This window comes from Aliidongia sp., from assembly GCF_035943795.1.
GTDB lineage: Bacteria > Pseudomonadota > Alphaproteobacteria > ATCC43930 > CGMCC-115725 > Aliidongia.
Genome location: NZ_DASZBY010000089.1, coordinates 55926 through 111532 on the forward strand (window position 1 = coordinate 55926; position 55607 = coordinate 111532).

The 55607-nt window shown below is 67.1% G+C and carries 56 protein-coding genes (2 of these 56 cut by a window edge); 27 read left to right on the plus strand and 29 right to left on the minus strand.

What is annotated here, in order from left to right:
* The 3 genes from VGV37_RS16470 to VGV37_RS16480 all read left to right on the plus strand — a co-directional run.
* Nucleotides 1–643: the 3' portion of an SDR family oxidoreductase gene (locus VGV37_RS16470; protein ID WP_326880792.1), read on the plus strand. 113 nt of this gene lie to the left of the window's left edge; 643 of the gene's 756 nt are visible here — the last part of the coding sequence; its start codon lies beyond the left edge, outside the window; the stop codon is at nt 641–643.
* 98 nt (nt 644–741) lie between these two features.
* Nucleotides 742–2022, plus strand: a complete 1281-nt coding sequence (locus tag VGV37_RS16475) for a DUF2325 domain-containing protein (protein WP_326880793.1) — start codon at nt 742–744, stop codon at nt 2020–2022.
* A gap of 102 nt (nt 2023–2124) precedes the next feature.
* Nucleotides 2125–3621 carry an aldehyde dehydrogenase family protein gene (locus VGV37_RS16480; RefSeq protein ID WP_326880794.1) on the plus strand — a complete coding sequence of 499 codons (1497 nt, stop codon included), beginning with the start codon at nt 2125–2127 and terminating at the stop codon, nt 3619–3621.
* Between the two features lie 22 nt (nt 3622–3643).
* Here the strand turns inward: VGV37_RS16480 and VGV37_RS16485 are convergent, their stop codons facing one another.
* From VGV37_RS16485 to VGV37_RS16495, 3 genes are all read right to left on the minus strand, one after another.
* Nucleotides 3644–4126 carry a group III truncated hemoglobin gene (locus VGV37_RS16485; RefSeq protein WP_326880795.1) on the minus strand — a complete coding sequence of 161 codons (483 nt, stop codon included), beginning with the start codon at nt 4124–4126 and terminating at the stop codon, nt 3644–3646.
* Between the two features lie 161 nt (nt 4127–4287).
* Nucleotides 4288–4659, minus strand: coding sequence for a response regulator (locus VGV37_RS16490; RefSeq protein ID WP_326880796.1), 372 nt, complete (start codon nt 4657–4659; stop codon nt 4288–4290).
* A 114-nt stretch (nt 4660–4773) separates the two neighbouring features.
* The gene (locus tag VGV37_RS16495; RefSeq protein ID WP_326880797.1) at nt 4774–6360 is read right to left on the minus strand and encodes a peptide ABC transporter substrate-binding protein; all 1587 of its coding nucleotides are present in this window, start codon (nt 6358–6360) and stop codon (nt 4774–4776) included.
* Nucleotides 6361–6497: 137 nt separating this feature from the next.
* Here VGV37_RS16495 and VGV37_RS16500 point away from each other — a divergent pair, with 137 nt between their 5' ends.
* Nucleotides 6498–7097 carry a hypothetical protein gene (locus VGV37_RS16500; protein WP_326880798.1) on the plus strand — a complete coding sequence of 200 codons (600 nt, stop codon included), beginning with the start codon at nt 6498–6500 and terminating at the stop codon, nt 7095–7097.
* A gap of 15 nt (nt 7098–7112) precedes the next feature.
* Here VGV37_RS16500 and copM read toward each other — a convergent pair whose 3' ends face one another.
* A complete protein-coding gene (gene copM, locus VGV37_RS16505; RefSeq protein ID WP_326880799.1) occupies nt 7113–7487 on the minus strand; it encodes a CopM family metallochaperone in 375 nt (124 codons plus the stop codon).
* Between the two features lie 165 nt (nt 7488–7652).
* Here copM and VGV37_RS16510 point away from each other — a divergent pair, with 165 nt between their 5' ends.
* The 7 genes from VGV37_RS16510 to VGV37_RS16540 all read left to right on the plus strand — a co-directional run bounded on the left by VGV37_RS16510 (nt 7653) and on the right by VGV37_RS16540 (nt 14797).
* On the plus strand, nt 7653–8657 hold the full coding sequence (locus VGV37_RS16510) for an ornithine cyclodeaminase family protein (RefSeq protein WP_326880800.1): 1005 nt from the start codon (nt 7653–7655) through the stop codon (nt 8655–8657).
* Nucleotides 8657–9472 carry a phosphate/phosphite/phosphonate ABC transporter substrate-binding protein gene (locus VGV37_RS16515; protein WP_326880801.1) on the plus strand — a complete coding sequence of 272 codons (816 nt, stop codon included), beginning with the start codon at nt 8657–8659 and terminating at the stop codon, nt 9470–9472. Before VGV37_RS16510 ends, VGV37_RS16515 begins: the two co-directional genes overlap by 1 nt.
* Nucleotides 9473–9542: 70 nt before the next feature.
* Nucleotides 9543–11105, plus strand: coding sequence for an ABC transporter substrate-binding protein (locus VGV37_RS16520; protein ID WP_326880802.1), 1563 nt, complete (start codon nt 9543–9545; stop codon nt 11103–11105).
* On the plus strand, nt 11105–12076 hold the full coding sequence (locus VGV37_RS16525; protein WP_326880803.1) for an ABC transporter permease: 972 nt from the start codon (nt 11105–11107) through the stop codon (nt 12074–12076). Before VGV37_RS16520 ends, VGV37_RS16525 begins: the two co-directional genes overlap by 1 nt.
* A complete protein-coding gene (locus VGV37_RS16530; RefSeq protein ID WP_326880804.1) occupies nt 12073–12909 on the plus strand; it encodes an ABC transporter permease in 837 nt (278 codons plus the stop codon). The genes VGV37_RS16525 and VGV37_RS16530 overlap by 4 nt, the downstream gene beginning before the upstream one ends.
* The gene (locus VGV37_RS16535) at nt 12906–13874 is read left to right on the plus strand and encodes an ABC transporter ATP-binding protein (RefSeq protein WP_326880805.1); all 969 of its coding nucleotides are present in this window, start codon (nt 12906–12908) and stop codon (nt 13872–13874) included. Before VGV37_RS16530 ends, VGV37_RS16535 begins: the two co-directional genes overlap by 4 nt.
* A complete protein-coding gene (locus VGV37_RS16540) occupies nt 13859–14797 on the plus strand; it encodes an ABC transporter ATP-binding protein (RefSeq protein ID WP_326880806.1) in 939 nt (312 codons plus the stop codon). Before VGV37_RS16535 ends, VGV37_RS16540 begins: the two co-directional genes overlap by 16 nt.
* Here VGV37_RS16540 and VGV37_RS16545 read toward each other — a convergent pair.
* On the minus strand, nt 14794–15672 hold the full coding sequence (locus tag VGV37_RS16545) for an NmrA/HSCARG family protein (RefSeq protein ID WP_326880807.1): 879 nt from the start codon (nt 15670–15672) through the stop codon (nt 14794–14796). The genes VGV37_RS16540 and VGV37_RS16545 overlap by 4 nt on opposite strands.
* Before the next feature lie 17 nt (nt 15673–15689).
* Nucleotides 15690–16622, minus strand: a complete 933-nt coding sequence (locus VGV37_RS16550; RefSeq protein ID WP_326880808.1) for an NADP-dependent oxidoreductase — start codon at nt 16620–16622, stop codon at nt 15690–15692.
* Nucleotides 16623–16712: 90 nt separating this feature from the next.
* Between VGV37_RS16550 and VGV37_RS16555 the strand changes: the two genes are divergently transcribed.
* Together VGV37_RS16555 and VGV37_RS16560 are read left to right on the plus strand one after the other, a co-directional pair.
* Nucleotides 16713–17591, plus strand: coding sequence for a LysR family transcriptional regulator (locus VGV37_RS16555; RefSeq protein WP_326880809.1), 879 nt, complete (start codon nt 16713–16715; stop codon nt 17589–17591).
* A 62-nt stretch (nt 17592–17653) separates the two neighbouring features.
* Nucleotides 17654–18403, plus strand: coding sequence for a DUF4440 domain-containing protein (locus tag VGV37_RS16560; RefSeq protein WP_326880810.1), 750 nt, complete (start codon nt 17654–17656; stop codon nt 18401–18403).
* Here VGV37_RS16560 and VGV37_RS16565 read toward each other — a convergent pair.
* A complete protein-coding gene (locus VGV37_RS16565; RefSeq protein ID WP_326880811.1) occupies nt 18400–19929 on the minus strand; it encodes an HAL/PAL/TAL family ammonia-lyase in 1530 nt (509 codons plus the stop codon). The genes VGV37_RS16560 and VGV37_RS16565 overlap by 4 nt on opposite strands.
* A gap of 58 nt (nt 19930–19987) precedes the next feature.
* Nucleotides 19988–20914, minus strand: a complete 927-nt coding sequence (gene panE, locus VGV37_RS16570; RefSeq protein WP_326880812.1) for a 2-dehydropantoate 2-reductase — start codon at nt 20912–20914, stop codon at nt 19988–19990.
* 231 nt (nt 20915–21145) lie between these two features.
* On the opposite strand from panE, the gene VGV37_RS16575 reads away from it, so the two are divergent.
* Nucleotides 21146–21640 carry a MarR family winged helix-turn-helix transcriptional regulator gene (locus tag VGV37_RS16575; RefSeq protein WP_326880813.1) on the plus strand — a complete coding sequence of 165 codons (495 nt, stop codon included), beginning with the start codon at nt 21146–21148 and terminating at the stop codon, nt 21638–21640.
* Nucleotides 21641–21643: 3 nt separating this feature from the next.
* On the opposite strand, the gene VGV37_RS16580 is transcribed toward VGV37_RS16575, so the two are convergent.
* Nucleotides 21644–22192 carry a type 1 glutamine amidotransferase domain-containing protein gene (locus tag VGV37_RS16580; protein WP_326880814.1) on the minus strand — a complete coding sequence of 183 codons (549 nt, stop codon included), beginning with the start codon at nt 22190–22192 and terminating at the stop codon, nt 21644–21646.
* 19 nt (nt 22193–22211) lie between these two features.
* Nucleotides 22212–22424 carry a hypothetical protein gene (locus VGV37_RS16585; RefSeq protein WP_326880815.1) on the minus strand — a complete coding sequence of 71 codons (213 nt, stop codon included), beginning with the start codon at nt 22422–22424 and terminating at the stop codon, nt 22212–22214.
* A 135-nt stretch (nt 22425–22559) separates the two neighbouring features.
* Between VGV37_RS16585 and VGV37_RS16590 the strand changes: the two genes are divergently transcribed.
* Nucleotides 22560–23642: an ABC transporter transmembrane domain-containing protein gene (locus tag VGV37_RS16590; protein ID WP_326880816.1), complete on the plus strand. Its 1083-nt coding sequence runs from the start codon at nt 22560–22562 to the stop codon at nt 23640–23642.
* The gene (locus VGV37_RS16595; protein ID WP_326880817.1) at nt 23639–24280 is read left to right on the plus strand and encodes a DUF4142 domain-containing protein; all 642 of its coding nucleotides are present in this window, start codon (nt 23639–23641) and stop codon (nt 24278–24280) included. Before VGV37_RS16590 ends, VGV37_RS16595 begins: the two co-directional genes overlap by 4 nt.
* A gap of 55 nt (nt 24281–24335) precedes the next feature.
* On the opposite strand, the gene VGV37_RS16600 is transcribed toward VGV37_RS16595, so the two are convergent.
* Nucleotides 24336–24656 (minus strand): DUF2934 domain-containing protein, encoded by a 321-nt coding sequence (locus VGV37_RS16600; RefSeq protein WP_326880818.1) that lies wholly within the window; start codon nt 24654–24656, stop codon nt 24336–24338.
* Between the two features lie 139 nt (nt 24657–24795).
* Here VGV37_RS16600 and VGV37_RS16605 point away from each other — a divergent pair, with 139 nt between their 5' ends.
* The 3 genes from VGV37_RS16605 to VGV37_RS16615 all read left to right on the plus strand — a co-directional run bounded on the left by VGV37_RS16605 (nt 24796) and on the right by VGV37_RS16615 (nt 27351).
* Nucleotides 24796–25212 carry a hypothetical protein gene (locus VGV37_RS16605; RefSeq protein ID WP_326880819.1) on the plus strand — a complete coding sequence of 139 codons (417 nt, stop codon included), beginning with the start codon at nt 24796–24798 and terminating at the stop codon, nt 25210–25212.
* A 10-nt stretch (nt 25213–25222) separates the two neighbouring features.
* Entirely contained in the window at nt 25223–26338 is a 1116-nt protein-coding gene (locus VGV37_RS16610; protein ID WP_326880820.1) for a DNA topoisomerase IB, read from the plus strand.
* Between the two features lie 89 nt (nt 26339–26427).
* Nucleotides 26428–27351, plus strand: coding sequence for a hypothetical protein (locus VGV37_RS16615; protein WP_326880821.1), 924 nt, complete (start codon nt 26428–26430; stop codon nt 27349–27351).
* Here VGV37_RS16615 and VGV37_RS16620 read toward each other — a convergent pair whose 3' ends face one another.
* The 11 genes from VGV37_RS16620 to VGV37_RS16670 all read right to left on the minus strand — a co-directional run bounded on the left by VGV37_RS16620 (nt 27352) and on the right by VGV37_RS16670 (nt 38859).
* Complete coding sequence (locus tag VGV37_RS16620) at nt 27352–28470, minus strand: lytic transglycosylase domain-containing protein (protein ID WP_326880822.1); 1119 nt, start codon at nt 28468–28470, stop codon at nt 27352–27354.
* A gap of 206 nt (nt 28471–28676) precedes the next feature.
* Entirely contained in the window at nt 28677–30110 is a 1434-nt protein-coding gene (locus VGV37_RS16625; protein ID WP_326880823.1) for a DEAD/DEAH box helicase, read from the minus strand.
* 33 nt (nt 30111–30143) lie between these two features.
* A complete protein-coding gene (locus VGV37_RS16630; RefSeq protein ID WP_326880824.1) occupies nt 30144–30905 on the minus strand; it encodes a hypothetical protein in 762 nt (253 codons plus the stop codon).
* Nucleotides 30906–31062: 157 nt separating this feature from the next.
* Entirely contained in the window at nt 31063–31344 is a 282-nt protein-coding gene (locus VGV37_RS16635; RefSeq protein ID WP_326880825.1) for a DUF427 domain-containing protein, read from the minus strand.
* A gap of 63 nt (nt 31345–31407) precedes the next feature.
* Entirely contained in the window at nt 31408–33258 is a 1851-nt protein-coding gene (gene cysN / locus VGV37_RS16640; RefSeq protein WP_326880826.1) for a sulfate adenylyltransferase subunit CysN, read from the minus strand.
* Nucleotides 33258–34178: a sulfate adenylyltransferase subunit CysD gene (cysD, locus tag VGV37_RS16645; RefSeq protein ID WP_326880827.1), complete on the minus strand. Its 921-nt coding sequence runs from the start codon at nt 34176–34178 to the stop codon at nt 33258–33260. Before cysD ends, cysN begins: the two co-directional genes overlap by 1 nt.
* A gap of 117 nt (nt 34179–34295) precedes the next feature.
* Nucleotides 34296–34736, minus strand: a complete 441-nt coding sequence (locus tag VGV37_RS16650; protein ID WP_326880828.1) for a CBS domain-containing protein — start codon at nt 34734–34736, stop codon at nt 34296–34298.
* A 116-nt stretch (nt 34737–34852) separates the two neighbouring features.
* A complete protein-coding gene (locus VGV37_RS16655) occupies nt 34853–36415 on the minus strand; it encodes a HAMP domain-containing sensor histidine kinase (protein WP_326880829.1) in 1563 nt (520 codons plus the stop codon).
* A complete protein-coding gene (locus VGV37_RS16660) occupies nt 36415–37116 on the minus strand; it encodes a response regulator transcription factor (RefSeq protein WP_326880830.1) in 702 nt (233 codons plus the stop codon). Before VGV37_RS16660 ends, VGV37_RS16655 begins: the two co-directional genes overlap by 1 nt.
* A 13-nt stretch (nt 37117–37129) precedes the next feature.
* The gene (locus VGV37_RS16665) at nt 37130–38668 is read right to left on the minus strand and encodes a DUF4173 domain-containing protein (protein ID WP_326880831.1); all 1539 of its coding nucleotides are present in this window, start codon (nt 38666–38668) and stop codon (nt 37130–37132) included.
* Nucleotides 38665–38859 carry a hypothetical protein gene (locus VGV37_RS16670; RefSeq protein ID WP_326880832.1) on the minus strand — a complete coding sequence of 65 codons (195 nt, stop codon included), beginning with the start codon at nt 38857–38859 and terminating at the stop codon, nt 38665–38667. The genes VGV37_RS16665 and VGV37_RS16670 overlap by 4 nt, the downstream gene beginning before the upstream one ends.
* 166 nt (nt 38860–39025) lie before the next feature.
* Between VGV37_RS16670 and VGV37_RS16675 the strand changes: the two genes are divergently transcribed.
* Nucleotides 39026–39526 (plus strand): glutathione peroxidase, encoded by a 501-nt coding sequence (locus tag VGV37_RS16675; protein WP_326880833.1) that lies wholly within the window; start codon nt 39026–39028, stop codon nt 39524–39526.
* A gap of 131 nt (nt 39527–39657) precedes the next feature.
* Here the strand turns inward: VGV37_RS16675 and VGV37_RS16680 are convergent, their stop codons facing one another.
* A complete protein-coding gene (locus VGV37_RS16680; protein WP_326880834.1) occupies nt 39658–40467 on the minus strand; it encodes an MBL fold metallo-hydrolase in 810 nt (269 codons plus the stop codon).
* 52 nt (nt 40468–40519) lie between these two features.
* Nucleotides 40520–40888 carry a nuclear transport factor 2 family protein gene (locus tag VGV37_RS16685; protein ID WP_326880835.1) on the minus strand — a complete coding sequence of 123 codons (369 nt, stop codon included), beginning with the start codon at nt 40886–40888 and terminating at the stop codon, nt 40520–40522.
* Nucleotides 40889–41072: 184 nt separating this feature from the next.
* On the opposite strand from VGV37_RS16685, the gene VGV37_RS16690 reads away from it, so the two are divergent.
* On the plus strand, nt 41073–41954 hold the full coding sequence (locus VGV37_RS16690) for a LysR substrate-binding domain-containing protein (RefSeq protein WP_326880836.1): 882 nt from the start codon (nt 41073–41075) through the stop codon (nt 41952–41954).
* Nucleotides 41955–42187: 233 nt separating this feature from the next.
* On the opposite strand, the gene VGV37_RS16695 is transcribed toward VGV37_RS16690, so the two are convergent.
* From VGV37_RS16695 to VGV37_RS16710, 4 genes are read right to left on the minus strand one after another with little or no spacing between them, the layout of a single operon-like run.
* Nucleotides 42188–43270, minus strand: a complete 1083-nt coding sequence (locus tag VGV37_RS16695; protein ID WP_326880837.1) for a BMP family ABC transporter substrate-binding protein — start codon at nt 43268–43270, stop codon at nt 42188–42190.
* Nucleotides 43271–43282: 12 nt separating this feature from the next.
* Nucleotides 43283–44209 (minus strand): ABC transporter permease, encoded by a 927-nt coding sequence (locus tag VGV37_RS16700; RefSeq protein ID WP_326880838.1) that lies wholly within the window; start codon nt 44207–44209, stop codon nt 43283–43285.
* Nucleotides 44206–45282, minus strand: coding sequence for an ABC transporter permease (locus tag VGV37_RS16705; RefSeq protein ID WP_326880839.1), 1077 nt, complete (start codon nt 45280–45282; stop codon nt 44206–44208). Before VGV37_RS16705 ends, VGV37_RS16700 begins: the two co-directional genes overlap by 4 nt.
* Nucleotides 45279–46814 carry an ABC transporter ATP-binding protein gene (locus tag VGV37_RS16710; RefSeq protein ID WP_326880840.1) on the minus strand — a complete coding sequence of 512 codons (1536 nt, stop codon included), beginning with the start codon at nt 46812–46814 and terminating at the stop codon, nt 45279–45281. Before VGV37_RS16710 ends, VGV37_RS16705 begins: the two co-directional genes overlap by 4 nt.
* A gap of 286 nt (nt 46815–47100) precedes the next feature.
* Between VGV37_RS16710 and VGV37_RS16715 the strand changes: the two genes are divergently transcribed.
* The 5 genes from VGV37_RS16715 (at nt 47101) to VGV37_RS16735 (ending at nt 53872) form a co-directional block, all read left to right on the plus strand.
* On the plus strand, nt 47101–48519 hold the full coding sequence (locus VGV37_RS16715) for an NAD(P)/FAD-dependent oxidoreductase (RefSeq protein WP_326880841.1): 1419 nt from the start codon (nt 47101–47103) through the stop codon (nt 48517–48519).
* Nucleotides 48516–49442, plus strand: a complete 927-nt coding sequence (locus tag VGV37_RS16720; protein WP_326880842.1) for a LysR family transcriptional regulator — start codon at nt 48516–48518, stop codon at nt 49440–49442. Before VGV37_RS16715 ends, VGV37_RS16720 begins: the two co-directional genes overlap by 4 nt.
* Before the next feature lie 48 nt (nt 49443–49490).
* A complete protein-coding gene (locus VGV37_RS16725; RefSeq protein ID WP_326880843.1) occupies nt 49491–50987 on the plus strand; it encodes an AMP nucleosidase in 1497 nt (498 codons plus the stop codon).
* Complete coding sequence (ade, locus tag VGV37_RS16730; RefSeq protein ID WP_326880844.1) at nt 50984–52702, plus strand: adenine deaminase; 1719 nt, start codon at nt 50984–50986, stop codon at nt 52700–52702. The genes VGV37_RS16725 and ade overlap by 4 nt, the downstream gene beginning before the upstream one ends.
* A 90-nt stretch (nt 52703–52792) precedes the next feature.
* A complete protein-coding gene (locus VGV37_RS16735; protein WP_326880845.1) occupies nt 52793–53872 on the plus strand; it encodes a hypothetical protein in 1080 nt (359 codons plus the stop codon).
* 1 nt (nt 53873) lies between these two features.
* Here VGV37_RS16735 and VGV37_RS16740 read toward each other — a convergent pair whose 3' ends face one another.
* Nucleotides 53874–54872 carry a LysR family transcriptional regulator gene (locus tag VGV37_RS16740; RefSeq protein WP_326880846.1) on the minus strand — a complete coding sequence of 333 codons (999 nt, stop codon included), beginning with the start codon at nt 54870–54872 and terminating at the stop codon, nt 53874–53876.
* A gap of 311 nt (nt 54873–55183) precedes the next feature.
* Here VGV37_RS16740 and puuE point away from each other — a divergent pair, with 311 nt between their 5' ends.
* Nucleotides 55184–55607 carry the 5' end (the start) of an allantoinase PuuE gene (puuE, locus tag VGV37_RS16745; protein WP_326880847.1) on the plus strand. 488 nt of this gene lie beyond the right edge of the window, so 424 of the gene's 912 nt are visible here — the first part of the coding sequence; the start codon lies at nt 55184–55186; the stop codon falls past the right edge of the window.

Sequence of the window (55607 nt, forward strand, 5' to 3'; positions counted from 1 at the left end):
CGCCGAGGGGGTCGCGAACACCGCCCGCGAACTGGGCTGCGCCGCCCGCCCGGCCGATGTGTCACAGAAGGCCGACATTGACCGGCTGGTGCAGGAGACCATCGCGGAATTCGGCCAGATCGACATCCTGGTCAACAACGCCGGCATCACCCATGCGGCGGACTTCCTCGACCTGACGGTGGAGGATTTCGACCGGGTCATCGGCATCAACCTGCGCGGCGCCTTCCTGGCGAGCCAGGCGGTCGCCCGGCACATGATCCCGCGCCGGTCGGGCACCATCGTGAACATGTCGTCGGTCAATGCGGTGTTCGCGATTCCGAACCAGATCCCCTATGCCGTGTCCAAGGGCGGCATGAACCAGCTGACCAAGGTCACGGCCATGGCGCTGGCGCCCCATGGCATCAGGGTCAACGCGATCGGACCGGGCACGATCATGACCGACATGGGCCGGTCGATCATGAACGACGAGGCGATGAGGCAGCGGGTCATGTCGCGCACCCCGCTCGGCCGCTGCGGCGAACCGTCGGAGGTCGCATCGGTCGCGGCCTTCCTGGCCAGCGACGATGCGTCCTACCTCTCCGGCCAGACGATTTATCCCGACGGCGGCCGGCTGGCGCTCAACTACACGGTCCCGGTCGCCTGACCCAGGATCCCGTCTCCCTGGCGGAAAACTAGCGCTGGCTCCATCGCTATATTCGTAGGAATATAGCGATGCTGGTGTCCGCTTCAGGGAGATGGGTTTTGGGCTCTTCGGGACCGTTGCTGCTCGACCGACCGCCATTCCCGGGCCGCCTGTCCGACCTGCCGTTCCGGCGGCCGATCAGCGACGCGGCCTTGACGGAAATGCTCGAGGCGCCGGCCCGCAAGCGCAGCCGGCTGTGGGAGCTGTCGGCGACCCTGCATTGCTCGATCATCGGCACCTGTCTCTCCACCGCCGAACTGCGCCAGATCCTGGCGAAGGTTCGGGGCTCCGACCTGCGCGAGCTGACCGAGCACGAGATCCATGGCGAGGGCGTGCGCCTGGCCGGTCGCCACGACGGCGCCGGCAAGCTGCTGCACAAGGCGCTCGACAAGCGGCACCAGGCGACGCTCAACCGCTTCGCCAAGGCGGAGACGTCGGCGGCGGTCGAGGCCTTATGGGACGAGGCGAAGCGGGCCGGCGAGATCCCCGGCGCCTATTGGGCCGCACTCAGCCATCCGGCCAGCACGGATGTGCTGGTCAAGGCGGTGTTCGCCGACGTGCACATGCTGTCGCATCTGGTGGGTGCGGCCAATCGCGCCGACATCCGCCGCCTGACCGCGCTCGAGGTGGAGAATGCCGCCCTTGCGCAGAAGCTGCAGAAAAGCCAGGCGCATCTCCAAACGGCCGACGCGACCATCCGCCAGCTGGACGCGGCGCTGGCCGCCGCCGTGGCGCGGGCCGGGGGCGTCGAGCCGGCAACGGACGATGCGGGCGATGCCGAACGCGTCGCCCTGCGGCGCCTGGTCGGCGAGTTGGAAGCCCGGTTGCAGACCGAGTCCGCCCGCCGGTTGCGCGCCGAGGATCGCGCCCAGCAGGCCCGCCGGGCGCAGGCCGAGGCCGAGGCCGCCGCCCAGGAGGCGCAAGCCGGCAGTGCCCATCTCGCAGCCGAGCTGGCGGTGTTCGAGCGGCAGGCGCCCGATGATCGCGGCGAGGAGACCGCGCCCGAGCTGCCGGCCGGCCTGTCGACCCTCCTCTACGTCGGCGGACGCCCGAACCAGGTCCATCGCCTGCGCGAATTCACCCAGCAAGCCGGCATCGAGCTGCTGCACCACGATGGGGGGATCGAGGACCGGACCGGCCTGCTCGCCGGGCTGGTCAGCCGGGCGGACGCGGCCTGCTTCCCGGTGGATTGCGTCAGCCACGACGCGGTCGCGACGGTGAAGCGCCTGTGCCGCCACGCCGGAAAATCCTACCTGCCGCTGCGCAGCAACGGTCTGGGCTCGCTCGTCGTCGGCCTGGCCAAGCTCGCGGCCTCGACCCAACCGGCCGGCGCCGACTGACGCGCCGGCCAACAAACCGGGCCGGACACGAGTCCGCAAACCCGATCGGAGGTGACGGACCCGCATCGGGGAACCGCACCCAGCGCCAAGGAGGAAGAAGGCATGGACACGATCGCACTCGATCCGCGACTGAGCGGAGCCACGAGGGAGTTCCTGGGCCGGGTCGGCAAGCTTCTGATCGACGGCAAGCTGGTCGCCGCCGCGTCCGGCAAGACGTTCCCGGTCTATAATCCCGCGACCGGCACGATCGTCTGCTCGGTGGCCGAGGCCGATCACGAGGATGTCGACCGCGCCGTCAAGGCCGCGCGCCGGGCGTTCGACGACGACGGCTGGGCCCGCACCAAGCCGAACGAGCGCAGCCGCCTGCTGTGGAAGCTGGCCGACCTGCTGGAACGGCATGCCGACGAATTCGCCGAGCTGGAATCGCTCGACAATGGCAAGCCGGTCGCCGTCGCCCGCGCCGCCGACGTGCCGCTGGCCGTCGACATGTTCCGCTACATGGCCGGCTGGGCGACCAAGCTCACCGGCTCGACCATCCCGCTCTCGATGCCGGGCGACTATCTGTCCTACACCCTGCGCGAGCCGGTGGGCGTCGTCGGCCAGATCATCCCGTGGAATTTCCCGCTGCTGATGGCGGCCTGGAAGCTGGCGCCCGCGCTGGCCGCCGGCTGCACTGTGGTGCTGAAGGCGGCCGAGCAGACGCCGCTGTCGGCCCTGCGCCTGGGCGAACTGGTGCTGGAAGCCGGGTTCCCGCCGGGCGTGGTCAATATCCTGGCCGGGTTCGGCGAGACGGCCGGCGCGGCGCTCGCGGCCCACGATCTGGTCGACAAGGTCGCCTTCACCGGGTCGACTGAGGTCGGCAAGCTGATCGTCCATGCGGCGACCGGCAACCTCAAGAAGGTGACCCTCGAACTCGGCGGCAAGTCGCCGGCGATCGTGTTCCCGGATGCGGACGTGTCCAAGGCGATCCCGGGTGTGGCCAGTGCCATCTTCTTCAACCACGGTCAGTGCTGCTGTGCCGGATCGCGCCTGTTCGTGCATCGCAAGATCTATGACGAAGTGGTCGACGGCGTCGCGGCGATCGCCAGCAAGATCAAGATGGGGCCGGGGCTCGACCCGACCACGGAGATGGGGCCGCTCGTCTCGGAAGAGCAGTTCGCCCGCGTGTCGCGCTACATCGGCGAGGGTGAGCGCGAAGGCGCCAAGGTCCTGGCCGGCGGCAAACACGAGGGCGACGGCTATTTCGTCAAGCCGACGGTGCTGGCCGCGACCACGCCGGAAATGAGCGTGGTCAAGGAAGAGATCTTCGGACCGGTGGTCTGCGCCCAGCCGTTCGACGATTCCGACATCGAGCGGATCGCCAAGCAGGCCAACGACACGATCTATGGTCTGGCGGCCAGCATCTGGACCCGGGACGGTGGTCTCGCCCACAAGCTCGCCGCCCGCATCCGGTCCGGCACCGTCTGGATCAATTGCCACAACGTGTTCGATGCGGCACTGCCGTTTGGCGGCTACAAGCAATCGGGCTGGGGCCGCGAGATGGGCGAGGCCGTGTTCCACAGCTACATGGAGACGAAGGCGGTCACGACCGCTCTCTGAATACGCAGGATCGGCCGGGGCGTTACCGCGCCCCGGCGGGTTGCGGCTCGTCGCCGCGCCGGTAGCGCTCGCCCTTGCCCAGCAGCGCACCGTTGCCGATGGCGATGCCGAGTTCCAGGCTCTCGGCGATCCGCCGCGCCCGTTCGAGAAAGTGTGCTGCGGCTTTCGGCGGGCAGATCTCGTGCGCCGTCGTCTCGAACAGGGCGAGCCAGCGGTCGAAATGCCGGGCGTCGATTGGCAGCGGCGCATGCAAGCGCATCGGCTGGCCGTGATAATTTCCGGTCATGAGGGCAACCGACGACCAGAAGGCGCGCATCTTTTCCAGGTGCGGCGTCCAGTCGGCGATGCGGGCGGCGAATATGGGGCCGATCACCGCATCTTCGCGGACCCGCGCGTAGAACCCGTCGACCAGGCGGGCGATCATCGCCTCGTCGATGCCGGTCTCGTCCTGGATCCGTCGGGTGATGTCCGCCCGTTGCGGCGCGACTGACGTCACGGGAATCATGGCATCGCCCTCAATAAGATCTATTGAATATATATCTTATTCCTGATCCCCTCCTTTGACAAATTGCGACATGGCATGCCTGCCCGGCCTGCGTCGCCGGCCAGGCAGGTAGAATGGGTGATCCGATGATCCACCGAAGCCGCTTCACGGGCCGTGTGCGGTTATGCGCCCAACAGCCGGTCGATCGCCTCGATCAGCGCTTCCGCGGTGAAGGGCTTCGAGAGCGTCGCGTTCGCGCCCACGATGGCTGCGGCGTCGAGATGGCCGCCATATCGTCCAACGGTGTTGCTGCCCGAAATGGCCAGGATGGGAACGGTGCGGTTCAGGCGCCGGATCGCGCCGATGGTCGAGATACCTTCCCGCTCCGGCATGACGATGTCGGTGACCACCAGGTCGATCTGACCCGCGTCGAACGCTGCGAGGCCGGTATGTCCATTCACCGCGACAACCACCGAATGACCCTGTGCTTCGAGAACGCCGGAGGCGAGCGCTCTGATCGTCGGATCGTCGTCGATTATCAACATGCGCGCCATCTGAACGGCCTCACTCCAGGACCCGGCGGCCCTCTTAGATAGTGTGATAACAATATTTCCATTCCAGGCTGAGCCATCGGGATTGCCCTGTCAATGGCACCGCCTCGTCCGCCGTCAGGGGGCGAGCGGTATCGCCAGATAGCGGCTCAGATGGATGCCGAGCTCGTTCGGTTGCCAGCCGGATATCCGGGGATCGACCAGGCTGTTCTCGCTTTCGAAGCCGTAGGGCAGGATGGCGTCGTCAGCCAACAGCACCTGCTCGGCCGCTGCCAGTCGCGCCATCCGGGCAGCAGGATCGAGCAGCAGGCTCGCTTCGTCGAGCAACCGATCGAAGGCAGGGTTGCTATACCCCACGACATTGGCCGTGCCGGCATCGCTGCGCCAGGGTGCCAGGAAATTCCAGGGATCCGGGAAGTCGGCGCTCCAGCTGGATAGCGCCAGGTCATACTCGTGCCGGACCAGCCGCCCGGTCACGACCTGGTACTCATTGACGTCGATCACCACCCGCAGACCGGGCAGCGCGGTCTGCCACAGCGCCGCGATCGCCTTCGCCTCCAGCGCGTAGCTGGCCACATCGTCGATCATCAGTTCCAGCTTCAGCGGCCGTTGCGTGCCATAGCCGGCCTCGGCCCAGAGTCTGCGCGCGGCCGCGAGGCGTTCGGCCATCGGCTGATCCGCGAACGCCTCGCGGGCGGGACGGTAGCGCGGGATGCCGTCGGGCACGATGCTGAAACCCCCGACGCCGCCGTCCTTCACCACTTTGGTTTCGATGGCGGTCTGGTCGAGGGCCAGGGCCAGAGCCCGGCGCAACCGTCCGTCCGCGGCCAGCGGCGCCCGCGTCATGTTGATATCGACGTAGTGGGCGGCGAGCACATGCTGCTCGTGCAGTGACGGCGCGAGGCCGCGCCGCGCCTCGGGCAGCAGGCGCGCCGGCAGCGCGGCCAGCTCGACTTCTCCGGTCCGGAACGCCTTGTACGAGGCCTCCTCGCCCATCACGATCCAGCGCACCCGATCGAGTGCGACCGCGTCAGGCTCGCGGAAATGCCGATTGCGCTCGAAGGTCAGCTGGGCCTGCGGCACGGCTTCGCGCACGACGAACGGGCCGTTGCCGACGAAATGCTCTGGCCGCGTCCAATCCGTGCCCCATCGTTCGATCGCGGCGCGCGGTACCGGGAACGCCATGGAATGGGCGAGGATCGCCGGCAGGAATGCCGCAGGACGCTCGAGCCGGATGCGGATGGTCGCGGGATCCGGCGCATCGACGCCCAGTGTCTGGGGATCCGGCGTCCTGCCAGTGGCGAACGCCTCGGCGCCCAGGATCGGATACAGGATCTCGTTGTAGGGCGCGCCGGTCTTGGGATCGAGCGCGCGGCGGAACGAATAGACGAAATCCATGGCGGAAAGGTCGCTGCCGTCCGACCAGGCAAGGCCGGGGCGCAGATGGAAGAGGTAGGTCATGCCATCGTCGGACACGTCCCAGCCCGCCGCCGCACCCGGCAGGATCGCGGCGTCGGGACCGTAGACCGTCAAGCCCTCGAACAAATCGGCCGCCACCACCGTCTCATATTCGTTGCCGATCAGATGCGGGTCGAGCGAGGTCACGTCCGCACTGATCGTCCGGCGCACGATGTTCTCGGCCTGGACCGGCGATGCCACGAGCAGGGAAGAGATCAGCAGGATCAAGCGGCGGGACAGAGGCATCGGGACCCTTTGCATGAAGCGACGGTGCCGCGAAACCGAAATTCGCGTTCTCCGAGTGCTTTCGCCAATCCAGCGGTTGGCAATCGGCTGAAATTCCTGTAGCACCGCGCGCAGTTCAACCTTCGGTATGGTTTCTGATGAATATTCGCATATTGCTTCTGGCCGGCGTTTTCGCCATCGCCGGGTGTTCGACGACCGCCGTGCCGCTCGGCTATCAGCCGGCGCCTGGCGTTTCCCTGCAGCAAGGTCAGGCGATCGTGCAAGTCGGCAAGTTCGTCGACGCGCGCAAGGTCGATCCGTACCATCTCGGCGCCATTCGCGGCGGCTTGGGCAATGCACTGAAGACGCTCGTGGCGCAGGCACCGGTTGCAGACGTGTTTCGCGACGGCTTCTCGCAGGCGCTGGCTGCGCGGGGCATGCTGCGAAATGGATCGGATGGACCCTACGTGCTGGCGGCGACCGTCCTGAAGTTCGACTGCAATCAATTCGTGCGTCGCGAGGCCCATGCCGAAATCCTCGTAACCCTGACCGAGACGGGCAGCGGTCGCACCGTCATGACGGATACCTTCCGCACCGACCTCGTTCGCAATCCAAACGACCTGTTCGATGCCGGCGTCTTCGCTTCTACCGAAGATCTGCGCCTGCTCGCCATGGAGGCGCTGCATGATGTCATCGACGCTGCCCTCGACAGCCCGAAGCTGAAGCTGGCGCTGGCCGACGGCACCAAACCGAGCTGAGCCCGCCGGCCCCCGTTATTTGGCGTGGGCCGCCTGCCACTGCCTCATGAAGGCGATCTCCTTGCGCTGCGCGGCGATGATGCTCGTAGCGAGCTTCTTCAGGCTTGGGTCCTTGCCGTCGCGCAACTCGATCCGGGCCATGTCGATGGCCCCGGCGTGATGGGGGATCATGCCGGCGACGAAATCCTTGTCCGTATCGCCGGTCAGCGGCACGTCCATGTCCTTCATCATCTTGGCATTGGCGGCCTTGAACGCATCGGACGAGCTGGCGACCGCGCCTGCCGGCATGGCCATGCCTGGCATGCTCTGCTGCGCCGAGGCGGCGAGGGGCAGCAGGAGTGCTGCAAGACCGAGCAGAATGCGATGCCGATGGGATCTGAGAGCGGCCATGATGGATCCTTCCTGGTGATCGGATCAGCCTGAAGCTTCCAGCGATGGCAAGGTCAAGCGGGCTCGACCATCCTGTCACATTTTCCGGAGCACCGTCGCAAGCCCTACCAAGCTTCCGCGTGAGCCTCTAGGCTCGGACCCGTCGTCGAGCCTGGAGGACCGCCCGTGCAGGAAATTCACTTCACCTATCTCAATGCCCTCGACGTGGAAAAGCTGGAGTTGACCGACGCCGAGATCCTGGGCGCGGTCGAGGCCGGCCTCGAGGCCCAGGGCAACGGGCAGACCGTGATCGAGCCGCGCGTCCACCTGATCCCGGAGAATTCGGCCAAGGGGCATTTCAACGTGCTGCGTGGCTATGTAAAGCCGCTGGGCCTCGCCGGGGTGAAGGTGGTCGGCGACTTCGTCGATAATTACAAACGCGACCTGCCGTCCGAACTGGCCATCCTCAACCTGTTCGATCCGGAGACCGGGGTCCTGAAAGCCCTGCTCGACGCGACCTCGATCACCGACATGCGCACCGGGGCCATGACCGCGCTCGGCGGCAAGTTCCTGGCGCGCAAGGACAGCAAGGTGCTGGGCCATATCGGCGCGCGCGGCACCGCCTATTGGAACGTGCGGCTGCTCGATCACTTCTTCGATTTCGACGAGATCCGCGTCCATTCCCGCCGGCCGGACAGCCGCAACGGCTTCGCCGAGCTCCTGTCGCGCGATCTGGGCAAGAAGGTGGTCGCGACCGAGGATTGGGAAAGCTGCGTCCGCGATGCCGATATCGTGGTCGAGGCGTCGCGCCTGCCGGAACCGACGCCGATGCTCAGGACGGAATGGATCAAGCAGGGCGCGCTCGTCGTGCCCTACGGCACCATGAGCGCCGTCGAGCTGAGCCTGACCGATATCATGGACAAGATGGTGGTCGACGATTGGGGGCAGTGCCGCAAGGGCCTGCCGTTCGGGGCGTTGCGTGCCCATGTCGACAGCGACCGGCTGACCCAGGAGAACCTGCATGCCGAGCTGGGCCAGATCATCGCCGGCCACAAGACCGGCCGCGAGCGCGACGACGAGACCATCCTGTTCTGGCACCGCGGCCTGTCCTTGAGCGACATCGCCCTGGGCCATGCCATGCTGGAAAAGGCGGCGACGCTCGGCCTCGGCCAGAAGCTGCGCTTCGCCTGATGCCGGCGGCGCTCGCCGTCAATGCGCGCATGTATTCAGTGGCACCGGGTGCCGCGTCGGCCTGGTGCCGCCTGTTCGGCTGGCTGGCCGACGCGGCGGGCTGCCGGCTCCACATCGTCGACCATGTCTTCCCGGCGCCGCTGGAGACCCTGTGGGCACGCGACGATCTCGCCGCCGCCTTCATGTGCGGCTGGCCGTTCGCGCGCGAAGGCGGTGCCAGGCCGATCGTCGCGGCGCCGATCCCGTCGAGCAGCCCCCAGGGGCGGGCGGTCTATCGCAGCCATTTCATCATGCGCGCCGACAGCCCGTTCGCCACACTCGAGCAGACGTTCGGCCGGCGGCTTGCCTACACCGTCGAAAGCTCGCATTCCGGCTACAACGCGCCGCGCCATCATCTGCTGGGCTACCGCACGGCGGATCGGCCGGCGCTCTACGGGTCCACGGTCGGGCCGCTGATCGCGCCGCGCCGCGTGGTCGAGGCGATCCTGGCGGGCGAGGCCGATGTCGGGCCGCTCGATTCCTACGCTTACGACCTGCTGTGCCGGCACGATCCGGGGCTGATGGCCGGCGTGCGCGTGCTGGACAGTACCGGGTGGGCGCCGCTGCCGCTGCTGGTCGGCAGCCCGGGCGGCGATGCCGGGGCCGCGCGCGCGTTGGGGCTGGTGCTGCAGGGTGCCGCCCAGGACCCGGCCGCGCAGCCGATCCTGGGCGATCTGGCGCTGGCCGGTTTCATGCGGCCGGATGCCGCGGACTATGCAGTTACCGTCACCTGGGACGCGGCCGCGTGCGCGGCCGGTTACGAGATTGTGATGTAAGTGGCTAAATGCCCGTGCCAGATTAACATTTGGACCTGCAACGGTCCGGATCGAACGGAGGATGTGACGCATGACGGATTTCAGCCGGCGCCGGATCCTGGGTGCCGCCGCCACGACGGCCATACTCTCGGCCACGGGTTTCCCGTTCCCGGTGCTGGCACAACAGGGGCGGACCAGCATCACCCTGGCGATCGGCCGCGACATCCAGGGCCTGCTGACCCCGCCGGAACGCATCGGCCCGATCGAGGGCAACATCATCCGCACCGTCTGTCAGGGGCTGATCCGGTTCAAGCCGGGCAGCTTCGAGTGGGAATTGTCGGCGGCAAAGACCCTGACCCAGGTCAGCGATACCGAGATCTCGTTCGAGCTCAATCCCGGCCTGACCTTCCATGGCGGCTATGGCGAGATGACGGCGGACGACGTGAAATTCTCGTTCGAGCTGTTCGCCAAGCCCACGGCCGACGGCAAGCCCGCCGGCTATGCGAAGGACTGGGCATCGCTCGACCATGTCGAGGTCACGGGGAAATACACCGGCAAGATCATGCTGAAATCGGCGGCGCCGCAGCTGTGGCTGGTCGTGCTGCCGGATAATTCCGGGCTGATCATCTCGAAGAAGGCGTTCGAGGCCGGCTGCTACCGCTCCGACCAGCAGCCGATCAAGGTGATCGGCACGGGCGCCTATACGCTGGCCGAGTGGGTGCCGAACCAGCGGGTCGTGCTGAAGGCCAACCCGGACTGGAAAGGCGAGAAGCCTGCCTTCGCCGAGGTCGTGCTGCAGCCGGTGCGCGATCCCAAGACCGCCGAGCTGGCGCTCAGGGCGAACGAGCTGCAATTCACCCCGGTCGAGCCGGCCGATGCCGCCGAGATCGAAAAGGAAAAAGACACCAAGCTGCTGCGCCAGGATTCGATCAATTACGTCTGGATCGGCCTCAATGTCGAAAAGCCGCCGTTCGACAATCCAAAGGTCCGGCAGGCGCTCAAGCTGGCGATCGATGTCGAGCAGGTGCTGGCCGGGGCCTATAACGGTACGGTCAAGCCGGCCTATGCGCTGATGGCGCCGGGGCTGCTGGGCTATTGGGCCGACGCGCCCAAGCCGAAGGCCGATCCGGCGGCGGCCAAGAAGCTGCTGGCCGAGGCCGGTCACCCGAACGGCTTCAAATGCACGCTCACTTTGATGAGCAAGCCGACCTACCAGGCGATCGGCCAGATCGTCCAGGCGCTGCTAGGCGAGATCGGCGTGCAGGTCGACCTGCAGGTACTCGACGCCGCCGCCTATTACGCGGTCGGCAAGGGCGATAGCGGCAAGAACCTCGACATGGCCTTGCAGCGGTTCGGTGGTAAGGCGGATCCGGCTTTCCAGACGCAATGGTTCGTGGCCTCGCAGATCGGCACCTGGAACTGGCAGCGCTGGAACGATCCGCAGTTCGATGATGCGTCGGCCAAAGCCGCCAGCATCAACGACAAGGCGGAGCGCAACCGGCTGTACATCGAGGCGCAGAAGCGCATGGAGCAGTCCGGCGCCTACATCTGGCTGACCCACGAGGCGAATATCTTCGCCTTTCGGCCTTGGCTGAAACCGGCGGTGCTGCCCAACGGCGACGACATGCTGTACGACCGCTTCACCACGGCCTGATGTCCCTGTCGCCCAAGCTGCGCTACGTCGGCAGCCGGCTCGTCACCACGCTGCTGGTCCTGCTGTGCGCGACGATCCTGCTGTTCGGCCTGACCCTGCTGATCCCGGGCAATCCGGCCGAGGTGCTGCTGGGGCCGCGCGCGACGCCGGAGACGGTGCAGGCCTATAGCCACGCCATGGGGCTGGACCGTCCGCTGCTGCAGCGGTTGCTGATCTTTCTCGGCAACGTGCTGCGCGGCGATCTCGGGCGCGACGTGATCAGCGGCCGGCCGGTGCTGGATCTGGTGCTCGAGGTGTTTCCCTACACCCTGACCCTGACCCTGGCGGCGATCGGGCTCGCCGTGGTGCTGGGTGTGCCGCTCGGCTGCTATGCCGCGACCCATCCGGGCAGCTGGTTCGACCAGGTCGGTGCGGTCACCAGCGTCGCCTTCATCGCCATGCCGAATTTCGTCGTCGCGGTCTTCCTGGTGCTGATCTTCTCGGTCTGGCTCCACTGGCTGCCGGTGCTGGGCGTCGGCCGCGGCGGCGGTTGGGGCGATGCCGCCCTGCGGCTGATCCTGCCGGCCCTGTCGCTCGCGCTCAGCTGGATCGGCTATATCGCGCGCCTGCTGCGGGCGTCGCTGCTCGAAGTGCTGGGTGAGGCCCATATCCGCACGGCGCGCGCCTATGGCGTGCCGGAACGACGCATCGTCTATCGCAACGCGCTGAAGCTGGCGGCGATCCCGACGGTCGCGATCCTGGGCCTGGGCGTCGGGCGGCTGCTGGGCGGCGCCATCTTCGCCGAGATCGTGTTCGCCCGGCCCGGCCTCGGCACCTTGGTCTATGACGCGATCGCGGTGCGCAACTATCCGGTCGTGCAGGCGACGGTGCTGGTCGTGGTCGGTGTGTTCACGCTCACCAACCTGCTGACCGATCTCAGCTACCTCTGGCTCGACCCGCGGCTCGGCCGCCGGCTGGGAGAGGGGCGATGACCGCCGCCTTCGTCGCGGTCTGGCGCAGTCCCACCGGAAGGATCGGCCTGGTGCTGGTCGTGGTGGTGCTGTTGTTCAGCCTGTTCGGCCCGCTCGTCATTCCCTATGAACCCAACAGGCTCGACGTGCTGCACCGGTTCGGCGCGCCGACGGCGACCCATTGGATGGGCACCGACAATCTGGGCCGCGACCTGGCCGTGCGCATGGCCGTGGGCGGGCAGATCGCACTGGGCGTAGCGCTCAGCACCATCGGCCTCTCGCTTGTCGGCGGGACCCTGCTGGGCATCGGTGCCGCCTATGCGCCGACCCGGATCGAGCGGGCGATCCTGATCCTGTTCGACGTGCTGAGCGCCTTTCCGCCACTGATCTTCGCCCTGGCGATCGTGGCGCTGCTGGGCCCGGGCCTCGACAAGGTCATCCTGATCCTTGCGGTCAGCATGGTGCCGCATTTCGGCCGGATCGCGCGCGCGCAGACCCTGTCGCTGCGCAACGCGCCCTTTCTGGATGCGACGCGGGTGCTGGGCGCCTCGGCCTCCCGGCTGGTCATGATCCACGTCGTGCCGAACATCATGGGACCGCTGGTCGTGCTTGCCAGCATGGACATCCCGGTCGTCATCACGCTGGAGGCCGGCTTGAGCTTTCTCGGCATCGGCGTGCCGCCGCCGCGGGCGAGCTGGGGCGGGCTGCTCCACGACGGCTATACCGGCCTGACCCAATCGCCCTGGCCCGTGACCTTCGCCGGGCTGATGCTGATCCTGGCGACCCTGGGCTTCACCCTGTTCGGCGAAGCGCTGCGCGACGCGATCGACCCCAAGCTGCGGGCGTCGCCATGAACGATCCGCTGCTGCAGATCCGCGACCTGTCGGTCCATTTCCGCACCGGCAACGGCACGGCGGAGGTGCTGCGCCATGTCTCGCTCGACCTGGCGCGCGGACGCCTGGTCGGCGTGGTCGGCGAGAGCGGGTCCGGCAAATCGACCCTGGCTGCGACCCTGCTGCGCCTGCTGCCGCCCAACCTGGCTCGGCTCGACGGTGCGATCACGTTCGAGGGGCGGAATCTGTTGACCCTGCCGCCGGCCGAGACCGAAGCGCTGCGCGGCACCCGCTTCGCCATGATCTTCCAGGATCCGATGACGGCGCTGAACCCGGTCTTCACCATCGGCAACCAGCTCGTCGAATTCCAGCGCGCCAAGCAGCCGTCGGCGTCTCGCGCCGACCTGCGGGCGCGCGCGGTGCGCATGTTGGCGCGCGTCGGCATCGCCGACCCGGCCCGACGCCTCGACGATTATCCCCATGAGTTTTCCGGCGGCATGCGCCAGCGTGTGATGATCGCCGCGGCCTTGCTGACCGAGGCCGACCTGCTGATCGCGGACGAGCCGACCACGGCGCTCGATCCGACGATCGAAGCGCAGATCGTGGCGCTGATGCGCGAGCTGCATGCCGAGATCGGCAGCACCATGATGCTGATCTCCCATAGTCTGGGCCTGGTCTCACAATTGTGCGACGACGTGGTCGTGCTCTATGCCGGCACGGTGGTCGAGACCGGCCCGATGGCCGAGATCTTCCGCAATCCGCTGCATCCCTATACGCGTGCGCTGATCGCCTGCGAGATCGGCCACGACGTCGCGCGGGGCGACCGGCTGGCCTCGATCCCGGGGGAGGTGCCGGACGTGACCCGGGTCCCGCCCGGGTGCATCTTTGCCGGCCGCTGCCCCGATGTGGTGCCGGCCTGCCGCGAGGCGGTGCCGGAATTGCGCGCCTTCGGCCCGGATCGGAGGGCGGCATGCAGCCGCCTCTAGTCGAGGTCCGGAACGCGACCGTCGCCTACGGCCCGGTCGCGGCCGTCGTGGCAGCCTCGCTCACGATCGAGGCGGGCGAGACCATCGGGCTGATCGGCGAGAGCGGATCGGGCAAGAGCTCGTTCGCCCGCATGCTGGTCGGGCTCGCGGTTCCCAGCGCCGGACAGGTGCTGTTCGACGGCGGCGACATCGCGGCGCTGGGTGGGCCGGCATTGCTCAAGTTCCGGCGCGACGTGCAGATGATCTTCCAGGATCCTGTCGCCTCGTTGTCGCCGCGCATGACGATCGGACGCCTGCTGGCCGAGCCGCTGCAGATCCATGGCATCGATCGGGCCAAGGCCTGGCCCGGGGTGCTGGAGCTGGTGCGGCGGGTCAACCTGCCGGAAACGATCCTGGGTAAATATCCCCACCAGGTCAGCGGCGGCCAGGCCCGCCGGGTCGGCATCGCCCGCGCCCTTGTGCTGCGCCCGCGCCTGGTCGTGGCCGACGAGCCGACCGCGGGGCTCGACGTTTCGGTCCAGGGCGATCTGGTCAACCTCCTGACCGAATTGCAGCGCGATTTCGGCCTGACTTACCTGCTGGTCTCGCACAATCTGAACGTCGTGCGCGCCATGGCCGACCGGTTCGCGGTCATGTATCTGGGGCAATTGATCGAGGTCGGGCCGGCACGGCAGATCTTCGCCGCCCCGGCCCATCCCTATACGCGCGCGCTGATCGCGGCGACGCCGCGGCTCGATCCGGAACGCACCCATCCGCCGGCCCTGCTCGCCGGCGAGATCCCGAACCCGGCCGACCTGCCGCCGGGCTGCCGCTTTCAAAGCCGCTGCCCCTATGTCGACGATCATTGCCGCGCGGTCGAACCGCCGCCCGCCCCTCTGGCAGACGGGCGGATCGTTCGCTGTCACAAGCCGCTGGCCGGCTAGGCCCGCTGCCATTCCGCCGCCGTTTCGACGGCGAAGTCCCGATAGGACCGCAGTGGCCGGCCCAGCAGGCTCGTCAGCCGCTCGACGTCGCCGGGGCGTGCCACCATGCCGTCCTGCTGGAACCGGCCCATCATCAGCCGCATATCATAGGCCATCCAGCCGGGAATGAAGGCCTTGAACCGCTGTTCGAAGCCGGGCAGGTCGTTGCCGGCATACTGGATCGGCCGTTTCAGGGCGGTGGACCAGAGATCGGCCAGGACCGGGCCGGTCAGCAGGTCCGGCCCGACCAGGTCGATCGTCTCACGCGGCAGCGGGGTTGCGGCCCGGTCGCGCTCCAGCAGCTTCAGGGCCACGACCTCGGCGATGTCCCTCGTGTCGACCATCGACAGGCCGACGCTGCCGACCGGCATCGGATAGATGCCATGGCCCAGCACGGCGTCCTTCAGGCTTGCGTCGTTCTGGATGAAATAGGCGGGCCGCAGGATGGTCGCGGGCAGATCGAACTGCTCGATCATGCGCTCGACCGTGTGCTTGCCGGTGAAGTGCGGGACGTTGGCGTAAAGGTCGCTATGCAGGACCGAGAAATAGACGATCCGCTCGATGCCGGCATCGCGGGCGAGGTTGAGCGTGATCAGCGCCTGGGTAACCTCGTCCGGCGTGACCGCATTCAGCAGGAACAAGGTGCGCACGTCGGCCAGGGCGGCGCGCATGGCGTCGACGTCGGTCATGTCGCCCTTGACCGGCGTGACACCCGCCGGAAAACGGGCCTTTTCCGGTGTCCGGGCCAGCGCATGGACGGTAGCGCCGTTCTGGACGAGCTGGGCCACGACTTGGGATCCGATGGCGCCGGTGGCGCCGGTGACGAGAATGGTCATGATGGGTGCTCCTGCGTTCAAAGACTGAGGTCGAAGACGATCTTGCCGGGCGCGTGGCCCTGCTTGTTGCGCTCGATCGCGGCTGACAGGCCGGCGAGGCCGACGGTCTCGGCGAGGGTCGAGCGCAGGGTGCCGGCAGCGACCGCGTCGGCGATCTGCCGAAGCTGAGCGGCGTCGGGCCGCATCATGAACCACAGGCCCCGATGACCGGCCGGCGCCCGCTGCCCGATGTCGGGTGCGGCCGTGCTGACGATCGCGCCGCCGGGTGCCAGCACCGACCAGGAACGATCGAGCGTCTCGCCGCCGACCAGGTCGAGGACGAGGTCGATCTGCTGCAATCTGTCCTCGAACCGTTCGGCGTGGCGATCGATCACCTCGTCGGCGCCCAGGCCCAGGACATGGGTTCGGCTGGCACCCGAGGCCGTCGCATACACGGTGGCGCCGGCCGCCTTGGCGAATTGCACGGCGAAGCCGCCCACACCGCCGGCAGCGCCATGGATCAGGATCCGCTGGCCCGGGCGAAGCTCGCCCGCCGCGCGCAGCGCCTGCCATGCCGTCAGGCTCGCGACCGGCAAGGCAGCCGCCGTGACGTCGGTCAGCGAGGCCGGGATCCGGCAAAGCTTCGCCTCGTCGACCGTGACGAAGGTGGCATAGGCGCCGAGGCCACCCAGCGACCCCATGACCCGGTCTCCGGCCGCGAACCGGGTGGCGCCGGGCCCCGTGCCGACGACCACGCCGGCAAGTTCGATGCCGAGCGTTGCCGGCAGGGCGAGCTGAAACACGTCTCGGACCAGCCCGTCCCGGATTTTCCAGTCGAGGCCGTTGACCCCGGCGGCGGTGACCTGAACCAGCACCTGGCCGGTCTCCGGCGTCGGCACCGGGACTTGATCGATCTGCGCGACCGCGGGTCCGCCGTAAGCGTGAATGCGTAGTGTGTTGTTGGTTTGCATTTTCGTTCTCCTCTGCCAAGGAGATGGTCGTTCCAACTGGCACCTAAAGTGGTAGGATTCGAGACGGGCCGTCTCATTGGTGGATCGATCATGGATCTTCTGGCGCTTGCCGATTTCAATCTGGTTGCGAGCCATGGCGGCTTCGGACGGGCGAGCCGGGCCAGCGGACGGCCGAAAGCGACGCTGTCGCGGCGGGTCATGGAGCTGGAGGAGAGCCTGGGCGTGCGCTTGCTGGAACGGGGCGCCCGTTCGCTCCGGCTGACCGAGGAGGGCAGCACGCTCTATGCCCGGACGGAAGGGTTGCTGAGCGAGATTGCCGAGGTCGGTGCCACGATCGGTGCGGGTCTGGCCCGGCCGCGCGGCCGGTTGCGGGTCAGCGCCCCGGTACTGTTGGCCCATGCCGCCCTCGGCCGGATCGCGGCCGATTTCATCGTGGCATATCCGGAGGTCCGGCTGGAGATCACCGCCGACGACCGGTTCGTCGATCCGGTCGAGGAGGGCTACGACCTGGTAATCCGCGTCAACCCGCGGCCGGACCACGAGCTGGTCGGGCGCTGCTTCATCCGCGACCAGCTGGTCGTCGCCGCCCCGGCCTCGCTCGCGCGGCCGCCATCCGACGATCCCGACATCGGCGTTCCGGTTCCGGCCGTCCTGCTGGCGACGGCGCCGGAGGGCACCATCTGGCGGCTGCAAGATGGCGAGCGGAGCCGGATCCTGCTGCCCGACCCGATCCTGCGCGTATCGTCCTTCATGATGGTGCGCGACGCGATCCGCGCCGGTGCCGGGGCGGCTCAATTGCCCCGTTTCCTCATCAGGGACGATCTGGCGGCCGGTCGGCTCGTCTCCTGGGGCGTGTCGGACCGGTCGGTGGAGATCTGGGCGCTGCATACGTCGCGACGGCTGGAAAGCCCGAAGGTCTCGGCCTTCATGCAGTTCCTGTGCGATGCATTTCCCGATGCGTCGCTGTAGAAGCCGCTGGTGTCCGGCTACCCCGCTGGCTACGCTCGTTCAAAGGTCTGGGAGGAATGTCGATGTCCGTCAGTCGTTCGATCAGCCATCGCTGGCTTGCCGGCGGTGCCGCGGCAGTCTGCTGTCTGTGCGTCGCCACGGCATCGGCCACGAGCGAGGATCTGTCGGCTTTGCTCAAGCGGCAGACTCAGGAATTTTCCGACGCCGGTCAACAGGGCAACGTCGCCGTGCTGGACCGCTACCTCGATCCCGAAGCCGTCTTCACCGAAGAGGACGGCAGCGTCGATCATAAGAAGGACATGCTGGACGGCGCGGCGCCGCCGCCAAAAGGCGTTACCCGCACTATCACGGTGACGGATTGGTCGCTCACCCATCACGGCAATATCGCAGTGGCGACTTTCGTGGACGATCAGGTCGAGACCATTTACGGCCAGACGCTCGATTTCAAATACCGCTCGACCGAGGTGTGGCGGAAGCGCGGGACGGCCTGGCGCCTGATCGCGAGCCAGACGCTCGCCCTGCAGCAGGATCCGCCGGCCATTCCGCTCTCGCCCGCCGATCTCCAGGACTATGTCGGCACCTACCGCCTGGCGGCGGACCTCACCGTCACGATCACGCTCAAGGACGACGGCTTGGTCTCTTCCACCAACGGCGGCACGGCCGTGCCGTTGAAGGCGGAATTGCGCGACGTGCTGTTCACGCCCGGCCAGCCACGCCTGCGCAAGATCTTCCGGCGCGACGACGGCGGCCATGTCACCGGGTATGTCAGCCGGCGCGAAGGGCGCGATCTGGAGCTGACGAAGATCGGCTAGAACAGGCAACCGCTCGCTTCGGCGAGCGGCCGCAGCGCTGCTGCCAGCGCCGGGGTAAGTGCGGCCGCGACCTTCATCGCGTCCGGGCCTGTCTCCCGGTCGGCCTTGAGTGGTGGCACCACGGCGCGGACCGCGGCATGAACCAGGGCGGAGCCGGCGCCGAGCGGGGCCAGGCCGCGCAGGTCGACGGCCTGGGTCGCGACCATCGCCTCGATCGCGACCAGCATGCGGAACAGCGCGATCTGCTCGGCCAGCTTGGCGATGGTCAACAGGGTCTGCGGCGCGTGATCCTCGACGATGTCCGAGACCGGCACCGCATCGAGGCTGGCCGGTGTGGCCTTGAGCCGGATCTCGCCATAGAGCGCCGACGCGGTCTTCTGCAGACTGTTGAAGCCGGTACTGGCACCGCCGATCGGCGAGAGGTATTTCGGCAATTGGCTGAGGTGCGGCGCCATCAGCTTCTGGATGCGCTGAACCCCGGCTGCGGCCAAGTGGGTCAGCGCGATCGCCAACGCGTCGAACGCCAGCGCGATCGCCGGGGTATGGAAATTTGCGGTCGACAGGATCTCGCCCTCGTCCGCCAGCACCAGCGGATTGTCGACGGCCCCGTTCAGCTCGATCCCGACCTCGCGGGCGGCGCGGCGCAGCGCGTCGAACGCCACGCCGAAAATCGGCGCCAGGGTCCGGAACGACAGCGCGTCCTGGATCGCCCGCGCGGCGCCGGGGTCAAGCAGCGCGCCGTCGGCCAGCAGGGCACGGAACAGGGTCGCGGCCGCGACCTGACCGCCGGCCGGACGGGTCACCGACAGACGCGCCTCGAAGATGACCGGATTGGCGGCATAGCCTTCCATCGACAGCGCTGCCGTCGCTGCCGCCTGCAGCAGCAGATCCTCCAGCGCCGCCAGCGTCAGCGCGCCATGGGCCGTGGCGACCGGGCTGGCGTTCAGCAGTCCGAGCCCGTCCTTGGCGCCGAGCGTCGCCGGTGTCAGCCCCGCCGCGTGCAGCGCCTCGCCGCCCGGCACGATCCTGCCGTCGACCCAGGCCTGGCCGCGGCCGATCACGACCGCGCCCAGATGGGCGACGAGCCCCAGGTCGCCGGCACCGATCGAGCCGCGCGACGGGATCACCGGCGTGACGCCGGCGGCGAGTATGGCGATCAGCAGGTCGACCACGGCAGGCGACAGGCCCGAGCCGCCCTGCGCAAGCCCGACGATCCGGCAGACGAGCACGGCTCGGCACAGGATTTCGGGCAACGGCTCGCCCATGCCGATGCAGCGGCCGACGATCATCTGTTCCTGGAACGACTGGATCTCTTCGGGCTTCAGGCGATAGGCCAGATTGCCGCCCAGGCCGGTATTCAAGCCATAGACCGGGACGGCGCCGTCGGCCAGATAGCGTTCGACCACCGCCCGCGCGGCCGCGAGCCGGACCCGCACGCCGTCGGACAGCGTGATGGTCGCAGGCCCGCCGGCCATGGCCACGACCTGGCGCAACGCGACCGGCCGGCCGTCCAACTCGAGAAGCATGTCCGCACGGGCTCCGCTTGGGTTCGGGTCTCCTTGTAGCAGAGCAGCGATGCCTTGATCAGTGTGGCGAGAGACGATTCTGATAGATCGACAGGTGGGTATAGGCCGTGGCGAGCAGTGGGGTCGCCACGCCGAGCGTCCGGGCCCGGGCCAGCAGGTCGCCCAGGATCTGCTCGACCTCGACCGGGTGTCCCTTGATCAGGTCCCGGTACATCGACGACGTCAGCGACGAGCCTTGCTGGGCCAGCAGCGGGCGGGTCGCGGTCAGGAATTCCTCGCTGGGCGCGTGGCCGGCGGCGGTCACGACCGCGACGACTTCGTCGAGCAGGCCTTCCGCAAACTGGATACCGCCCGGCGCCGCCGCGATCTCGCCGATCGGGCCGCGCATCAGGCAGGTGATGCCGCCGAGGCTGGCCAGCAGGACCCATTTCTCCCACATCTGACGCTCGATCGTCGGCGACAGGCGGGCATCGAACCGGGCGCCCTGCATCGCCTGGTCGAGCCGGGCGGTCCGCGCGGAAGATTCGCCGTTCAACTCGCCATAGGCGAGATCATGCATCTTGTTGAGCTGGACGATGCGGCCATCGTCGTCGATGAAGGTGGCGACCTTGCAGACACAGCCAACCACGGCCGGCGCGCCGAAGCGGGCGGCGAGCGCGTCGACGTGCTTCATGCCGTTCAGGACCGGCAGGATCATGGTCTCCGGCCCGACGGCGGGTGCCAGATCGTCGAGTGCCTGGTCGAGCGAGTAGCCCTTCACCGTCAGCAGGATCGCATCATACGGCGCTTCGATCGCGTCGGCGGTGACGAGCTGCGGCGTCAGCGTGAAATCGCCATGGGGGCTGACGATCTGCAGGCCGGTCGCGCGCAGCTTCTCGGCCCTGGCCGGGCGGACCAGGAAAGTCACGTCGCGGCCGGCCTGGGCCAGGCGGCCGCCGAAATATCCGCCGGTCGACCCGGCACCCACGATCAGCATGCGCATCATCTGGTTTCCTTCATGGAGACGGCGCTCAGCTTCGCTGCGAACGCCGTCTCGACCAGCGTGGTGCCGGTCTGGGCCACCATGACCAAGGGTGTTCGGCCAGGCGGGACGGACGAGCAGCGGCAGAATCGCAACGTTCCAGCATCTTCCGTAATTAAGGGCATATGCCAATGTTGCAACTTACCGGCATATGCTGATATCGGTCAAGCGACGTTTCGACGAGAGGGCATGGTTATGGCGGACGGCAAAGACAGGCTATCGCCGACCGACGCGGGGTCGTGCAACGGCACCGCGCTGCGCAAGGCGACGCGGCGCGTGTCTCAGCTCTACGACGCCGTCCTGGCGCCGTGCGGGCTGCGGTCGACCCAGCGCTCGATCCTCATCCACATCGCAAGGGCGGGCGCCCCGTCGATGGGGGAACTGGCCTTGGCGCTGGTGCTGGATCGATCCGCGCTCGCCCATAATCTAAAGCCGCTCGAGCGCGACGGGTTCGTTGTCATCGCGGCCGATCCGAACGACAGGCGCAGCCGACGGGTGGCGTTGACCGCGTCGGGCGAGGCGAAGCTCGAGGAATCCCTGGCCCTCTGGGACGATGCCCAGCGACGATTCGAGACGGCCTTCGGCCCGGATCGGGCGCGCGATCTGCGCGCGACCCTGGCCCTGATCGCGTCGTCCGACTTCGCCCTGGCGTTCGAGGCAACGGGAGCAGCGGACGTGGCCCCCAGATGAGGCTCAGTGGCAGCCTTCGCGGAATTCCTCGATCATCTTCGCGCAGAAGGCGGGCAGATCGTCCGGCTTGCGGCTGGTCACCAGGCCGTGGTCGACCACGACGTCGCGATCGACCCATTCGGCCCCGGCATTGCGCAGGTCGGTCTTGAGCGACGGCCAGGACGTCATGGTGCGACCGCGGACGACGTCGGCCTCGATCAGGGTCCAGGGACCGTGGCAGATCGCGGCGATCGGCTTACCCGACGAGGCGAAGGCCCGTACGAACGCGACCGCGCCGGTATCGGTGCGCAGAGTATCGGGATTGGCGACGCCGCCGGGCAGGACAAGCGCCGCATAGCTGCCGGCATCGGCCTGGTCCAGTACCCGGTCGACGGTCACCTTGTCGCCCTTGTCGTGATGCTTCATCCCCTGGATCTCTCCAGGTTTGAGCGAGACCACCTCGACCGTGGCGCCGGCGGCGATCAGCGCCTGGCGCGGCACGGTCAATTCGGATTGCTCGAACCCGTCGGTCGCGAGAATGGCGATCCGCTTGCCGGTCAGTTCATTGGCCACGGTTTCTCTCCTCGGACGCTCAGCGGGCCGACCAGAGCCGGCCGATCGCGGTCGGGGCGGCAACGGTAGACGGCAGGTGGTTCTGGCCGACCTTCGAATACCAGATCAGCAACGCCGCCAGGACCACGACGGCGCCGACGAGCGAGACAGTCAGGACGATGCGCATGCGGCCGGTGGTTTCGCCCTGGCGCGCGCGCTCGGTTTCCAATTGCGGTGGGTATCTTTCGGGCATGGCCTGTTCCTCCAAAAGATGATGGCCGATGAGGAAGCAAGTCCTTCCTCCATCGTTCGGTTCCTCGAATGAACTCGCGGGACATAACGGGAAGTGCGGCGTTTGCCGGAAACCCACCTGCGCCCGGAGTGTCCCGTGACCGAACCCGTCCTCAACGAAAAAGACGTCACGCTCGATCGCGGCCTGTTCCGCTACGTGATCCGGACGACCGGGAAGCATCAGATCGTCATCGCGCTGCTGACGATCGGCGTCTTCCTGCTCGAGGTCGTGCCGCTCGAGTTGCAGCGCCGGGTCGTCAACGATCTGGTGAAGCACCGCGAGTACCACGACATCGTGGTCTTATGCGGCGTGTTCTGCGCGTCGGTGCTGCTGCAAGGCGGCACGAAGCTGGCGCTCAACATCTATCGCGGCTGGGTCGGCGAATCCTCGACCCGTGATCTCCGGCGCCGGGTGCGCGTGCTCGTGACGTCCTCGAGCGAGGCGTCGAGCGGGTCCAACGCCCAGGGTGTCCAGGCCTCCATGGTCGTGTCCGAGGTCGAGCCGATCGGCGGCTTCGTCGGCGGCAGCATTTCCGAGCCGCTGCTGGAGATCGGCATCATGGCATCCGTCCTGGCTTACATGGTGCACGTCGACTATCGGATGGGTCTGTCCGCGCTTGCCCTGTTCGTGCCGCAGCTCATCTTCGTGCCGCTGATGCAGCGGGCGATGAACCGGCGCACCAAGCAGCGGGTCAAGGTGATCCGCCGGCTCAGCATCAGCGTGGTCGAAACGACGCCGGGCGACGAGGAGGAAGCGCGGACCGACGACGAGCGGATCGACCGGGTATTCCGGCTGAACGTCGGCATCCTCAGCATCAAGTTCAGCATGAACTTCCTGATGAACCTGAGTACCCAGCTGCAGATCATCGCGGCGCTGCTGGTCGGCGGCTGGGCGGTCTACCAGCAAAATCTGGAAGTGGGCGGCATCGTCGCGTTCATCTCGGGCATCGGAAAGATGACCGATCCGTGGGGCGATCTGGTCAACTATTTCCGCGACGTGAACCTCAACCAGGTCAAGTATCGGCTGATGCGCGACGCGGTGAATGCGCAGGCGCAGGGCCTGGGCCCGGGCGAAACCAGCTCCGAGGAGGCTGCAACCGAAAGATCGATCGCCTGTTTGGAGGGAGAAGCCGTGCCGGCTCCGGCCGACAAGCTCCCCAGCCAAGAGGAACCCCGATGAACAACACGATCTCTCTCGCCGCCAGCCTGGCAATATTGCTCGCCACCGTGCCCGCCTTTGCGCAGTCGTCCGGCACCGGCGCGGTCCAGCCGAGCAATCCGCCGGCGCCGCAGCAGGGCATGACCACCGCGGCACCCGGCGCCACCACTACGACGGCCGGAAGCCCGGAGGCGACGAAGCCGGTCGGCAAGCCGCAGTCGGCCGCCAACCTCAACGCGACGGACAAGGCGTTCGTCAAGAAGGCGACCCTGGGCGGCATGGCCGAGATCCAGGCGGGACAGCTGGCCCAGAATCAGGCGCAGTCGCCCGACGTCAAGGCGTTCGGCCAGCACATGGTCGCCGATCATACCGCCGCCGGCCAGAAGCTGAAGTCGATCGTGGATGCCGAGGGTGCGCAGGCCCCGTCCGATCTCGACGCAAGCGACAAGAAGCAGCTGGCGTCGCTGCAGAAACAGAACGGCAAGGCGTTCGACCGGCAATATCTCAAGGGTCAGGTGAGTGCGCACAAGGACACGGTGGCGCTGTTCAAGAAAGAGGCGGCCTCCGGCGGCGATGCGCAGCTGAAGCAATTCGCCAGCGACACGCTGCCGACCCTGCAGCAGCATTTGACCGACGTTCAGGCGCTCGCGAAGAAATAGCCGGCAGGATCGTCGGATTGCCGCTCGTGCCGACAGGGCTCGAGCGGCATGGCGATCAGCCCTTCCCGGCCGGCGTCTTTGCGGCACCGGCCTTTCGCGGCTTGGCGGTGGGTGCACTCGGATAATCCTGCCGCTCGCCCTGGTCCGACAGGCGACCCGGCAGATCTGCCATGCCGTCTACCGCCAGCAGGGGCTCGGCATCCGGCCCATCCTCGATCGGCTTGAGTGTGGTCTCGATGTTTTCCTCGGACGCCACCTCCACGCGGGCGAGGTCCCAGTGGCTGTCGGCGCGTCCTTCAGGCTTGCCCTCGCGCACCCAGATCTCATGGGCCCTGGCGCGAACCCGGGCTTCGTACTCGTCGTATGCTGCGCTCATGCTTCGCTCCATCCGCCGGGCGGCGCAGGCCGCCCCAGCGTCAGAACACGTGGTGCGCTTTCCGCGTTCCCTCGGAACCTGAAGACGGTCGCAGGGGTTCCTGGTTCGAGGTCTCGAGCCTCGATCGGGAGGACATGCCATGTCGACGACAGCGATTTCGGCCGCCACCATCGTGGCGCTCTACGACACCCGGGATGACGCGATCCGCGGCGCCGACGCAGTCTCGGCGGCCCGGATTCCAGGCGCGGTCGTCGACCAGATCGACCCCGGCGACGGCGCCGTGGCGGCGCTGAAGCCACTCGGTCTGACCCGGGACGCCGCCGACCGATGCCTCGAATATCTCGTCGGCGGCCGGACACTCGTCATCATCCGGGCCGATCCGCTCCAGGCTTCCTCGATCGAGGCCATCCTGCGTACCAGGGGCGCCGGCGAAGTCGCCATCCTGACCGGCGACCGGACTGAAGGGGATGCGCCGGACAGCGCGTTGCCGCCATCCGTGCGATCGACCGCGGCCCAGACCGGGCGACCTCACGGTCATCGGGACCCGAGCGCGTGAGGCCGGCGACATGGCCGTGCTCAAGCTTTCGACCGGACCTTCGGGCGAGGGCACCCTTGCCGTGGCTGCGCCCGCCAAGCCTGCCAGGGCGCCGTCCCAGATCGTGGCGACGACCGTCAAGCTGCTCTATGTCAGCGACCAGGCGCCCGGCATCACCCGACGCCGAAGCGGCGGCGGGTGGTGCTACCGCGACCCCGACGGGACGGTCATCCGCGACCCGGCGACGCTGAGCCGCATCCGCTCGCTCGCCGTACCGCCAGCCTACCGGGACGTCTGGATCTGTGCCGATCCGCTGGGCCATATCCAGGCGAGCGGCCGGGATGCGCGCGGGCGCAAGCAATATCGTTATCATCCGGCCTGGCGCTCGTTTCGCGACGAGGCGAAATACGGCCATGTCGCGACCTTCATCCGGGCGCTCCCCCGACTGCGCGAACGGGTGGCCGCCGACATGGCGCGCCACGGCCTGCCGCGCGAGAAGGTGCTGGCCACGCTCGTGCGCCTGATGGAGACGACCTTCATCCGGATCGGCAATGCGGAATATGCCAAGCAGAACAAAAGCTTCGGCCTGACCACCTTGCGCAATCGCCACGCGAAGATCACCGGCAACCGGGTCGAGCTGTCGTTCCAGGCGAAATCGGGCATCAAATGGCACGTGGTCGTGCGCAATCGCCAGCTGGTCTCGCTGGTCCGGCGTCTCCGCGATCTCCCTGGCCAGGACCTGTTCCAGTATCTGGATGACGACGGCCAGCGCCATACGCTGAGCTCGACCGACGTCAACGACTATCTGCGTGCGGTAAGCGAAGAGGAGATCACGGCCAAGGATTTCCGCACCTGGGCCGGCACCTACCTGTCGGTCCTGGCGCTCGCCGCCGAGGAAGCGGGCGAGAGCGATGCCGATCGCAAGCGCGCCATGCTGCGGGTGATCGAAAAGGTCTCGGCCGCCCTCGGCAACACGCCGGCGATCTGCCGCAAGTGCTATATCCATCCGGCAGTGTTGGACGGCCACATGACCGGCGGCTTGGCCGGGCGGTTCACGGCGCTGGTCAAGCGGTTCACCACGCGGCCCCGTGCCGGCCTGTCGGCGGAGGAGGCGGCCGTTCTGGCGCTGCTCGAGGAAAGCGCCTGACGCGCTACCGGAGCGGGTTGAAGCGCATCGGCCTTTGGCCTTTCCAATGCCTCTGCTCCATGATGGGTAGGGTTCTGGAGGGGGGATCGATGCGGATCGACCGGATGGTCCAGGTGGCGGTCGTTGCGGCCCTGCTCGGCGGTTGCGTGTCGCGCCAGGACGAACCCGGCGATCGGACGATCGAGGGGACTGCCGACACTCTCGTCCTTGCCGAGGTCGCTCGACCGACGCAGATGCCGGCTGCAGCGCCGGCCGTGACCGCCTCGATCGAAGCCGACGCCGAACCGGTGGCCTCGCAGGGGCGTATGACACCGACCGAAGAGATCACCGTGGTCGGTCACAGCTTCTCTGGTCTTTGGAAGGTGAATTCGCCGAAGCGGCTCGGCATGGATGTCGGGATATTTTCCGGTGTCCATATCCGCTACAGCGGCGAGACCGGCGACCGGGACATCTGCGAGCTGCGGCAGAGCGGGACGGCGCTCGATGCTCGGTGCCTGCGGCTGTCGCACAGCGCCGCAGGCAGCATCGACGGTGACCAGATCACGCTGCGCGCGTGGGTCGGGCCCGCCAACCTGATCCTGAAGGCATCCGCCCAATCGGGCACGTCTCTGCGCGGCACGGTCAGCGGTGGCGCATTGGGCGCGCAGATGACCGGTGGCATTCCGATCCAGGCGACCAAGCTGAGCATTGCGTCCGATGCCCCGGAGCGGCCAAGCGCCGCACTGCTTCGCGCCGTGCTGGCCGACGTCGCCGAGGGCCGGCTGACGGCGGGCCGCTACGCGCCCGAGGCGGCGGAACGCTTACGCAGGGATCTGGGCGACTTGCGGCGAGACCAGGGCCGGCTCGGGCCGGTTCAAAGCATGACTTACCTGGACCAGCTGCTGCCGCGCCACCCCTACGCCCCCGACGAGCGCCCGCTCGAGGTCTATCGCGTTGGTTTCGCCCAGGGCACGCAGCTGTGCGGCATCAGTCCGGGTCCGCCGGCGGCCATCGCGGACGTCATCTGCCGCTGATCAGAAGGTGCCGTGCGGCGCCACGACCAGACAGGCGAGATGCTCGCGGGACAGCCGGTTGCAGGCCTCGTTCGCCGCATCGGCGCTCAGGCCGACCAATTGGGCCCGATAGACCGGCGCCGCGTTGGCGCGCGGCACGGCGGCGACGGTCGGACGGCCGCGATCCAGCGCACCATGGGCGCGGTTCTTGGCGTCCGATGCAGCGGCCTGGGCCTGGGCCTGAGAACTGAAGGCGCCGACCTGGACGGTCCAGCCGCCGACCGCCGATACCGCGCCGGCATTCATTGCACCGGCATTGGCCGACGCCAGGATGACATGGGCGGCCGTCAGCGGTGGTTCCGGCTGGAATCGCGCCGTCGGCGGCGGCGCATAGGCGGCGAGCGGTGAGGATTCGACCGGCCGCGCGGTGCGGGCCTGGAGCTCGCGGTTGAGATCGCCCGACGGCGTATTGGCGGGCACCTGGTAGCTGGCCATCTGGACGGCCGGCGTCACGGGGCGCGGAGCAGGCAGCGTGCCGTTCAAGGATCGCGCGTTCAGGTCGTCGGCCGAGGTCTCGGCGATGGCGTAGTGGGCGAGCGGTCCGGTCGGCGCCGAGGCGTCGCCCAGGCGCGGGGCGATCGAGGCCAGGTATCCGACCGTCTCGCGTGGCAGGGGTGTGCCGCCGACCAGGTAGGAATCGAGCCGGCCCGGCCCGGCATTATAGGCGGCGAGGAAGCCCGGCGAACCATAGCGCGCGTACATTTCGCGGATATAGGCGGTACCCGCCATGATGTTGTCGTGCGGCGCATACGGGTCGGGACCCAGGCCGTAACGGTCGCGCATCTGGCCGTAGGTCACGGGCATCAGCTGCATCAGCCCCATGGCCCCGACGGACGAGGTGGTCAGGCCGCCGTTGATATATTCATGGCCGCCGGATTCCTGCCGCATCACTTCGCGGATCCATTTCTCCGGCACGGTGAAGCGGGTCGAGGCCTCGCGGATATAGGGCCCCCAGGGGTCGCCGGGCGGCCCGGGCGGCGCATAGTCGGCCGCGTTCACCGTCTGCGGACGTACCACGGCCGGCGCCGGCGCTGTTCCCGCAACCTGCGGCGGTCCGGCGCAGGCGGCGAGCCCGGACATCAGTGCGATGCCACAGACCGTCTGGCGAATTTCGATACGACGGCGCGCAACAGCGCGGCCGGTCGTTCCCCTGAACAACAAGCGTCCCATCGCCAGAAGTTCCCCCAACTGGCTTCGAAGCGACAGGTTAACCATGACGGCGGAAGAAGAGCAATAACCGTCTGGAATCGGGTAGTTGGAAACCGTCTTTCGAGCGATGACGAAGCTCAGGCCGCCCGTTCGAGGGCCAGTTCGTCGATCAGCCGCGCGATGTCGTCCAGGTCGGCGGTATCGTCGCCCGCCATGCCGTCCATCGCAGCCATGCGGCCGACGACGCGGGCCGCGACCCGCTCTTCGACCGTGCCCTCGGCAAAGGCGTAGTAGATCGTCGCCTGCTGGCCGTCGCGGTGGCAGCGGCCTTCGATCTGCTGCAGCTGGACGGCGCTGTGGCGCATGTCGTGGAGGATCAGCGCCCGGTCCTTGTCGCCGCCCGGCAACTCGCCCCGGTGCAGCGAGATCGATTCGGTCACGGTGAAGATCACCGCATCGAGCTTGCCGGTCTGGAACGCGATGCGGGTTGCCTCGTTCGCCGGGCCGTCCCGCTCGCCGGTGATGCGGCCGACCCGCCAACCGGCGGCGGCCAACCGCTGCTCGAGCGCCGCACCGGTTTCCAGAAAGGCGACGGATACCGCGACCTGCAGCCCGTCGTCGAGCAGGTCGGCCGCGAAGGCCGCCGTACCGGCGACCCGCAGCAGGCTGGCCTTCTGGCGATAGCGGATCTCGACGACGCGCCCGGCCGGCGTGCGGGTACTGCCGCCGGCGAGGCCTAGTTCCTGGCGGAAGGTACGCCAGGTCGTTTCGTAGAGCTTGCGGGACGGACCGTCGAGCTCGACCGGCGCCACCTCGCGCTGAACCTCTGGCCAGCCGACGATGTCGCTCGGTCGCCGGCGCAGGCCGATGGCGTCGGCGCCCTTGTACAGCAGGTCGGCCATGGCGCGCCGGTCCCGCTCGTTCGGATCCCAGCTCCAGTTCTTCCAACGCCCCTTGGCCCGACCGATCCTGAGGCGCTTCATCAGGTCGCGAAAGCCGCCGATCGTGTCGGTCTCGCCGACCAGCGGACCCAGCAGCCGGCCCAGATAGGACAATTCATGGGGCGACTGGCCGGCGGTGGCGCTCATGTAGATCGCGAACCGGCCGGCATCCGCGATGCGCCGGCACGCGATGCTCTGCTGCGAGGTCGGGTTCCGCAGCCGATGGCTCTCGTCGAAGATCGTCAGTGGCCAGGTGCGCTTGGGCGTGCCGAGCTTGGCCAACTCGTTGTTCTTGGCCCGGACCGATCGCTTCAGGCTGGCGGCCGGCGGCGCGAACAGGCTCTTGGTCCGCTCGTAGTTGACGATGGTGATCGCCTTGTTCGTCCCGCCCGACAGCAGGATGGTCCGGCGCCATTGCGGCATGGCGCCTTTCGGACAGACGATAAGCACCTCGGTCTCGGGCATCGCGGCCACGGCGAGCCAGGCTGCGAGCGTCTTGCCGAGCCCGGTCAGGTCGCCCAACAGGAAACCCGGGCGCCCGCGATAGCGCGCCGCGAGGATTGCGTCGCGCGCCTCGACCTGATGCGGACGCGGCACGAACAGCGGGGCCGCGTCCGCGATGGCGGTCATTTCGTCCCGCCCGTCATCCTGGGCGATGGTCGGTCAGCCGCGCGGCGGGCGACGGTTCTGCCGATACTCGCCCGGCTCCTGGACCAGGTCGTTGCGCGGACGCTGCATCGCCGGCATGGCGGCGCGGTCGACGATCGCATCCTTGCGCTCCAGCGCGATCGTGGTGCGGGCGGCGACCCGCATCAGGTCGGAGGCCGCCTGGCGCAATTCCTTGCGCGTGGCCACGGTCTCTTCACCAAGCACCGCCTCGAATGCGGTCTGGAACGCCACGATGGCGGCATCGGCCTGGGCGCGCAATTCCGCATCCAGGTTGGCGTTCAATGCCGTCTTCGGCTCGACATCGGCAAAGGGCCGGGGCGGTACGGGCGCGCGCGGCTGGCGGACCGGCGGCTCGACGGCCCGGTTCTCGTAGGTGAAGCGGAACGGCTCCTTCGGTGCCGGCGGTGCGGCCGGCGCCGGTGGTGCCACGGTTTCCTGTACCGGGGCCGCGACAGGCGCGCTCGGCTGCACCACCGGCGGGCGGGCCGTCGGCGTCAGGGTCAGGCGCGATGGGGTCGGCCGCGGTGCCGGGGCCGGCGGGGCGGCTGCCGGCGGCTCGATCGCCGGCGGTGCTGCCGGTTGAACGGGCTCCGGCGCTTCCGGCACACCGCCCTTGGCCTCGGCAACCTTCTTCAGGATGCCGTAGATCGTGGCCGGGCTGGTCTCGTAGGTGCGGGCGATATAGGCAACGGATTCGCCGCTATCGCGACGCGTAGCGATGGCGTCCCATTCCGCTGGCGGGATTTTCGATGTCATGGTCGGGCTATTTTCTTTGGAAAATACGGATGACGCCACCCCCTGCGGGGCGCGCCGGATCTCTCATGTATGAGAAGTCATAAACCATAGTCGCACGGATTGCGCCTGCATATTCCTATCGCGATGCGCATTTGACGGTGATCGGAGTCCTCGTGGCTCAGGCGACGATCTCGACGCCTTTCCAGAAGGCGACGCGGTCCTTGATCTCGGCCGCGGCTTCCTTGGGCGCCGGATAATACCAGACGGCATTTTCGTTCGTCTGCTGGCCGACCTTCAGGCTGTAGTAATGCGCCGTGCCCTTCCACGGGCAGACGCTGGTCAGCGCAGTGTCCTCGATCAGTTCGCGCTTCAAGGCCGCAGCCGGGAAATAGGCGTTGCCTTCGACTTTCACGATATCGTCGCTCTCGGCGACGACCGTGCCGTTCCAGATGGCCTTCATCGATCCTGCTCCTCTGCGATGCCTTGCAGATTGGATGCGGTCGGTCTCGAAGCAAGGGCCGGCTTAGACGATGGCGTGATCGATCAGGTGCTTGACGATGTCGTCGGCCGCCTCGCGCGCCGTCATGATCGAGGTGTTGACACGGATGTCCGGCGCCTCCGGCGCCTCGTACGGGCTGTCGATGCCGGTGAAATGGGCGAGCTCGCCGCGCCGGGCCTTCTTGTAGAGGCCCTTCACGTCGCGCTCTTCGGCCACGGCCAGCGGCGTGTCGACGAAGATCTCGATGAACTCGCCCGGCTGCAGGATCTCGCGCGCCATGCGCCGCTCGGCCCGGAACGGCGAGATGAACGAGACCATCACGATCAGCCCGGCCTCGACCATCAGCTTGCCGACCTCGGCGACCCGGCGGATGTTCTCGACCCGGTCGGCATCGGTGAAGCCCAGGTCCTTGTTCAGCCCGTGGCGCACGTTGTCGCCGTCCAGCAGGGCCGTATGCCGGCCGCGCGCGAACAGATCCTGGGCCACCAGGTTGGCGATGGTCGATTTGCCGGCGCCGGACAGGCCGGTGAACCATAGGATACAGGGCTTCTGGCCCTTGAGCTTGGCCTGGGCCGCCTTGTCGATGTCGACCGGCTGCCAATGGACGTTCTGCGCCCGGCGCAATCCGAAATGCAGCAGGCCGGCGCCGACCGTCTCGTTGGTCATCCGGTCGATCAGGATGAAGCCGCCGGTGTCGCGATTGTCCGCGTAGGCATCGAACGCGATCGGCTGGTCCAGCCCGATGTTGCAGATGCCGATCTCGTTCAGGCCCAACGACTTGGCGGCCAGATGCTCGAGCGTGTTGACGTTCACCTTGTACTTGGCCGACGTCACCGTACAGGCGACGGTCTTGGCACCCAGCTTCAGCAGGTAGGACCGGCCGGGCAGCATCGGCTCTTCCGCCATCCAGATCAGGGTGACCTCGAACTGGTCGGCGGCTTCCGGCGGGTTCGCGGCATCGGCCAGCACGTCGCCGCGGCTGATGTCGATCTCGTCGGCCAGCGTCAGGGTGATCGACTGTCCCTCGACCGCTTCGTCCAGATCGCCGTCGGCGGTCACGATGCGCGCGATCGTGCTGGTCCGGCCCGAGGGCACGACGCGCACCGGGTCGCCCGGCCGGATCCGGCCGGAGGCGACGAGGCCGCTGAAGCCGCGGAAATCGAGGTTCGGTCGATTGACCCATTGCACCGGCATGCGGAACGGGCGGCCCGCAGCGGCGTCGGGCAGTTCGACCTCGTCCAGATAGGGCAGCAGCGCCGGGCCCCGGTACCAGGGCATGCGGCCGCTTTTCTCGGTGACATTGTCGCCGCGCAGGGCCGACAGCGGGATCGCGGCGATGTCGGCCAGGCCCAGCTTGCCGGCGAATTCGGTGAATTCGGCCAGGATCCGGTCGTGGGTCTCCTGGTCGAAATCGACCAGGTCCATCTTGTTGATCGCCAGCACGACCCGGCGGATGCCCAGCAGCGAGACCAGGTAGGCATGACGCCGGGTCTGGGTCAGCACGCCCTTGCGCGCATCGACCAGGATGATGGCGAGGTCGGCGGTCGACGCGCCCGTCACCATGTTGCGGGTATATTGTTCGTGGCCCGGCGTGTCGGCGACGATGAATTTGCGCCGCTCGGTCGCAAAGAAGCGATAGGCGACGTCGATGGTGATGCCCTGTTCGCGCTCGGCCGACAGACCGTCGACCAGCAGGGCGAAATCGAGCTCGCCGCCCTGAGTTCCGACCTTGCGGCTATCGGTTTCGAGTGCCGCCAGTTGATCGTCGAACAGCATCTTGGATTCGTAGAGCAGCCGGCCGATGAGCGTGCTCTTGCCGTCGTCGACGCTGCCGCAGGTGATGAAGCGCAGCAGGCCCAGTTGCCGGGGTGCCATCAGAAATAGCCCTCCTGCTTCTTCTGCTCCATCGAGGCCGCGGCATCCTTGTCGATCATGCGACCCTGGCGCTCGGAACTGGTCGCCGCCAGCATCTCGTCGATGATCTTGGGCAAGGTGTCGGCCTCGCTCTCGACCGCACCGGTCAACGGATAGCAGCCGAGCGTGCGGAAGCGCACCCGGCGCATTTCCGGAACCTCGCCCGGCTCGAGCGGCATGCGTTCGTCGTCGACCATGATCCAGGTGCCGTCGCGCTGCACCACCGGCCGCTCCTTGGCCAGGTACAGCGGCACGATCGGAATGTCCTGCTGCTGGATGTACAGCCAGATGTCGAGTTCGGTCCAATTGGACAGCGGGAACACGCGGATGCTCTCGCCCTTGTTCTTGCGGGTATTGTAGAGGTGCCAGAGTTCGGGCCGCTGGTGCTTCGGGTCCCAGCGGTGCTGGGCCGAGCGGAAGCTGAAGATGCGCTCCTTGGCGCGGCTCTTCTCCTCGTCGCGCCGGGCGCCGCCGAAGGCCGCGTCGAACTTGCCGGCATCGAGCGCCTGCTTCAATCCTTCGGTCTTCATGACGTGGGTGTGGCGTTCCGAGCCATGGGTGAACGGGCCGATGCCCTGGGCCAGGCCGTCCAGATTGACGTGGACGCGCAGATCGAGGTCGAAGCGCTTCGCGATCTGGTCGCGAAACGCGATCATCTCGCGGAATTTCCAGGTCGTATCGACATGCAGCAGCGGGAATGGCAGCTTGCCGGGAAAGAACGCCTTCAGGGCCAGATGCAGCATGACCGCGCTGTCCTTGCCGATCGAATAGAGCATCACCGGGTTCTCCACCTCGGCGACCACCTCGCGCAGGATGTGGATGCTCTCGGCCTCCAGGCGCTCGAGATGCGTGAGCGGCTTTTTCCACTGACCCGACTGCACCCTATTCCCCTCGCTCGATCATCGGCAGCAGGCACCATAGGATGACGATCGCCCGCAACCGCCTTTTTTCGGACGTCTGGCCCGATATTTTTGCGAGCTGTGTGGTTTTGGCCGGATCTACGCGGGGCGCCCGGAGATATAGTGCTGCAACTGCTCGATCATGAAATTCTGCTCCGAGATGATGTCCTTCACCAGGTCGCCGATCGAGATCATGCCGAGCAGCCTGCCCTCATCCATCACCGGCAGATGGCGCAGGCGTTTGCCGGTCATCAGGGCCATGCATTCCTGGGTGCTGGCCGAGGGGGCGACATACATCACGGGGGCGGTCATAACGTCGGCCACCGGGGTGTCGCGCGACGACCGACCGGCCAGGATGATCTTTCGCGCATAGTCGCGCTCGGACACGATGCCCCGGATCGTCTCGCCGTCCATGACCAGCAGGGCGCCGATGTTCTTCTCCGCCATCAGGGTAATGGCGTCGAACATCGAGGTGGTCGGGGTCACTTTATGGACGGTCGCATCGGGCTTGGACTGAAGGATATCGCCTGCATTCTTCATGGACGCCTCCCGTGATCGCTGTGCGACGCCGCTGCCGGACCGATGCCCGCGGCGTTCATTTTCAAGATGATACCTGATTGCGCGAGGTTTGGTTGTAAAGACGTGAGGGCCGTGGCTCATGCCCGCGGGATCGAGATCTCGAAGGTGCCGCCCTCGTCGGCGGAGACGAGCCGGACCCCGCCGCCATGGGCGCGCAGCAGCGATTGCACGATGGCGAGGCCCATGCCGGTCCCACCGCTCTCCCGCCGGGTCGTGAAATGCGGATCGAAGATGCGCGACCGATTGCCTTCGGAAATGCCCGTGCCGTCGTCGGCGACTGTGATGCGCATCAGTTCCGGCGCGCCGCGCTCGACCGTCACGCGAAGCCACGAGGCGCCGTGCTGCGCGGCATTGTCGGCCAGATGGGAGAAGACGATCGTCGCGTTTTCCTCGGACATTGCAATGTCCGTATCCGATTCCCCCGCCGCCTCGATCGCAAGTCCTGCCGAAGCGCCCAGCTTCGCTATGATGGTGCCGAGGCTCGTCTTGCCGCCGAGCTGCGGATTGTCCGCCTTGGCCAGTTCCCGCAAACGCCGGACCAGCGTCGCCAGCCGCGCCGCGTCGTCGATGATGTTGCCGAGGAACCGGCGCCGCTCCGGCTCGCTCATCTGCCCGGCATCGTCGCGCAGCAGCTCTGCCGCGCCCTGGATCGAGGTCAGCGGCGATTTCAGCTCGTGGGACACATGGGCGGTGAAGGTGGCGATATAGTCTGATCGGTCGAACAGGCTGCGTGCCATGTCGAGAAAGCTCTCGGACAGGCGGGCGATCTCGCGCGTGCCGTGGTGGACCAGCGGGCGGATGGCGTCGCGGTCGCCCTGCTGGATCTCCTCGGTCCGCCGCATCAGCTCGTGGATCGGCCGCGTCAGGGCGCGCAGGAACACGAAGCCGATGCCCATGGTCACCAGCAGGACGGCGAGCGCCGCCAGCAGCACGTTCCTGCGCTCGGCGTACAGGCTCTCGACGATGTTGTTCGGCGTTCGCGACAGATAGACGACGCCGACGACGCGATTGCCCGCGAACGCCGGCATCGCGACGAAGACCCGGACGTGGGCGCCACGGCTGATCGAGGAGAGCGCCGGTTCAGGCCCATCGGGGATCCGCTGCCGCAGTACGCTCTTATAGTGACCTGCCAGCGCCGCCGCGACCTCGTCGACGTCGGCCAGCGACCGCCCGACCTCTTCGCGCCCGCCGATCACGATGCCGCGGGGGTCCAGGATCCTGAAGCCGGTCAGGGTGACCTTTTGCGCCTGCGCCGCCAGGTCGGACAGGCGAATGCCGATTTTTACGAACTCGGGGTCCGGTGGCGCCGTGGCCGGTATCGCTTCCGGCCGGGGCGGCAGCAGGCCGTCGTGGGCGAGATTCAGGGTGGCCGCGACCGGATGGTAGGGTTCGTCCGGATGCCCCCCGAGCTCGATCGGTCGAAGCGCGCCGAGCGTCAGGGTGGGAGCCGCTCCCGCGACCTCGCTCGCGAACACGGCCGACAAGGTGGCGCCCTGGGCGATCAGCTCGTGCTCGGTCTGCCGGATCAGCTGGTTGTCGTAGAGCCGGAACAGGAACAGACCGACCAGCGGCAGGGCCGCTACCGCCGATAGGACCGCGAAGATCACCAGCCCCAGCGGCGGTCGCCATTTCGCCTTCATCACCGGGCTTCGCATCGGCCGATGCGGAATCCCACGCCGTGCACCGTGTCGATCGCCGCCTCGCATCCCGCGGCCGCCAGCTTGGCCCGGACGTTGCGGACGTGGCTGTCGATCGTGCGGTCTGCCACATGGGTATTGGTCGGATAGGCGATCGCCATGATCCGGTCGCGGTTGAAGACCATTTCCGGCCGCGAGAGCAGCGCCTTGACGATCTCGAACTCGATCGCGGTCAGCGGGATCGGCAAGCCGCCGAACGTCGCTTGATGGCGGATCGGATCGAGGCTCAGGTCGCCGCGCGCGACGGCGGCGGTTCCGTCGCCGACGGCCGCCGGACGATGGATCGTTCGTTTCAGGATCACGTTGATCCGGGCGACCAGCTCGCGCGGGCTGAATGGCTTCGTCACGTAGTCGTCGCCGCCGATCTCCAGCCCCAGCACGCGGTCGATCTCCTCGTCGCGTGCCGACAGGAACAGGATCGGAATGTCCGAGGTCTTGCGGATCTGGCGGCAGACCTCCAGGCCGTCCGTCTCCGGCATGCCGATGTCCAGCACGATCAGATCGGGCCTGGTCTCGCCGAAGCGCGCCAGCGCCTCGGTGCCGTCGCGTGCCGTCATCGTCGTCATGCCCGCGCGATCGAGCGCGAAACAGATAACCTCCCGGATGTTCGGCTCATCGTCGACGACCAGGATACGATGGGGCAAAGGTTCTTCTCCTTCACAGGATTCGCAGGCATTCGGCTTCCGCCTCGGCGGCGTCCTTGTCCGACAGATGACGATCGAGCCGCCATCCATTCAAGCTCCAACCGCGCCAGCCGGCGGGTTCCCCGGCCAGCGAAGCGGAGAGGGTACGCCGGATCGAGCAGGCGTTCCAGACGGCCAGGGGCAGCGTCCACCGTCCATGCAGGATATAGTCGTCCAGCGCTGGAAGCGCGTGCGGCCCCAGGCTCTGCAGATAATCGACGTCCAAGTGCGAGCCGTTTTCCGACATTTCCAGACTATGTCTGACATTGTAGCCGGAGATCACGCGGGGAAGGTCGATGAACGACGAGACATAGAGCACGCAGACCAATGCCGCGACGTTGCTGGTGATCAGCCAGGCGTTCGACCGGTCGAACGACATCCTGACCAGGATCAACACCAGGCCGGTGCCAGTCAGCAACATCCAGATGAAGGCCGCGAACCGGAGATAGGTCAGCGAATAAGCCGCGACATAGAGGTCGAGCCGCAGGATGGAGGAGGCAACGAGCAGCAGGTTCTGGGCCGTCCACACGTGAATGAGGACGCGGATCGTTCGGGAGCGCGCGGCCTGGCCGCCTTCCCGGGTCGCCGCTATCAGGAATGCGCCGGCGAGCAGTGCCGTCACGACCAGCGGGTAGGCGCCGCGATGGGCATAGGCGGCATAGCCCAGGTGATCGGGCAGCACCGCCCCGTTCCATAGATAGGTCACGTCGAGGACGCTTTGCACGGCGAACAGCGCGTTGAACAGCACGAGCGACCGGAGGATGGCGGGCGCGCCGAAAACCAGCGCCTTCCAAGGGGCATCGACGATTGGCGGGGGCAGCGGGAACGGGATTGCCGCAGGATCTACCCTGGGCCGAATGCGAGGACCAACGAACGGCCAGACCACGACCAGGATGCAGCACCAGAAGAGCACCCGCGGAAAGTCGATATCGGTGAGCAAAGCCGGAAGATCGAACTGCGCCAGCCAGTCCTCGATCAGCGGATTGGCGCTCGACAGCAGCCAGAGGAACGTGCCGAACAGCAGGACCGGGACGATCCAGGACAGCAAAAACGCGCCCCGCGATCCAGCTCGCGGGCGACGACGCAGCCATGTCACGACGGCGATCGAGTCCAGGATGATCCAGGAGCAGCCCGTCAGACCGAACCAGAGGAAATCGTCCGCCGTGGGACGGGCACTCGGCGCGAAGCGACCTGCGACCGTGAGCGAAAACAGGATGGAACCCGCAAGTCCGAAGCCGACCGCAAGCGGCCTCACGCCGTTGACCATCGGCAACAGTGCCGCAATCAGGACGAGGGCTGCGGCCAGCATGTGCTTCCGGTTTCCCCGCGCGCCGGCCGCAAGCATGGCGCCGGTCGCGACAAGCAGGGCGAAGGCCGGCAGCGAGAGGCCGATCGGCTGCCGGAACAGCAGATCATCCGCGGCGGCTACCATCCCGGTGCAAATGAGGGCTCGGCGCGACAGGGCGCCGGCGCCGAAACGATTCCTGCGAAATGCTTCGTCGTATACGGTCATTGGTGGCCATCCCGTCCGCTCGGCGGAAAAGCGGCCTCGCCGACCGGCGCCCCTCGCGAGGGCGGACCGGCGAAGGGCAGCACGGTGCCGGCCGGCATTGCCGGGTCGGCACACAGCCACCAGCCGTCACGCATCAGGCTTCTGGGCAGACGCAGCGGGAATGCCCGCACCGAGGAGGATCGCTTTTCCATGCGATCCTTATGCGGGGATGATTTGCAGAATCGCCGGCGGCGTTCAGCAGATTTTCCGGGATTGTCGTGCAGATTTCGTGCAGGGACGGTGTCGCGATCGGCCCGGGAGGAGGAGAGTGCTGATATCCTGACGGCGGCGACCCCAACGGACAGGACGGAGCAGCACATGGCCGACGGCAAGACCGCCTATGATTTTGAACTGGTCACGCTCAAGGGCGAGCGTTTCGATCTGGCTCCGTTCGCCGGCCGGCCGCTGCTGATCGTCAATACCGCGTCCCGATGCGGGTTCACGCCGCAATATGCCGGGCTGAGCGAGGTGTGGAAGCGGCACCGGGCCGAGGGGCTGCTGGTGATCGGCGTGCCGTCCAACGATTTCGGCCAGCAGGAGCCGGGCGGCGCAGGCGAGATCGGCGCGTTCTGCGAGGCCAACTACGGCGTGGATTTCCCGATGATGGAAAAGGTCCATGTTCGCGGACCGGGTGCGCATCCGCTGTTCCGCTGGCTGGCGGCGGAAGGCGGCTTCTTCGCCCGGCCCCGCTGGAATTTCTTCAAATACCTGATCGGGCGGGATGGCCAGTTGAAGGACTGGTTCGCCAGTCCGACCAAGCCGGAATCGGCGAAAATCGGCCGGGCGCTCCGCAGGGCGATCGGATCGAAGGAGGTCTGAGCCGCCAGGGCCACACGCTATGGGCGCGCATTGGGGCCATTCAGTTATTCGTTGGGATACGCGCAGGAGCCAATCCTGCAATCCCCACCATCCAAGTGTTCCGAAAACGCATTTCTCTTGGTGGGTTGCAATTATCTGGCCGGAATGAACGCATATCCCTGCCCCTCCTCGACTATTCTGCCGATGCCCGGTCGTCCCAGGTGAGCGCCGGCCAGCCAGGTATTTCCGCCTGCTGCGTCTTGGAGCAGCTTGATCCGGCTAGCCCGCGCCATGGTCTCGTCAGCGTCATAGGCCCAAGTAAGCTCGGGACGGGCAAACTGTGACGCAGGGACGTGGATCAGGTCGCCGCAGAATAGGATATCGTCCTCGCCGGTGCTGAGGAGATACCCCATATGGCCCGGAGCATGCCCGGGTATCGCCACCGCCAGCAAACGATCGTCCGGCCGGTCTCCTCCGCCAATAGGCGCCAGGAGCGGCCGAAAATCAGCCAGTCGCGGCTCGGCGAGGAAATCCTCGACGGCGTCCTGCCCAATCACGATCTTGCTCAAGTTTCTGAATGTTCGCCGCCCGTCATGTGTGAGAAGACCGTTGATGTGGTCGCCATGGGCATGGGTCAGGGCGACCATCGTGATGGATGACGTGTCGATGCCTGCCTCGCACAGGGCCTCCTCGAGGTGGCCCATGGACGGGTCCCAGCTTCCCCCCGCTCCACAATCTATCAAAACGCGGTCGATACCGGAGCGATCGAGCAAGAAGCAATTCACTGAAAGTCGAACGAGCGATTCTTCCCGCTGAGGCGGTACCATCTGCGCGCATATTTTGTCGTTCGGATCTCTGAGCAATTGGGCGGGAAGGTCGACATACCCGTCGGAGAGAGACCAGATCTGCGAGAATCCCGAAGCACAGGCCATGGTGTTGGCGCTTTGAGACAGAAATTTCACGGATAACCTGCCAAGCGGGGTCGTTCAATTTTTCCATTGTGCACTGAAGACGCTACGTTTTCGACGTCATCACCTTCTGAGCGATTTTCCAGGTTCCGTTGACCTTCAAGCACGACAACAGATCCGTGAAGTGACGTGGTGGTACCTGCAACTTCACTTTCAGAAGCGCGAGGTCTCTTTCGACGTCAATTGATAGAATCTCGTCGTCACGCTCCATGCCCCGTTGTTTTGGAGCTTTCGTATTGCGCACGACTGCCAACCAAGTCGCAATCGGCGTCACGCCCACATCGCCATCGTCGGCGACCTTCGTCACGGAGCTCGATGGATGAAATATGGAGGCAAATTTGTCGGCATCCATTTCATAGGCGGCGTCAAAATAGGTCTGCGCCAGGGTGCGCAAAGCGAGAACATCGGTATCCATGACCACCTCGTTGTTGGGTCCCATCATTCCATACGCGCCGCAATCCCGCGCCGAGCGCCAGGCAAGCCGGTCGAAGCGCATAGAAAGTCGACCTGCATCGGCTTGTCGGTCAAATCTAGGACAAGGGCGCTTATGAGGATAGATAGGTTGCGCAGGATGAAGTCATGAGTGATTTTCATAAATCATGGGAAACGAGCTGAACGAACTCGCTGCATTTGCAGTCGTCGCCAATGAGCGAAGCTTTACACGTGCTGCAGCGAAGCTGGGCGTCTCGCAGTCCGCCCTGAGCCACACGATCCGGAGGCTTGAGCAGCGACTCGAGCTCCAGCTTCTTGCTCGCACGACCAAGAGTGTGGCGCCGACCGCTGCGGGTGCAGCTCTGTTGAAGGACCTGTCGCCGGCGCTCGAGCAAATTACTCGTGCGCTAGACAAGGCCCAAAGCGTTCGCCACCGACCTGCGGGACGACTTAGACTCGTAATGTCACGGTCGGCTGCGGTGATGGTATTGCTGCCGAGGCTCACAGCATTCGCCGAGGCTTACCCTGACGTCGTGCTTGACGTTGTCACCGTCACCGGTCCCGTAGACATCGTCGCGGGCGAGTTCGATGCGGGCATTCAACTCGGCGAATATATTCAAAAGGATATGATCGCGGTGCGCGTCACGCCGGAGTTGCGTTTGGCGGTCGTGGGATCGCCCGGCTATTTTGCGTCACGGAGCATTCCTCGGGACCCCAAGGATCTAAATGCTCATCGATGTCTGAACCTGCGTCTTCCGAGCGGTCCGTATCGGTGGGAGTTCGAGCAGGGACGCAAGGCGATCACAATCGGGGTGAACGGCCCGCTCATAATCGACGACACCAACCTGGTGATTCAGGCGGCGCTCACCGGAGCCGGCCTTGGGCTTGCCTATGAAGAGCAGGTTGCGGAGCATGTGGCGGAGCACCGCCTCATTCGAGTGCTGGAGAATTGGACGCCCCCTATTGCCGGCTTCTTCATGTATTACCCCAGCCGCCAGCATCAGCCGGCTGCCCTCACTGCGCTGGTAAACGCGCTGCGATGCTCTTAAAAATGGGCCGGTAAGCGGCAACCGGTATCTGAAGACGCAGCCTGAGGGGAAGCGCCCGATCGCCGTAACGCCAATCGTTTCGACCATGCGGTGCGAGTAGGAGATACCGCTCGTGGATCGATCGAGACGCCCTGGGACACCTTCGCCGTGTTCCTCCACCGGAAGGAGCCTCATCGTCGGCAGCAAGACAAGCGGGAGCGGGCGCACCGCTCAGTCGCCGCCCGCCCCGCGATCTACGCCTGCACCCCGGCCACGTACCAGTCCTGCTTGAACAGGTCCGCGTCGCTCGGCTTTGCGCCTGCGGCAATGCGAACGGCGCCCTTGTTGTCGGTCACCGGACCGGTGAACGGGTGAAGCGTCCCGGCGATGATGCCGGCCTTGGTGGCGTCGGCTGCGGCGCGGGCCGCGTCGGTGACGCCGGGACCATAGGGGGCGATCTGGACGATGCCGTCCTTCAGGCCTTCCCACACGCTCTGCTCCTTCCAGCTGCCGTCCATCGCCGCCTTGGTGCGGGCGATGTAATAGTCGCCCCAATTGTTGACGATGGACGAGAGCTGGGCCTTGGGGCCGAACTGCTTCATGTCGGAATCCTGGCCGAACGCGTGGACGCCGCGCGCCTCGGCGGTCTGCACGATTGCCGAGCTGTCGGTATGGGTGCAGATGATGTCGGCGCCCTGGTCGATCAGCGACTTGGCGGCGTCGGCCTCCTTACCCGGGTCGAACCAGCTGTTGACCCAGATGACCTTGACCTTGATCGCCGGATTGACCTTCTGGGCGGCGAGCGTGAAGGCGTTGATGCCCATCACCACCTCGGGGATCGGGAACGAGCCGACATAGCCGATGACGGCGGATTTCGAGACATGGCCGGCGATGGTGCCGCACACGGCGCGGCCCTCGTAGAAGCGGCCGTTGTATTCGGCGAGGTTGGTCGCGGTCTTGTAGCCGGTCGCCTGCTCGAACTTCACGGCCGGGAACTGCTTGGCGACCTTGAGCGCCGAATTCATGAAGCCGAACGAGGTCGAGAACACCAGCTGGCTGCCGCCGCTGGCGAGCTGGCGGATGACCCGCTCGGAATCCGGCCCTTCGGCCACGCTCTCGACGAAGGTGGTCTTGATCTGGTCGCCGAACTTGGCCTCGACCGCCTTGCGCGCCTGGTCGTGCTGGTAGCTCCAGCCGAAATCGCCGACCGGACCGACATAGAGGAACCCGATCTGGAATGGCCCGGCCGCGCGGGCCTGCAGGATGCGGCCGGCAAGGGCGGTGGTTCCGAGAGCGGCCGCCCCCAGCAACAGGCGACGGCGATCGACATGGTTCATGGTCGTGTCCTCTCAGGCGGGCGGGCGGAACGGCTTGCCGAGGCAGGCCGGCGGGCTGAAGCGGCGGCGGAACGGTCCCGACGAGATCAGCGTCAGCACCAGGATCGTGCCCAAATACGGCAACATGGAAAGCAATTGCGGCGGCACAGGCAAGAGGCCGCTGCCCTGCAGATAGAGCTGCAGCACCGTGACCCCGCCGAACAGGTAAGCGCCGGCGGCGGCGCGCCACGGTCGCCACGCGGCGAACACGACGATCGCGAGCGCGATCCAGCCACGGCCCGCCGTCATGTTCTCGACCCACATCGGTGTATAGGCGAGCGACAGGTAGGCACCGCCCAGGCCGGCCATGGCGCCGCCGAACAGGATGGCCAGGAACCGGATGCGCAGCACCGGATAGCCGATCGAGTGGGCCGACAGGTCGGCCTCGCCGACCGCGCGTAGGATCAGGCCGGCGCGCGTCCCTTTGAGGAACCAGGCGATCGCCACGGTTGCGGCAAGCGCGAGGTAGACCAGCGCGTCCTGGTCGAACAGGCGGCCCAGCACCGGCAGCGCGCTCAGGCCCGGCAGGGCCAGCTTGGCGAGCGGCGGCACCGGCTGGCCGGTGAAACCGGTGCCGATCAGCGCGCTCAACCCGGTGCCGAAGATGGTGAGCGCCAGGCCGGTCGCGACCTGGTTGCTCATCAGCGTCAGGACCAGGAACGCGAAGATCGCCGCCAGGAGCGCACCTGCCGCGACGGCGACGAGGATCGCCAGGGTCGCGCTGCCGGTCAGCGACATGGCCGCGAAGCCGCAGACCGCCCCGCTCAACATCATGCCTTCGACACCCAGATTCAACACGCCGGCGCGCTCGACCACCAGCTCGCCCAACGCCGCCAGCAGCAGCGGCGTCGCGGCCGTCATGGTGGTCAGCAGCAGCGAGACGAGCATCTCGATATTCATGACGCCACTCCGGCCCGGTGTGCCAGACGCAGGCGATAGCGCACCAGGAAATCCGACGCGAGCAGGATGAACAGCAGCAGGCCCTGCACCACGCCGGTCACCGCCTTGGGCAGTCCGACCAGGACCTGGGCGTTCTCGCCACCGATGTAGGAGAGCGCCACCACGAGCGCGGCCGGAATGATGCCGAGCGGGTGCAGCCGGCCTAGGAACGCCACGATGATCGCGGTGAAGCCATAGCCGGGCGTGATCTGCGGGATGAGCTGGCCGATCGGTCCGGCGACCTCGAACAGGCCGGCGATGCCGGCGAGGCCGCCGCTTGCCAGCAGGGTGAACCAGACGATCCGCTCGGTGCCGAACCCGGCATAGCGCGCCGCGGCAGCCGATGCGCCGACCGTGCGAATGCGGAAGCCCAGCAGGGTGCGGGTCATGACCAGCCAGACGACCAGGGCCAGGCCGAGCGCCAGCGGAATACCGCTATGGAACCGCGTGCCGTCGACCAGCACGCTCAGCGTTTCGTCCTCGTTGAACAGGCGCGACTGCGGGAAATTCATGCCCTCGGGATCGCGCCAGGGGCCATAGACCAGCAGGTTCAGGAACAGGTCCGCGACATAGGTCAGCATCAGGCTGGACAGAATCTCGCTGACCGCGAAGCGGGTGCGCAGGAACGCTGGGATCGCGGCCCAGGCCATGCCGCCCAGGATGCCGGCCAGCGCCATCAGGGGCAGGATCCAGGGGCCGGACAGGTCCCAGCAGGCGAGCGCTACCCCGCCGCCGGCGATGGCACCCATGATCAGCTGCCCCTCGGCTCCGATGTTCGAGATGCCGGCCCGGAACGCCATGGCGAGGCCGGCCGCGATCATCAGCAGGGGGGCGCCCTTGACCGCGAGCTCGGTCAAGCCGTTGAGCGTCGCCAGCGGCGAGACGAAGAATGCCAGGAAGCTGTCGACGGCATTGTAGCCCAGCGCCGCGAACAAGCCGGTCGCGAGCGCCATAGTCAGCGCCAGCGCCAGGATCGGCGTCACGGTCCATAGAAGCCGCGACGGCTCCGGGCGCGGCTCGACGACGAACCTCACGAGGCCGCCTCGATCCCGGCGCCACCCATCAGCATGCCCAGGTGCTCGACCGACAACCCGTCCATCGGCAGAGTCGCCGATAGGCGGCCGGCATGGAGTACGGCCATCCGGTCGCTCAGCATCAGCAACTCGTCCAGGTCCTGCGAGATCACGACGATCGCGCTGCCGGCCTCGGCCAGGGCGACCAGCGCCTGGTGGATCGCGGCCGCGGCGTTGGCGTCGACGCCCCAGGTCGGCTGCGCCACGACCAGCACCGCCGGCTGCTGCGCCAATTCTCGGGCCAGGATGAATTTCTGCAGGTTGCCGCCCGACAGGGTCGATGCCGCGGCGCCGGGGCCGGCCGATCGGACGTCGCCGTCGGCGATGATCCGCTCCGTCAATCGGATCGCTTTGGCCTGGCACACGAAGCCGCCGGTGACGAGGTCGGCGCGGTCATGGGCGGTCAGCACCGCATTGTCGACCAGGCTGAATTCGGGGATCGCGCCATGGCCGTTGCGCTCCTCGGGCACACAGCACAGGCCGCGTCGCCGGCGCCAGGCCGCGTCGCGGTCGCCGGCCGGCTGGCCGTCGAGCAGGACCGCACCGGCGCGCGGCACCGGTCGCTCGCCGCTCAATGCCTGCTGCAACTCGCCCTGGCCATTGCCGGCGACCCCGGCGATGCCCAGGATCTCGCCACCGCGCAGCTCGAAGCCGATCTGGCGCAGCGGCGTGCCATGCGCTTCGATCGCCGGAAGATCCAGGCCGTCGACCCGCAGGCGGATCTCCCCGGCCGGTCGGGTCGTCCGCACCGTGACGTCGCGCAAGGCGCTGCCGACCATCATCTGCGCCATGGCGCGCACCGGCGTGTCCCGGGGAACGCACCGGCCGACGACCCGGCCGGCGCGCAGCACCGTTGCCCGGTCGCACAGCGCGCGGATCTCTTCCAGCTTGTGGCTGATGTACAGGATGGCACAGCCGTCAGCCGCGAGCAGCCGCAGGGTCGAGAACAGCGCGTCCGCCTCCTGGGGCGTCAGAACCGAGGTCGGTTCGTCCAGGATCAGCAGGCGCGGCGCCTGCAACAGGCAGCGCACGATCTCGATGCGCTGGCGCTCGCCGATCGACAAGGTGCTGACCGTCCGGTCCGGGTCGAGCGGCAGGCTGTAGGCGGCGCTGACGCTGCGGATCCGCGCGGCCAGCTCGTCCGCGCGCTCCGGATGGTCGAGGCCCAGGGCGACGTTCTCCAGCACGCTCATCGCCTCGAACAGCGAGAAATGCTGGAACACCATGCCGATGCCCAGCGCGCGGGCGGCGCGCGGCGTGGCGATGCGCGTAGCCCGCCCATCCCACAGAATGTCGCCTTCGTCGGCCGCGAGCAGGCCATAGAGGATCTTGACCAAGGTCGACTTGCCGGCGCCGTTTTCGCCGAGCAGGGCGTGGATCTCGCCGGGCGCAAGCTGGAAATCGATGGTGTCGTTGGCGACGAGGCTGCCGAATCGTTTGGTGATGCCGCGCGCTTCCAGACGAAGACCCGGCTGGCCGGATGCTCCGCTCATCGCGGCGCCCCGCTATGGCCCGACGTCGACCCCACTCGTTCCCCCCGACCACCGATCCCCGACACGCATGGTGGCACCTGCGCAGGATCCATGCCAGCGCGATGGCGCCCCGGGCAAACCGTCTTTGCTCCAAACCGCCTGGCGCCGGCGCAGGCAGACCGCGCCGTCCCGCTGCATCAAAAGAGACCGTTGCCGTTTCGGCAACGGGCATCGCACTTCTTTTCCATAGACGGCAGCAGGCGATCGCGCAGAATGGCGCGATGATCCGCATCATCGAGTCTCGATCATGAGTTTGGCAACCCTCGAACGCCGTGTGCGGCAGGAGCTGGATTTCCTGGGCTATCCGGCGCGCGGCTGGGTGCCGCCGCGGCAGCGGGACGGCGTGCCGGTCCTGGACGTGCTGATCGTCGGCGGCGGCCAGGCGGGGCTCGCCGCCTGCTTCGGTTTGCGCCGGGAGCGGATCGAGGCGGTCGAGGTGCTGGACGCCAAGCCGCTCGGCCTCGAAGGGCCCTGGGTCGATTTCGCCCGGATGGTCACCTTGCGGACACCGAAGCACGTCACCGGGCCGGACCTGGGCGTGCCTAGCCTGGCACCGCGCGCCTGGTTCGAGGCGCGCCACGGAGCCGGCGCCTGGGACGCCATGCAGAAGATCGACCGGCGCGACTGGCAGGACTATCTCGGCTGGTATCGCCGGGTGCTGGACCTGCCGGTCCGCAACGGCGTGCGCGTGACCAGGATCGCGGCCGACGGCGACCTGCTCGCGGCCCAACTCGACACCGGCGAGATCCGGCATGCGCGCCGGATCGTGCTGGCGACCGGCCTCGAAGGCGGCGGCCGCTGGCAGATCCCTGCCGTGGTATCGGACCACCTGCCGGCGAACCGCTATGCACACACGGCCCAGGCGATCGACTTCGCCGCCCTCCAGGGCAAGCGTATCGGCGTGCTCGGCGGCGGTGCGTCCGCGTTCGACAATGCGGCGACGGCGCTCGAGGCTGGCGCCGCCTCGGTCGACTTGTGCATCCGCCGGGCGGAACTGCCGCGGGTCAATCCCTATCGCTGGATGGAAAATGCCGGCTACCTCGGCCATTTCGCCGACCTGCCGGATGCGCTGCGCTGGCGCATGACGCGCCGGATCTTCGAGATGAACCAGCCGCCGCCCCAGGACACGCTGTGGCGCTGCCAGCGCTGGCCCGGGTTCGCCCTGCACACGGGCAGTCCGTGGACTGGGGTGAGCCTCCCAGGCGATATGATCCAGGTCGAGACGCCCGGCCGCCGCTTCGCCTTCGATTTCCTGATCATCGGCACCGGCTTCACGGTCGATCTGTCGTTGCGGCCGGAACTCGCGGGCCTGGCGCCCGAGATCGCGACCTGGGCGGATCGCTTCACGCCCCCGGCCGGCGAGGAACATGCGGCGTTGGGCCAGTTCCCGTATCTGGCACCGGACTGTTCGTTCACGGCCAAGGCGCCGGGCACGAACCCGCATCTGGCTCACATCCATGACTTCACCTTTGCCACCATGCCCAGCATGGGCCTGACCGGCGGGTCGATCAGCGGGCTCAAATACGGCGTCCGCCGGCTGGTCGACGGCATCGCGAAATCGCTGTTCACCGAAGATGCCGAGGCGCATTGCGCGGACCTGCTGGCCTATGCGGAGCTGGAGCTGCTCCATCTCGATGGACCGCCGCCGGCGGAGGCAGGTCCATGAGCCGGCCGATCCATTTCCGCTCGATGGGCTATTTCGATGCGGTTCGCCGCTATGGCTCGATCCGCGAGGCGGCACGCCGGCTCGACGTCGCGGCCTCCGCGGTCAACCGGCAGATCCTGAAGTTCGAGGGCGACGTCGGCCTGCCGCTGTTCGAACGCCTGTCGGACGGCATGAAGCTGACCCCGGCTGGCGAGATCTTTGCCCGCCATGCCATCGCGGTACTGCAGGACGAGAAGCGGGCGGCGAGCGAGTTCGACGCGCTCAAGGGCCTGCGGCGCGGCGAGGTCAGCATGATCGCCGTCGAGTCGCTGAACGCGGCGTTCCTGCCGGCGCTGATCGAGCGGATGAGGCGGAAATACCCCGGTATCACGCTCAAGGTCCGCACTGCCGGTTCCAACTCGATCCCCTCGGCGCTGGCCGCCGGCGATGCGGACCTGGGCCTGGCCTTTTCGCTCGCCCATCATGCCGACCTGACTCAGGTCGCGGTCGGGCGGTTCCGGTTGGGTGCCGTGATGCGCCCGGACCATCCGCTGGCCGGCGAGGCGCAAGTCAGCTTCACCCACTGCGTGCGCTATCCGCTGATCCTGCCCAGCGCCGACCTGTCGATCCATACGCTGCTGGAGCCTCAACTCCGTCGCTTTCGCGGCAAGCTCGAGGTGCTGGCCGAAGTCAGCTCGCTGGAACTGATGAAAAACCTGACCCTGCGGCTGGGGGCGATCGCGTTCCAGTCGCGTATCGGGCTGGAGGCGGAGCTGGCCGGCGGCCAACTGATCCATGTGCCGTTGCAGGGCGCCGGCGCGCTCACCACGGAATTGGGTGTATATCTGCGTGAGGGGCGGGCGCTGCCGGTGGCGCTCGACGCCTTCGTGGCACTGGTGCGCGATGAGTTGTCATTGCTCGAAGGCCAAGATGCCGCGGCATGACGTGATCTGGCGCCCCGATGGCGCGCCGCATGAGGGAAGTCTGTTTCTATGTCGCTGATCGACATGTCCGAGCCGCGTCCGGTTCCGACCCGCTTTACCGATGCAGCCCAGGCTTTGGCCGAAGTCCGCGCGATCTACGCCGGGCAATCCGCCTATCTCGTCGGGCGGTTCAAGGAATATGTCCGCGGCACCGACCTGCCCCGGCGCGTGCGCGGCTTCTATCCCTATGTCGAGATCTCGACCACGAGCCATGCCCGGTTGGACAGCCGGATTTCCTATGGCTTCGTGTTGGCGCCGGGCACCTATCGCGCGACACTGACCCGGCCCGACCTGTTCGGCGACTATTATCTGAAGCAGTTCGAGCTGCTGTTGACCAATCACAAGGTGGCACTCGAGGTTGGGCTGTCGAACCGGCCGATCCCGATCCATTTCGCGCTCGGCGAGAACATGCATCCGGAAGCCAATCTCGATCCGGCGCGGCTGGAGGTCGTCGGGGATTTCTTCGACCTGCCGGAGCTGACCTACGTCGACGACGCGGTGCCGAACGGCACCTATTTCCTGCCGACCGCCAATCGCCAGCCGCTGGCGCTGTTCACCGCCGCGCGGGTCGACCTGTCGCTGCAGCGCCTGAAGCACTACACCGCGACCGGGCCGGACCATTTCCAGCAGTTCGTGCTGTTCACCAACTACCAGTTCTATGTCGACGAGTTCGTCCGGCTGGGCCATGCCATGATGGCGGCGGAGGGCGGCCAGGATCATGGCTACACGGCCTTCGTCGAGCCGGGCAACGTAGTGACGCCGAACCGCACGCTCGATCCGGATGCGGTCTCGACCGGGACCAAGCCGCCGCGCCTGCCGCAGATGCCGGCCTATCACCTGAAGCGCGCCGACGGCGCCGGCATCACGCTGATCAACATCGGCGTCGGGCCGTCGAACGCGAAGACGATCACCGACCATGTCGCCGTGCTGCGGCCCCATGCGTGGCTGATGCTGGGACACTGCGCCGGCCTGCGCGGCTCGCAGAAGCTGGGCGATTATGTGCTGGCCCATGCCTATGTGCGCGACGACCATGTACTCGACGACGCGCTGCCGACCTGGGTGCCGCTGCCGGCATTGGCCGAGGTGCAGCAGGCGCTGGAAAGCGCCGTTGCCCAGGTCGCCGGCGTCAGCGGCTATGAATTGAAGGCGCTGATGCAGACCGGCACGGTCGCGACCACCGACGACCGGAACTGGGAGCTGAAGGATCAGAAGGAACTGGTCGCGCGCTTCAACCTGTCGCGCGCCATCGCGCTCGATATGGAATCGGCGACCATCGCCGCCAACGGCTACCGCTTCCGCGTGCCCTACGGCACCCTGCTCTGCATCTCCGACAAGCCGATGCACGGCAATCTCAAGCTGCCCGGGATGGCCGACCGGTTCTATCGCGAGCGGGTCGACCAGCACCTGAAGATCGGCGTGCTGACCATGGAGATCCTGCGCGACGGCGGCCTGGAACGCCTGCACAGCCGCAAGCTGCGCAGCTTTTCGGAAACGGCGTTTCGATGAAGGCATCCCGCGACGACCTGAAACGGCGGATCGACCAGGCGCGCGGGAACCACGAGGCCGATCTCGTGGTCAAGAATGTGCGGATGCTGGATATCGTGACCGGCGAGATCGTGCGCACCGACATCGCGATGTGCGGGCCCCAGATCGTCGGGACCTGTGATCTCGATTATCGCGGGACGGACGAGATCGACGGATCCCGGTATTTCGCCGTGCCGGGCTTCATCGATACCCATGTCCATCCGGAATCGACCCTGGTGCTGCCCGACCAGTTCGACCGGCTGCTGCTCAATCGCGGCACCACGACCGCGATCGCCGACCCGCACGAGATCGCCAACGTGCTGGGCACGCCTGGGCTCGAATATTTCATCGCGGCCGCTGAGGGCCTGGCGATGGATCTGCGGATCAATCTCGCCTCCTGCGTCCCGGCGACGCCGCTCGAGACCTCGGGCGCCTGGCTCGATGCCGCCGCCCTGGTGGCGCTGCGCGATCATCCCCAGGTTCTGGGCCTCGCCGAATTCATGAATTTCCCCGGTGTGCTCGCCAAGGTCGACGAGGTGCTCGACAAGCTGGTGGCGTTCCAGGACGGGCATATCGACGGCCATGCGCCCTTGCTCGGCGGCCGGGATCTCAACGCCTATCTATCGTGCGGCATCCGCAATTGCCACGAATCGACCGGTCTCGCCGAAGCCGCGGAAAAGCTGCGCAAGGGCATGCAGGTGCTGATCCGCGACGGCAGCGTGACCAAGGACGTGCATGCGCTGGCACCGCTGATCGACATCGCCCGTTCGCCGTTCCTCAGCTTCTGCACCGACGACCGGACGCCGCTGCACATCGTCGAGGACGGACATCTGGACCATCTGATCCGGACCGCCATCGCGGAGGGGCGACCCGCCCATGCGGTCTATCGGGCGGCGACCTGGTCGGCGGCGAACCATTTCGGGCTCAGGGATCGCGGCCTGATCGCACCGGGCCGGCTCGCCGACATCGTTCTGCTCGACGATCTCGACACCTGCGCCGTCGCCAAGGTCATCCGGGCCGGCAAGCCGGTCGGGCCGGAGACGTTCGAGCATCGCCGGCTGCCGGTGCCGGTCGGATACGGCTCGGTCAAGCGCGCGCCGGTCGCGGCCGCGGATTTCGCCGTACCGTGCCAAGGGCCGACCGGGCCGGTCATCGGGCTCAGGATCAACCAGATCGTGACCGACGCCCTGACCCTGACGCTGCCCTATCGCGGCGGCGAGCGGCATCCGGACCCGGCGCAGGACGTGGCCAAGGTCGCGGTGCTGGAGCGCCACGGCAAGAACGGCAATATCGGCCGCGGCTTCGTCAAGGGCTTCGGCCTCACCGGCGGCGCGATCGCATCGAGCATCGGTCACGACGCCCACAACATCATCGTGGTCGGGCACGACGATGCCGACATGGCACTCGCGGTCAATCGCCTGATCCAGCTGCAGGGCGGCTTCGTCGCGGCCCGCAACGGGGCGGTGCTGGGCGAACTGGCCCTGCCGATCGCCGGATTGATGAGCGACCGCCCGGCCGAGGAGGTCGAGGCGCGCCTGCGCGCGCTTCGCACCGTGGTGCGGGACCTCGGCTGCCAACTGGCCGAACCGTTCGTCCAGATGGCGTTCCTGCCGCTGTCGGTCATCCCGCACCTGAAGATCACCGACCGCGGCCTGGTCGACGTCGACCGGTTCGAGGTGATCGGGCTCGACCGCTGACGGCTGCGATTGTGTGTGCCGCGGCCATGTGGGAAGCTCCCGCCCGACGGGGGAGCCGCAATAGAGCAGCATGTTCCGGGGAGACGCATCTTGATCAACTATTACAGCCTGGGTCCCGACAAGAGGATCAACGAGATCGTCTTCGCCGGCAGCCACGATGCGGGCATCACTTCCGGCGCATCCAACGTCCAGACCCAGTCGGTCGACATCATGCTGCAGGCGGCGGCGGGCGTTCGCATTTTCGATCTGCGCATCGCCGCCGTTAAGGCCGGCAAGGACGCGCTCGGCAACAAGGCCGTGCAGATGAGGGCGTTCCATGCCGACGGGATGCTGAAGAAGGACGAAACCAAGACCCGCTTCATGCCGGAATTCAACCGGACCGAAACGCTGGAGCGAACCAAGCTGCGCGGCGGCGGCTTCGGGATGAGCCTGGAGAAAATGCTCGAGGATGCGGCCAAATTCGTGCGCAGCCCGTTCGGCTCGACCGAGTTCCTGTTGCTCAAATTCGACAAATCGACCAACTGGTCGTTGATCGCCGAGGCGTGCGTCACGCTGCTGGGCGATACGCTCTACCGGGGCGGTGGAAATCTGAACAACAAGACGTTGAAGCAGCTGCGCGGCAAGGTGGTCGTCCTGTTCACGCCGGCTGGTCTCGCCGAGGTCGTGAAAGACTATCCGCCCGGCTCCGGCATTTTCGGCATCAAGAACGTCGCCGGCGAGGGCGCGCAGTACGATGACGAATACAACGGCCTGCAGTATTTCGGCAAAGGCGGCACCTCGCCCTTCAATCCCCGCAACAAGATCGCCCAGAACGTGAAGAAGCAGACCAAGCTGATGCAGGCCGGGGGCCATGCCAACCCGGACGTGATGGGTATGATGTACTGGACCACAACGGGTCTGGACGAGAGCATCTACAAACGCAACCGGACGATGTGGACCGCGCCGAACCAGGCGAAACTGGCGGCGCTGTGGAACAACGGCCTGGGCGACGCGGTCAGGTCCGGCGCGCCCGACAGCCTCGATCTCGGGTCGCCGTCGTCCGGCAATGCCATCAAGCGGTTCATGCCGAACTTCATCATGATCGACTTTGCCGACGATACGAAGTGCAAGACCATCTTCGAGCTGAACCAGCGACCCGCGACCGAGCTGGTCGGGCTGGACGACTTCTGACCTAAAACGGGGTCTGAGGGGCCGATACCGGCAACATTTCGCCCAGCACCTGGCGGCTCACGTCGAAGAAGATGGCAGGTGCCAGGCGCAGGGTGGCGTCCGCGCGGGTGACCACGGCCAAGCGGTCGACCGGCAGGTTGGCGTCGGCGAGCGGGACGAAGGCCAGGCTGCCGTCGGCCAATTGCCGGGCGATGCCGAGCCGGGTCTGGAACGCGACGAAGCGGCCCTGCAGGGCGAGGGCGGCCATGAAGCGCAGCAGGTTCGCCTCGACGAAGCTGCGCGGCGCCGTGCCGATGGCGGCGAAAGCGGCGTCGAGCGCGTCGCGGATCGACATGCCCTTGGTCGGCAGCACCAGCGGATAGTCGAGACAGTCCGCCACCGTCACCCGGGCGCGCCCGGCCAGCGGGTGGTCGCGCGCCACCACCGCGCCGATCGGCAGATCGCGGGCGAGCGCCACGCTCAGCTGCGCCTGCCGGGGCGGGTTGAAGGTGAGGCCGATCTCGACCTCGCCCCGCGCCACCAGGCCGGCGACCGCGCTCGATGACTCGACCGTGACCGCGACATGGATCAATGGAAAGCGCCTGGCGAATTCGGCGACGATCGAGGGCAGCAGGTCGCTGGCGATGCTCTCGACGCAGGCAACGCGCACCAGCCCGCGGCGTACGCCCTGGACCGCGTCCATGTCGGCGGCGGTGGCGTCGAGATCGCCCAGGGCCATGCGGGCATGGCGGGCCAGGATCTCGCCCATCGGCAGCAACCGCAGGGTCCGGCCCTGCCGCTCGAACAGCGGTCCGCCGATCGTCTCTTCCAATTGCAGGATCTGCCGGTTTACTGCCGACGACGCGATATTGAGCCGACGCGCGGCGGCACGGATCGACAGGCTGTCGCACACGGCCGCGAAATAATGCAGCGCCGGGCCGTAGAGCGCGCGGGCGAGTTGGTCGCGCGACAGGACGGTCGTGCGGGCGGACGAGCGCGGCCGTTCGGTGTCGTTGGTCACGGTCGGTTTCTGGTTTGCCAGGACGATGGATCGCGGTTTGCGTGAAGGCAGGCGATCACTTCGATCGCATCGTGCATGTCGCCCATTCTATGGCGGCGGCGTCCAAGATGGCATTTGGCTCGTCAAATGGGAAGCGAGGCGGATCGATATGCCATGTTATCCGATCTCGCTTCGATGGCAACATGCCATCCATCGATGCCAAATCGCGCTCACATTGCTCGCCAAATGGTGCTTGCCGTCGAAGCGTTTCGGCTCAACGCTGCTCGAATGGGCAGAATCGATGGATGGGGTTTTATGAGGCACGACAGGGTATGAGCGGCGAGTATCCCCGCGACCTCGTCGGCTATGGCGAAAACCCGCCGGATCCGTGCTGGCCGGGCGGGGCGCGTTTGGCCGTGCAGATCGTAATGAACTATGAGGAGGGCGGCGAAGCGTCGATCCTGCATGGCGATGCCCATGCCGAGTCCTATCTGCAGGAGGTGGTCGGTGCGCCGGCATTGCACGGCGTGCGCAACCTGCAGGTCGAATCGATCTACGAATACGGCAGCCGTGCCGGCTTTTGGCGGCTGATGCGGCTGTTCCGGGAGTTCGGCATGCCGGTGACCGTGTTCGCGGTCGCCATGGCGCTCGAACGCAATCCGGATGCCTGCGCCGCGATGCTCGACGCCGGCCACGAGATCGCCAGCCACGGTTGGCGCTGGATCGACTATCAGCACATGCCGGTGGAGGAAGAGC

Excerpts from the sequence above, each read along its gene's own strand:
- VGV37_RS16525 (WP_326880803.1), top strand. The coding sequence starts at position 11,105 with ATGTCCCTGTCGCCCAAGCTGCGCTACGTCGGCAGCCGGCTCGTCACC.
- VGV37_RS16490 (WP_326880796.1), bottom strand. The coding sequence starts at position 4,659 with ATGGCGCGCATGTTGATAATCGACGACGATCCGACGATCAGAGCGCTC.
- VGV37_RS16600 (WP_326880818.1), bottom strand. The coding sequence starts at position 24,656 with ATGAGCGCAGCATACGACGAGTACGAAGCCCGGGTTCGCGCCAGGGCC.
- VGV37_RS16665 (WP_326880831.1), bottom strand. The coding sequence starts at position 38,668 with ATGACCGTATACGACGAAGCATTTCGCAGGAATCGTTTCGGCGCCGGC.
- VGV37_RS16710 (WP_326880840.1), bottom strand. The coding sequence starts at position 46,814 with ATGAGCGGAGCATCCGGCCAGCCGGGTCTTCGTCTGGAAGCGCGCGGC.
- VGV37_RS16635 (WP_326880825.1), bottom strand. The coding sequence starts at position 31,344 with ATGAAGGCCATCTGGAACGGCACGGTCGTCGCCGAGAGCGACGATATC.
- VGV37_RS16560 (WP_326880810.1), top strand. The coding sequence starts at position 17,654 with ATGTCCGTCAGTCGTTCGATCAGCCATCGCTGGCTTGCCGGCGGTGCC.
- VGV37_RS16605 (WP_326880819.1), top strand. The coding sequence starts at position 24,796 with ATGTCGACGACAGCGATTTCGGCCGCCACCATCGTGGCGCTCTACGAC.
- VGV37_RS16550 (WP_326880808.1), bottom strand. The coding sequence starts at position 16,622 with ATGCAAACCAACAACACACTACGCATTCACGCTTACGGCGGACCCGCG.
- VGV37_RS16565 (WP_326880811.1), bottom strand. The coding sequence starts at position 19,929 with ATGCTTCTCGAGTTGGACGGCCGGCCGGTCGCGTTGCGCCAGGTCGTG.
- VGV37_RS16555 (WP_326880809.1), top strand. The coding sequence starts at position 16,713 with ATGGATCTTCTGGCGCTTGCCGATTTCAATCTGGTTGCGAGCCATGGC.
- VGV37_RS16575 (WP_326880813.1), top strand. The coding sequence starts at position 21,146 with ATGGCGGACGGCAAAGACAGGCTATCGCCGACCGACGCGGGGTCGTGC.
- VGV37_RS16685 (WP_326880835.1), bottom strand. The coding sequence starts at position 40,888 with ATGGATACCGATGTTCTCGCTTTGCGCACCCTGGCGCAGACCTATTTT.
- VGV37_RS16595 (WP_326880817.1), top strand. The coding sequence starts at position 23,639 with ATGAACAACACGATCTCTCTCGCCGCCAGCCTGGCAATATTGCTCGCC.
- VGV37_RS16620 (WP_326880822.1), bottom strand. The coding sequence starts at position 28,470 with ATGTCCGGGCTCGCCGCCTGCGCCGGACCGCCGCAGGTTGCGGGAACA.
- VGV37_RS16615 (WP_326880821.1), top strand. The coding sequence starts at position 26,428 with ATGCGGATCGACCGGATGGTCCAGGTGGCGGTCGTTGCGGCCCTGCTC.
- VGV37_RS16495 (WP_326880797.1), bottom strand. The coding sequence starts at position 6,360 with ATGCCTCTGTCCCGCCGCTTGATCCTGCTGATCTCTTCCCTGCTCGTG.
- panE (WP_326880812.1), bottom strand. The coding sequence starts at position 20,914 with ATGATGCGCATGCTGATCGTGGGTGCCGGGTCGACCGGCGGATATTTC.
- VGV37_RS16670 (WP_326880832.1), bottom strand. The coding sequence starts at position 38,859 with ATGGAAAAGCGATCCTCCTCGGTGCGGGCATTCCCGCTGCGTCTGCCC.
- VGV37_RS16675 (WP_326880833.1), top strand. The coding sequence starts at position 39,026 with ATGGCCGACGGCAAGACCGCCTATGATTTTGAACTGGTCACGCTCAAG.
- VGV37_RS16715 (WP_326880841.1), top strand. The coding sequence starts at position 47,101 with ATGAGTTTGGCAACCCTCGAACGCCGTGTGCGGCAGGAGCTGGATTTC.
- VGV37_RS16630 (WP_326880824.1), bottom strand. The coding sequence starts at position 30,905 with ATGACATCGAAAATCCCGCCAGCGGAATGGGACGCCATCGCTACGCGT.
- VGV37_RS16500 (WP_326880798.1), top strand. The coding sequence starts at position 6,498 with ATGAATATTCGCATATTGCTTCTGGCCGGCGTTTTCGCCATCGCCGGG.
- VGV37_RS16690 (WP_326880836.1), top strand. The coding sequence starts at position 41,073 with ATGGGAAACGAGCTGAACGAACTCGCTGCATTTGCAGTCGTCGCCAAT.
- VGV37_RS16530 (WP_326880804.1), top strand. The coding sequence starts at position 12,073 with ATGACCGCCGCCTTCGTCGCGGTCTGGCGCAGTCCCACCGGAAGGATC.
- VGV37_RS16700 (WP_326880838.1), bottom strand. The coding sequence starts at position 44,209 with ATGAATATCGAGATGCTCGTCTCGCTGCTGCTGACCACCATGACGGCC.
- copM (WP_326880799.1), bottom strand. The coding sequence starts at position 7,487 with ATGGCCGCTCTCAGATCCCATCGGCATCGCATTCTGCTCGGTCTTGCA.
- VGV37_RS16540 (WP_326880806.1), top strand. The coding sequence starts at position 13,859 with ATGCAGCCGCCTCTAGTCGAGGTCCGGAACGCGACCGTCGCCTACGGC.
- VGV37_RS16720 (WP_326880842.1), top strand. The coding sequence starts at position 48,516 with ATGAGCCGGCCGATCCATTTCCGCTCGATGGGCTATTTCGATGCGGTT.
- VGV37_RS16480 (WP_326880794.1), top strand. The coding sequence starts at position 2,125 with ATGGACACGATCGCACTCGATCCGCGACTGAGCGGAGCCACGAGGGAG.
- VGV37_RS16485 (WP_326880795.1), bottom strand. The coding sequence starts at position 4,126 with ATGATTCCCGTGACGTCAGTCGCGCCGCAACGGGCGGACATCACCCGA.
- VGV37_RS16655 (WP_326880829.1), bottom strand. The coding sequence starts at position 36,415 with ATGAAGGCGAAATGGCGACCGCCGCTGGGGCTGGTGATCTTCGCGGTC.
- VGV37_RS16725 (WP_326880843.1), top strand. The coding sequence starts at position 49,491 with ATGTCGCTGATCGACATGTCCGAGCCGCGTCCGGTTCCGACCCGCTTT.
- VGV37_RS16610 (WP_326880820.1), top strand. The coding sequence starts at position 25,223 with ATGGCCGTGCTCAAGCTTTCGACCGGACCTTCGGGCGAGGGCACCCTT.
- cysN (WP_326880826.1), bottom strand. The coding sequence starts at position 33,258 with ATGGCACCCCGGCAACTGGGCCTGCTGCGCTTCATCACCTGCGGCAGC.
- VGV37_RS16585 (WP_326880815.1), bottom strand. The coding sequence starts at position 22,424 with ATGCCCGAAAGATACCCACCGCAATTGGAAACCGAGCGCGCGCGCCAG.
- VGV37_RS16695 (WP_326880837.1), bottom strand. The coding sequence starts at position 43,270 with ATGAACCATGTCGATCGCCGTCGCCTGTTGCTGGGGGCGGCCGCTCTC.
- VGV37_RS16650 (WP_326880828.1), bottom strand. The coding sequence starts at position 34,736 with ATGAAGAATGCAGGCGATATCCTTCAGTCCAAGCCCGATGCGACCGTC.
- VGV37_RS16625 (WP_326880823.1), bottom strand. The coding sequence starts at position 30,110 with ATGACCGCCATCGCGGACGCGGCCCCGCTGTTCGTGCCGCGTCCGCAT.
- VGV37_RS16515 (WP_326880801.1), top strand. The coding sequence starts at position 8,657 with ATGCCGGCGGCGCTCGCCGTCAATGCGCGCATGTATTCAGTGGCACCG.
- VGV37_RS16535 (WP_326880805.1), top strand. The coding sequence starts at position 12,906 with ATGAACGATCCGCTGCTGCAGATCCGCGACCTGTCGGTCCATTTCCGC.
- VGV37_RS16545 (WP_326880807.1), bottom strand. The coding sequence starts at position 15,672 with ATGACCATTCTCGTCACCGGCGCCACCGGCGCCATCGGATCCCAAGTC.
- ade (WP_326880844.1), top strand. The coding sequence starts at position 50,984 with ATGAAGGCATCCCGCGACGACCTGAAACGGCGGATCGACCAGGCGCGC.
- VGV37_RS16520 (WP_326880802.1), top strand. The coding sequence starts at position 9,543 with ATGACGGATTTCAGCCGGCGCCGGATCCTGGGTGCCGCCGCCACGACG.